Raw genomic sequence first — 57,578 nt, 5'->3', positions numbered from 1 at the left:
ACAAAAGCTTGGGAAAAACTATACGCGAAACGAAGTGCAGTTGAAAGAGTGAATGGTTATCTAAAAGAACATATGAAATTAAATGATACGACACACTATCGATCAGAAATTGTTCAAGTGGAACTATTACTGATTCAACTTGCTTATAATTTAAAGAATTTTGCAGCACAACGATTATCACAAGTGAAATATAGAAAAGAACTAGTCGCTTAACTTCAAAAAACAAGAATATTGAAATTGGTCGAGTGTTTACTTTTCTAAAAAGTGAATTATGAAATTAGCTCATTTACTGACGCTACCAATGCGTTTGGAAATTGTGTTTGGACGTCAGTCAAATAAGCTTTTTATTTGCTTCCAATGGTAATGACTTAAACCTTAAAAGAAGTGTCTTTATTGGATTAATTCAATAGAGGAATCAAAATATTTTTCAAGAAAATTTACTTTATCTGCAATTTCATTTACAGAATAGGATGCGCCTACATCTGAAACGACCCATTTCGTTTCGATGTCATCGTTTCTAGTAATAATTGCGATTAATTCACCTTCAAAAGTGTTTAAAGGCATCATTGCGTTTTTTGAAATGATATAAGCATCTTGTGCTTCGCCGTCTCCACCAATTATCCCGGAAATATAGCCATAATTAAGTGGATAACAATTATTGTAATCATCAATATAGCCAATTGGTCGATCAATAGTGACTTTAAGTTTTAATTTTTCTATGGTAATCAGTCCCTTCATAAGTTCTGAGAAATACAACCATCCTGATTTATTGACAATAATAAAATAGCCAATAATCGTCAACAATTTCTTTAAATTCTTTTGTGGGACATGTTCCTCTTAAATCAAATTCATGTCTTGTTCCATCTTCAAAAATCACTTGGTACTTATAAAGAATTTTTACTTTTTTATCTTGCTGTTTGAAACAGCCAACATCTGAAATATCAGCCCATTTTGTATGAGTGCGAAAGAAAAAAATCCCATAAAATATACTAAAAATGGTATACCGGTGATAGTTAGTGCAAAAAGTAACAAGCTAGAAGAAATAATATCATGAATACTTTTAATGGTAAAAAAAGGTATTATTAGCCAAACAACCATTCCAATTGTAAAGAAGAGTAGCAAAACGCCAATAAAAATACTTTTTCTTGCGTCATTGTAAGTAATTTTAAGCTCAAAAGGTTCTTTTCTTTCCATAATGAGACAATCCTCCCTAAAAAAATTTTTTTAAAGTTATCAATAATGTGTTAATCAACCATACAGACACAACTATTCAACAAGTTGATTTAATACTTGAAATAGTCTTTAAAGATGTTTATTGATCGTGTTATTGTCAAATCTCTAATTGTCTCTTTCAAATGTATAATGCATGAATCGTTGTGGATCTGTCATAAAGTGTTTCATAAAGGCAACATTTTCGATTTCTTCATATTCGATTAGTGAGATGTCATCGTGCTTTATATGATAGATATCAGCATTTGGATAGGCAGTTAAGATTGGTGAATGTGAGGCAATGATAAATTGAGAGCCTTGCTTTATTTGTTCGTCAATCATGTAAAGCAACGACAACTGGTTTTGTGGACTCAAAGGTGTTTCTGGTTCGTCTAGAATGTATAAACTATTAGGAGCTAACCTGCTTTTGAAAAGCGCTAAAAACGATTGACCGTGCGACAGTTTATCAAGTTCTTTTGGATAACTTCGCTTTAAGACGGTTAAAGAATTTTGAAAGGGTTGCCTCTCGAATGCCAATTTATCGATGCCTTTTTCGTCTAGTAAAGCTAACTCAGTTTCTAATTCTTTGCGTAATTTTTTGTTTTTTCGAACAAAGCTAATGAAATCATCGGCTCTAAAGAAAAAGCCACGTTTAGACTTCACGTCCCAATGTGATTTTAGACAATTTGCTAGTTGTGATATATTTTCATATTCAGGATCATTTTCATACATTTGATTGGTAAGTTGCGGGATTTGATTTGAAATGGCAATTGCTTGAATCAAGGTTGATTTTCCAACCCCGTTGTCTCCCACCATAAAAGTTAAGGGTCGATTAAATACAATCTCGTCTGTATTATGCAACCAAGTCAAATTAAATGGATAGTCATAATTATGTTTTGTTTGATCCTGTCGTATTATTTTTTAAGCATACGAATCGCCCTACTTCTCTCTAAATTTTATTAATTTCATACATCTACTATGACATTAAAGTGCTGATATATCAACTGTTACAGCGCTTTTTTGATGATGTTTATTATTTTGCTTTTTAAGCCGATTAGAGATGATTTAGAGGAAGTATTTTTCAAAGTTCAACAGAATAGAAGTCTGTTTTTTATATTTTTCTTAAACTCAGTCTAAAAGCTATTTAAGTACGTACTGATTCATTTGATAGTCATGGGAAATAAAAACGTAGAAAATGACAGTTTATTGTGTCAATTTCTACGTTTTATTTTTACGCTCTATTAATCAAGCGCTGATTAATTTTTAAATTTAAATGAAAGATCATCAATATTGGTCATTCTAGCAAATTTTTGGTCATATAAGCTGACGTCTAAATTGTATTCTTGATCTTTGTATAATTTATCGTATGATTCTTTATCCATCACGAAGACTAAATATTTAGTATCGGTTTTACCAGGTTCTAATTTCTCGTTTGCACCATCCACTTCAAGGTATTTTTCATTCATCATTTTGACTGAATCACCAACCGTTAAAGTTGCTGATGTTGTATTAAAGCTAATCGCTTCTTTGCTGTCGTTTTTGATTGTGACGCTGGTTGTCATTAAGATGATTCCCTTGTCCAATTTTTTAAAGCGCGGTTTTTGATCTTCGTTTGGTTCGAATTCAGTCACTTGGTAACCGTCAAATTTAACTTTAATATCTGAAAATGATTTTTCTTCGCCGACTTTCTTTTCGGAAATCATCTTCTTAGTGCCCCAATTGTCTGCGGTTGCTTTATCTTTATAAAATTCTGAAGCTTTTGCAAGCGTATCTTCACCTTCGCCTACTAAGGGAATTTCAACTTCTTTAAATTCAAGCAGAGCATCTTCTTTTTTAAAGCTGTCTTGCTTCTTAAAGATTCCTGGTAATTCTAATTTTGCAGTTTTGTGTTCATTGATTTTCGCCATCGCTTCGGGCTTAATTGCAGCTGCTACATATCCTGAAATTTCTTTTCCTGCTGGTAATTCATTTTTGACACTAACAAGTTCATCAACTAGATCTTTATCTAATAATCCTGGTTTTCTTGATATCGCTGGAGAATAGCCAGTGACATACATCGTAAATCCCGGTCCAACATACACAGGTTCTTTTGTATCATTTTTGATTGTAGTTGAGAATAAGACGACGTTTCCGGTTTCGTTTTGATTTCCAAATGGGATGTTAAGGTCATTTGAGAAGTTTTTAATTTCGACATTTTCATATCCATTTAAAGTAACGCTAACACCTTGATTTTCGTTTTTGATGGCTTCATTTTTTTCGTAAACCACTTTTAAGTCTTTGGCTTCGGTCGTTGATTTTAGTGTGTCGTTAATGGCACTCCAGTCGCCGCTGTCACTTTTTTCTTTTTTAGTTGTTGATTCAGTTGTCTTTTTCTCAAGTTTTTTAGAAGTAGCAGTTGATACAGCTGATTTTTTATCAGCTTCTTTTGGTTTGTTACATCCTCCTAAAGTAAGTGCAGTCAGTCCGATTGTTAGTAATACTAATTGTTTTTTCATTTGCTCCTAAATCTCCTTTTTTTATGTATCTTATTTGAACCCAAAACATGTATTAATCATAACATCAATATAGAAATCGTGCATATATTTTTTTTATGTTTATTATAGAGTGGGCTCTATATTTTTACTGGATGTGCGCCAAAAAAAGAGGTGCGTGCGACAAAAGGATGTCACACGTACCTAATGATGAACAAACGGTGTTACAGAAGTAGCTTTTACGGCAATATGCTGAAAACTTAGTCACAAATTCATTTGTCATTGATTTAAAAATAGTAAACCATCAAGCCAACGAGTCCAAATAAATAGAGGACCAATTCCTTTTTTTGGCTATTTTTTGATTTAGCAAAGAAGAAGAGGGCGATGATGTTTGCCACAATAAAGCTGGTGAATTTCCAAAGTGGCAAGATACTGTTAGAAAACTGCATGTATAGCAGATAGTAAATTGTAATCAAACAAACAACCGATAGTAACAAGAACCAGGCTTGTTTTGATAGAAATGAATACATGCCCTGTGTCAAAATCGTGATAAACAAGATTAAGAAGAAGGCAAAGATAAACGGAATCATCGCTTTAAAATCATAATTAAATGGATAACTGATGGTGAGTAGTTGATTAAAAACAAGCCCTTTAAAAATTGCATTTGTAATTGAGTACATAATGGAATCGATATAAAAGAAATGTTTGGATAAAATCAATAATTGGAAAATTTCATAGGCGATGAAAATTAAGACAAATTGATACGCAGTTTGAGAGGCGACAAAATAAATTAAGGCGCCACTTGCTAAAATCTTGATTGCATAGATTGCAAGTGATAACGAGCGCCCCTTCTTATAGAGTGCACGCGTAAAGACTTGGAAGAAATCACATAGTAATAGATAAACAAGCATATATGGTAAAATCATAGGTCCTTGGGGATTGTCTTGGTAGTAGAGATAGCCTGGCAACACTGATAGAACAGTTTGGAGCAGGGTAGTCAAGACAATAAACCCAAGTGAGAATGAAACGGATTGTTTTTTAGTCACAGCTTTTAGATCCTTTCTATTCGTATTCATTAATGATAGAAAAGAATAAAGGAAAGGTCAAGATTTTTCAGTGGTAATTGTAGCAATATCTGATATACTGACTTTGGTGCAAGATTCCCGATAGGATTTACATCACGTAAAGATGCCTTGTAACCGAAAAATGAAACCAGGGGGAATACAGGAAATGACAGAAAGAAAATTATTTACATCAGAATCAGTCTCAGAGGGACATCCAGATAAGGTTGCTGATCAAATTAGTGATGCAATTTTAGATGCCATCTTGGCTCAAGATCCAATGGCACGTGTGGCGTGTGAAACGTCAGTAACAACAGGTTTGGTTCTTGTTTTTGGTGAAATCACGACGACAGCTTATGTTGACATTCAAAAAGTTGTGCGTGAAAAAATTAAGGAAATTGGCTATACAGGCTTGAAAGATGGCTTTGATGGCGACACATGTGCTGTTATGGTGGCATTAGATGAACAATCACCAGATATCGCGCAAGGTGTTGACGAAGCCTTAGAGAAAAAAGAGGGCCAAAATGAAGCATCAGAAATCGGTGCAGGTGACCAAGGATTAATGTTTGGGTTTGCGATTGATGAAACACCAGAGTTAATGCCATTACCAATTGCTTTGAGCCATCGCATTATGGAAAAAGTTGCGGCTTTACGAAAAGAAGGCAAGCTAACTTATTTACGACCAGATGCTAAATCACAAGTGACAGTTGAGTATGATGAAGCTGGCAAACCAGCTCGCATTGATACAATTGTGATTAGTACACAACATGATGAAAAAGTAACATTAGAAACGATAAAAAAAGACATGCATGATTTAGTCATCCGAGAGGTTATTCCGGCTGAATTAATGGATAATAAAACACGCTATTTCATTAACCCAACAGGGCGTTTTGTCATTGGCGGACCTCAAGGAGACTCTGGTTTAACAGGACGTAAAATCATTGTTGATACGTATGGGGGTTATGCGCGTCATGGGGGTGGGGCATTCTCAGGGAAGGATGCAACTAAAGTTGACCGTTCTGCAAGTTATGCAGCCCGCTACATCGCGAAAAATATTGTGGCAGCTAAACTAGCAACAAAATGTGAAGTCCAATTGGCTTATGCGATTGGAGTGGCACAACCAGTTTCTATTTCAGTCGATACATTTGGGACAAGTGCACATACAGAAGCGCAATTAATTGCCGCTATTCGTGCTAATTTTGATTTATCACCACAGGGAATTATTGAAATGTTAGATTTACGACGTCCTATCTATCAAAAAACGGCTGCTTATGGTCATTTCGGTCGTGAAGATAGTGACTTTACTTGGGAAAAAACAGATAAAGTCTCTGATTTACGTGTCAGTTTAGCTTAAAAAATTACCAATGATCCTAACAAGCTATCATACTTGTTGGGGTCTTTGTTTATCTAGGGAGGAAATTATGGAAAAGAAAAAAACAACGAATGTAAAAATTGTGACGATGTGTATTTTTATTGCAACGTTTATGACAGCGATTGAAGGGACAATTATTTCAACTGCCTTACCGCGGATTGTAGGATCTTTAGAAGGTATTGAAATTATGAATTGGGTCGTCTCGATTTATCTGTTGACGAATGCAATGATGACACCCATTTATGGAAAATTGATTGATAAAATTGGTCGGAAACCAGTCTTCTTAGTAGGGATACTTATTTTTATTGTGGGTTCAGCACTATCTGGTATGAGTCAGAGTATGATTCAATTGATCATTTTCCGTGCCATTCAAGGAGCGGGTGCTGGGGCAATTGTGCCAGTGTCATTGACAATTATTGCCGATTTATATCCCGTTGAGAAACGCGCGAATATTTTAGGCTTGAATAGTGCAGCTTGGGGGATTGCAAGTATTGTGGGTCCTTTGGCAGGCGGTTTTATCGTTGATACTTTTAGTTGGCATTGGATTTTCTTAATCAATGTACCAATTGGTATTGTTTTAATGGGACTGTTTTGGGTTTATATGGTTGAAGAAGATTTTGAAGTCAATAAAGAGAAGATTGATTTTGTAGGTAGTTTTTTTATGCTGATTATGTTGATTTCATTATTATTAGGCGTTCAAACATTAAGTAAAGGTTTTAGTTTGTTCACATTAATCTCTCTAGCCATCTTCGTTGTAACACTATTTATGTTTATTCGCGTTGAAAAACGTGTGACAGATCCAATTATTTCATTGGATTTATTTAAAAATAAAACCTATGTAGCTGTGAATATTATGGCAGCGTTGATTGCGGGTTACTTAATGGCAGTTGAAGTCTATATTCCAACTTGGATGCAAACGGTTGTTGGTAAATCGGCGATGCTCGGTGGTATCGTCTTAGCACCGATGTCGGTGATTTGGATGGTGGGTTCATTTATCAGTGGTAAGAGTATGAAAAAATATAATAGTCGTCAAATTATTTTGATGGGCTTGATTCCACTTATCGCAGCAGGTATTGGTTTGATTTTTGTTACTCCTGAAACACCATATGCTGTCTTTTTAGGATATTCGCTGGTCTTTGGGATTGGATTTGGTATTTCGATGACCATTCTGACAGTGTTGGCTCAATCGACTGTTGATTCAAATCAAGTTGGGGTGGCAACCTCATTTTTTACTCTGTCGAGAACATTAGGACAAACAGTTATGATTTCTATTTTTGGATTGGTTGTCAACAGCACAATGCACAGTGCAATTGCCAACAAAAAAGATTTAGGCATTACCGAACAGATGATGAATGATGTGATTAATCCAGAAAAAATAGGCAGTATTCCAGAACATCTGATTGGCGAGATGCGTATTATTTTATCCGATGGCATTCATAACGTATTTTTGGTTGGTCTTTCTTTAGTGATAGTGACTCTAATTATCAATCAGTTTAAAAAGAGGGTTACATTTTAAGAAAAAAGTGTAAGAAAAATAACGTTTTTTCTTACACTTTTTTTGATATTTTAAATTTGTTTGTTTTATTTTATGATATACTGAAACAACAATGTGTTGTGCTAAAAATGGACATAAAAAAAAAAGCGCCGAAACAGCGCCACCGAAGTTGATTACGGTCAAAGCCTTATTTTAACTTGCTATGTTGATTTGAATGCTACCAACACAGTTATTATAACATGAATGTTCCAAAATACAATAGCAAAAATAGATTTGGAGGAAGAACGATGCGCAATAATTATACAATAGGTCTTGATATTGGAACCAATTCAGTGGGTTGGGCTGTTGTTAAGGATAATTTGGATTTAGTGAAGAGAAAGATGCCGATTCAAGGAAATACTGATCAAACAATTGTTAAGAAAAATTTTTGGGGCGTCCGTTTGTTTGATGAGGGTCAAACAGCTGAGGATCGTCGAATGAAGAGAGTCGCTAAAAGACGATACATTCGTCGAAGACAAAGAATTTTGTATTTACAAGATATTTTTACGCCAGAAATGAAAGCGTTTGACCCTGCGTTTTTCCACAGACTTGATGAAAGTTTTATCGTGTCTGTTGATAAAACAGAAGCACGTCATCCGATTTTTGGGACTTTAGAGGAAGAGGTAGCTTATCACAACGATTATCCGACAATTTATCATTTGCGTAAGACTCTAGCTGATTCTAAAGAAAAAGCTGATTTACGTCTTATTTATCTTGCCATTGCGCACATTATGAAGTTTCGTGGACACTTCTTAATTGAAGGAAACTTAAATGCTGAAAATTCTTCTGTTGAAGAAGCTTTTTCAAAATTTTTAAATATTTATAATGATACGTTTTTACTGATGGCTGATAATTTTGGGGAACAAGTCATCATAAATCAGGTGGATACATCAATAAAAATTGAAAAGATTACAAAATTAGCAATCAGTCGCGCCAAAAAAGCTGATTTAATCTTAAAGGAATTTGATGGCGAAAAATCCAATGGAACATTCGCTCAATTCATTAAACTAATTGTGGGAAATCAAGGGAATTTTAAGAAGACTTTTGGATTAGAAAATGATGTTAAATTACAATTGTCGAAAGAAACGTACGAAGAGGAACGAGATGAACTTCTCAGTTTGACATCTGATGTTTATGCCGATTTGTTTACCGCAGCTAAAAATGTTTACGATGCAATTGAATTGTCAAGTGTTTTAAAAACAGAAGATCGTCAAACGCGTGCAAAACTTTCGGCGAGCATGATTGAGCGATATACTACGCATAAAGAAGACTTGGCTGATTTAAAAAATATCGTAAAAAATAACGCGCCAGAAAAATATGGATCAATTTTTAATGATAGCACTATAAATGGATATGCAGGTTATATTGATGGTGAAAAAGTAACGCAAGAAATGTTCTACAAATATCTGAAGAAGGAATTGGGGGCTATTGATGATTTTCAATCTAGTCTTGAAAAAATTGATAAGGAAATCTATTTAAGAAAGCAACGAACTTTTGATAATGGTGTGATTCCGCATCAAATTCATTTAATCGAACTCGAAGCGATTTTAGAAAGACAAGGTGAATTTTATCCGTTCTTAAAAGAGAATACTGAGAAAATTTGTCAGATTTTCAAATTTAGAATTCCATACTATGTCGGGCCGTTAGCAAAAAATAGCGAACAGAGTCAGTTTGCTTGGTTGACGCGAAAATCAAATGAACCAATTAGACCATGGAATTTTAGTGAAGTTGTCGATGAGTTTGAATCTTCAAAGCAATTTATTGAACGAATGACTAATTTTGATATGTATCTGCCGACAGAAAAAGTTTTACCTAAGCATAGCTTATTATATCAAAAATATACAATATTCAATGAGTTAACTAAAGTAACTTATAAGAACGAGCAAAATATTGTTTTTAATTTTTCAGGTGATGAAAAACAAGAAATTTTTGAGAAGTTGTTTAAATACAATCGAAAAGTGTCTAAAAAAGCCTTATTGAATTTCTTAGAAAATGAGTATCAAATTTCGGGAGTATCGATTGCTTCAGGAATTGAAACGTCATTTAATGCTCACTTGGGAACGTATCACGATTTGTTGAAATTAAAAATTGACCGAGCATTCTTAGATGATCCTAAAAATGAAGATATCATTGAAGATATTGTTAAAATTTTGACTATTTTTGAAGATCGAAAAATGATTCGTGAACAATTGAAGTCATATGAAAATATTTTTTCTGCTGGTACATTAAAAGCTATGGAACGTCGACATTATACTGGTTGGGGACGTTTATCAAAAGAGCTAATCCATGGTATCATTGACCGAGAATCTGGAAAAACAATTCTAGACTTTCTAATGGAAGATGATGGTGTCAAAAAACATACCAACCGAAATTTAATGCAGTTGATCAATGATCCTTTATTATCATTTAAAGAAGAAATTATGAATCGACAACTAGATGTGAAACAGATAGGGCTTGAAGAAACAGTGCATAAATTACCTGGAAGCCCAGCGATTAAAAAAGGAATTCTGCAAAGTTTAAAAGTAGTTGATGAGCTTGTAAGCATTATGGGCTATGATCCAAAAGCGATTGTTGTTGAGATGGCTAGAGAAAATCAAAGAACAAATCGAAAATCATCAAGATTGAAACAGCTAGAAAAACTAATGGCGGACATGCAAAGCAGTCTCTTGAAAGACAATCCTACAACCAATGAAGCACTAAGAGATAATCGTCTATTCTTATATTACTTACAAAATGGAAAAGACATGTACACGGAAGACGATCTAAATATCTCAAGTTTATCTCAATATGATTTGGATCATATCATCCCACAAAGCTTTATTAAAGATGATTCTTTAGACAACCTTGTTTTGGTTAGCTCTTCTAAAAATCGTGGAAAATTAGATGATGTGCCGAGTGAAGACATTGTTCGGTCGAGAAAACGTTTTTGGCAAACTCTTAAAGATTCGGGCTTAATATCAGAACGCAAATTTATGAATTTAACAAAAGGTGAGCATGGTGGTTTGACTGAAGCTGACCGTGAGGGATTCATCAAACGACAACTTGTTGAAACTAGGCAAATCACAAAACATGTGGCGCAAATACTGGATCAACGTTTTAATCCTGAAAAAGATGAAAATGATCAAGTCATTCGAAACGTTGACATTTTATCACTTAAATCAGCATTGACCAGTCAATTTAGAAAAGATTTTAAGCTCTATAAGGTTAGAGATGTTAATGATTATCATCATGCTCATGATGCGTACTTGAACGTCGTGGTAGGGAATACTTTAGTTAATGTTTATCCGCAGTTAAAATCAGAGTTTGTCTATGGTGAATACAATAAAAAACGTATCATGGCTCGTTTTTCTGCGACAGAGAAGAGAGAGTTTTATGGAAATATTATGAAGTTCTTTAAGAGCAACGAACCTAGAAAAACTGACAGTGGCGAAGTTTTATGGTCACAACGAGATGTTGCACAAGTTAAGAAAGTTTTGAACTATCGTCAGATGAATATTGTCAAAAAAGTTGAAAGACAGAAGGGACAATTAACGAAAGAGTCAGTTTTTCCATCCAGTGATTCAAATAAGCTAATTCCGATTAAGAAGAATTTAGAAACAATTAAATATGGAGGATTTAAAGAAATAAAGATTTCATTTACAGTTCTGATATCTTCAATAGAAAAAAATGCTCGCTTATTAAGTTTAGTTGGGATTCCAATTCGTGATGTTATTGAATACGAGAAGGATAGAGTCGTCTACTTAAAAAATATCGGGCGAGTTAATCCTATAATAATTCGTGAACTCCCAAAATATTCATTGTTTGAACTGTCTGATGGTCGAAAACGATTTTTAGCTAGTGCAAATGAAATTCAAAGAGCAAATCAAATCGTTCTTTCAGATCATTTAAACAAACTTATGTACTATTCGGTTGCGTTTGTTTCTGGTGATACAAGTGTTATGAACGATTTGGAAAAATTAAGAGATAGTTATGCTGAATTACTTGATGTTATTTTAAATTTCGACAAAAAATACACTATGATATTGAAAGATGATATAAAAATAAGAAAAACGTTTGAAGCTAATAAGTATTGTGATATTGCAATACTTGCAAAAGCTTTTACCAATTTAATCAAATTAACTCAAGTAGGAGGATCAACTACTATTGAGTTTCTAGATGTTAAAATTCCTAGAAAGCAATATAGATCTGTTACGGATATTAGAGGAATAATTGACGGAGTGTTGATTGATCAGTCGATAACAGGATTATTTGAATCAAAATGGAAATTTGAGGGATAAAAATGGGATGGAGAACGGTAGTTGTAAATAATCATTCAAAGTTATCATATAAAAATAATCATCTTATCTATAAGGCAGTGCACCAACAAGAAATGATTCATTTATCAGAAATAGATGTCTTGTTATTGGAAACAACGGATATCTCTTTAACAACGATGTTAATTAAAAGATTGGTAGACGAAAATATTTTGGTTTTGTTTTGTGATGATAAAAGATTACCAATTGGCCGAATTTTACCGTTTTATGCAAGACATGACAGTAGTCTGCAACTGGGAAAACAGGTAAATTGGCAAGATGAGCGTAAGTCCTTTGTTTGGACGAATATTATTTCACAGAAAATATTAAATCAAAGTCGCCATCTTGAAGAACATCAGTTCACACCTAAATCGGAATCGATTTTAAAATTACACGATCAATTAGAAATTTTTGATCCAACAAATCGTGAAGGGCATGCTGCAAGAATTTATTTTAATACGCTTTTTGGTAATAAGTTTAGTCGAGACTTAGAAAATGACATCAATGCGGGACTGAATTATGGATATACATTATTAATGAGTTTATTTGCACGAGAGATTGTAAAAAATGGTTGTATGACACAATTTGGTTTGAAACATAATAATCAGTTTAATGACTTTAACTTAGCAAGTGATTTTATGGAACCGTTTCGACCGATTGTTGATCAAATCATTTACGAGCATCATTTAGAAAATTTTAAGATGATGAAATGTCACTTGTTTGAGATGTTCAGTAAAACATATCTTTACGAAAAGAAGGAGATGTTTTTGACAAATATCGTCAGTGATTACACTAAAAAAACCATTCAAGCATTGAATGGTGAAAGGGAAGGAGTTCCTATGTTTAGGATATGAGTTATCGATATATGAGAATGTTAGTGATGTTTGATATGCCTACGGAAACGGCCGATGAAAGACGAGCCTACCGAGTTTTTAGAACTTTTTTGTTGAATGAGGGTTTCATAATGCATCAGTTTTCAATATACAGTAAAATTTTATTAAATAACTCTGCAAGTAAAATGATGCTTTCTCGATTAAAAAAGAATAACCCAAAACATGGCTTGATTACTATTTTAACAATAACAGAAAAACAATTTGCAAAAATGTTATACTTAAATGGAGATAAAGATAAAAGTTTTGCAAATAGTGACGCACGCATTGTATTTTTAGGAGACAATTATGATGAAGATTAATTTTCCTTTGTTGGATGATCCGATTGAAATTGAAAATGCAACGGTTGTTGTAGTTGAGGAACAATCTTTATTTGCCAAGTTGATTAAACAATTTTATCAATTTAGCGAGAAAGAACAGCTCAAAGTTTACGATGATAGCTTTAAATCATTAAAATCGACAGAATTACTTGTCATTACAGATATTTTGGGATTTGATGTGAACGCTCCAAGTGTCGTCAAATTAATCTATGCTGATTTAGAAGATCAGTTGAATGAAAAACCAGAAGTAAAAACAAATATTGAACAGATGGCAAATAAAATTACAGAGATGATTAATTTGGAGTTACTAAGCCATGAGTTAGATTTAGAATCAGATGAAATAACTATTTTAGAGTTGTTTAAAGCATTGGGTATTAAAATTGAAACGCAAAGTGATACGATTTATGAAAAAATATATGAAATATTACAAATCTTCAAATATTTGTCTAGGAAAAAATTATTGGTATTTATCAATGTGTGTTCTTATTTTAGTATAGATGAATTTATTGAATTAAAGCATTATATTGCAATGGCGAATATTGATGTATTGTTTTTAGAACCACGTAAATTTTTTAATATTCAGCAATATGTAATTGATTCAAATTTTTATTTATCTCATTAAAATTTATTCTAACTATTAGCACGATTTCTTTTACAAATTTCTTAGCTCTTTGAAAATTTAATCGATTTAAATAAATTGAAGCATTCAGTCTGAAGTCTTGCTATGGACAAATAGTGCGATTACGAAACCTTGATTTAACGGCATTTCAAAAAAACGAAAATGGTCTACGAGGTTTTAGAGCTATGCTGATTTGAATGCTTCCAAAACTTTCTAAGTTCTATCCACTCTTTTGAGACAGTTTTAGAGCTATGCTGATTTGAATGCTTCCAAAACATTAAAACACGTTTCAGAAGCATGTACAGTGTTTTAGAGCTATGCTGATTTGAATGCTTCCAAAACAAAGGATTTTGAAAGAGTAAAAAAAGCGGTGTTTTAGAGCTATGCTGATTTGAATGCTTCCAAAACCAATTTTATTAGCGATATCTTCGGAGAGCCGTTTTAGAGCTATGCTGATTTGAATGCTTCCAAAACTACAGGTATTGGTATGATTACAAGCTCAGTGTTTTAGAGCTATGCTGATTTGAATGCTTCCAAAACCTTCTGCATCTTCATATGCCGGAAGTGATAGTTTTAGAGCTATGCTGATTTGAATGCTTCCAAAACTGAAGGTAACTACCTATAACGCTTTTATGGTTTTAGAGCTATGTTGATTTGAATGCTACCAAAACTTATAGAACTCCGGAAACTGGGAAGTGTCAATTAAAAAAATGAAAGTTGTGTGGCTAAAGAATAAACTTTGTTTTTTTCATCAGTTCGAAAATCCTTCTAAATTTTATGTACAAGTTATAGTATAATTGTGTTATAGTGATTTTTAATATTATGTAGAGTAGTGGGGGATTAAGATGAAATATTTCATAGGTGTTGTTTTTATATTAATAATGATTGTTGTCATAAATAAAACGCAAGATCAATTAAAAAATAATCGTATTTTTCAAAAAAAAATACAGGATTTTCAATTAAAGCATAAATTGTCTGATGCAGATCTCAATCTGTTTAAAAAAACAATGGGCGAAGCTAAGGATCAGATTATTGAATGGGAAATATTAGTCAATCAATCAAAACGTATGAGGCAAATTCCGAAAGTTTTAACCGCGATTAAGTCTGCAAAGGCAATCTTTCGGAGATTAATGGATAATCCTAAAAATATGACTGAAATGAACGATTTTCTTTATACAAAACTTCCAGGAATTTTAGATGCAACCAAGCGTTTTACAGATATTGAAAAATCTAAGATTGAAACAAGTGAGATTGGTCAATCTCTAAAAGTAATTACAAAAACGATTATGGTTGTGTCTGAGAGTATCATTGATGATTATGAAATAATTGTTCAAAAGGAAGCCGATGAAGTGACAGTTACCCAAAGAATAGTTGAGGATCAATAATGGCAAAAGATAATAAGAAGTTCTATGATTCATATGATGAATTATTTGAAAAACAAAATACAAAGAAAAATGTACAGAAAAATATTTTTTCTGATAAAAAAACAAAATCAAATCAAAGTCAGAATGCTCAAAACGAAAACAAACGACAAACTAAGAAGAAGAAAAAAAAGAAAGATGATTCTGCAATTGTGTATGTAATTATTGGTGTTGCAGTGGTCGTGTTTTTTGGTTATAAGTTGCTGGGAAGTGTCACAGACATTTTTCCAAGTTCTTCTTCAGATAGAGAATATGGAGATGTGACGCCGTTGCCTGATGCAGGAATCAAGAAAGCAGAAGCTGAAAATATTGATGTTGGAAATCCATTAGTTGTGGTTAGAGAGGATCGTCTGCTAAAAACAAATCGAAGTTGTGAGTTTGAAATTCAAGATAAAACTGAGATTAATAGTCAGACGTTGAATAAGTGGTCGGTGTTACCTACTACGAAGACATATGGCGATACAGTACCAGTACTGTCAATTCAATTATATGAAGACGGTCGTTCAACAGATTCGATCGATGTGAAGATTGCTAGTAATTTGATTAATGAGACAAATACCTATGTTGACCGAAAAGCAATTGTTAAGGCATTTCCATTGAAGGCGGTGGATGATGTCCAGACAGGCTATATTTTCGAAGCGAATCCTGATCGTTCAAGTTCGCGAGTAAAAAAATATTTTCTTTTTAAGGATGGTACAGGATTAATTTTAGATACTTATGAATATAAGGAAGACAAGGTTGAAGTGAATAAATTAAAGACATTAGTAGATTTCAAGAAGGAATTTAAAAAATCGATTGATAATCTTGAAAATAGTGTTAAATTCAAACCTGTGGATGATAAATTGAATGATGAAAAGGAATTTGAAGTGCAGACTTCTGAAGTAAAGAAGGAAGTAAAAAATTAAATGATTAAGATATAAAAGTTGTTGATCATGATCAACAACTTTTTGTTATTTAATTAGAAAATTTATTGATTACTATCGTTATATTTATTCGAGTCACAAACAATTATATAAAACAATCATTAAATAAATTGAAATAAACTATCTTTTGATAATAAATATTTTTTCATGGTAAGCTAGTGGTGTTTTTTACTTGAGAATGGTTCTCTTTTACTAGACGTAGTATGTAAAAATGTCGTAAAAACTTTGTTAACTAACAAACAGATTCAAGATTTGGTCACAGCGCTTATGAAGAAAACTTCACATTCTTAGAATTCTTTAAGAGTTTTATTAGGGAAAACTAAAAAAGTGTTTTAAAAAAAGAAAGCGGTTACTTAAAATGTTAATCTTAGGTTGTATAAAATTGATTGAGGAGGATTTGGAAAATGAAAAAAAGTACGTCACATTCAATGATTAAAAGTTTATTAGTCTGTGTTGCAATACTCGGAGTTGGACAAGTTTCAGTTCTTGCTGCAGATGGAAAAATCGAATTTTCAAACAAAGATGAAAAAGATTCGAAAGCAATTTCCTTAACAGATAAACAATCTTTCCAAGCAACAGTTGAACTGCCAGGTAAATCAAAAGCGGACTTAGAAAAAGTCGTTAAAAATGTTACTTGGAAGTTATCTCGTGAGAAGGGAGAGCAAGACCCTAAAGTATTCCCATATCAATATTTAGGTGGCGATTTAGAAAAATGGAAAACATTTCCAATTGCACTAGAAGAGGAAGTGACTTATCCAGCAGTACCGTTTTTCAAAGATATCAAAACAACAGTGGACAATGATAAAATTACATTAACATTTAACACTGAATATATGTATGGTGTAAATGGGATTGATGGACGTGCTCGTCCGCAAATCCGTAACTCAATTTTAGATTACACAGGTGAATATGAACTTGAAATGGTTGAAGATAAAGAAGTGTTAGCATCGACAACTGTCGAAGTAAAACCTTATGAACATTACCATTTATACAAAGGATTAGATGATTCATTAGTAGAATATGCAAAAATTGCAAATGAAAAAGGCATTTATGCAGAAGTAAAAGAATTTGGTAAATCAGCACAAGGCCGCCCTATGCAAGCCTTATTTGTTGCAGATTCTAAAAAAACAATCGAAAATTACCAAAAGATGAATGAAGAAGCAATGAAAGATCCTAAAAAAGTATTAGATGAAATTGAAGGTGGCAAAAAAGATTACCGCGTACCAATTTTATATAACAATATTCACTCAGATGAAAACCCTGGTGTGGATGCTGTAATGGAATTTACTAAAGAATTTGTAAATAATGCAGATGGCGAAATTCCATATCGTACTGTTAAAGATTTAACTGAAGACGGTAAAAAACAAGTAGAAAAAGAAAAAGAAGACCGTGGGATTAAATGGTCGGAATTGATTACGGATAAAGGTGTAACTGGTGTTGGTTATATTCGTGATGGTGTTAAGAGTGAAGAACATCCAGATGATCCAGATGCAGCTGCAAACCTTTCAGAAGGTCAATTGAAAAAATTCTATAATATTGAAAACACAACTGCAAATGTCAAAGATATGTTAGAAGATGTCTTCTTTATTTTAGTTCCTTCTGAAAACGTGGATGCTCATGCATTAAACGTTCGTACTAACGGAAATGGATTTGACTTAAACCGTGATAATACTTATCAAATTCAACCTGAAACACAAGCAATGACACAATTAATTGCTGAATGGAATCCAGTTAACTTATATGAAATTCATGGTTTCTACAATCAATTCCAAGTGGAACCAACTTCACCAACACATGATCCTAACGTAGAGTATGATTTATTTATTCAAAACTCTGTAAAACAAGGTGAAGCGTTCGGTGCGACAGCAATCGTTAATAATGATTCAATTAATAGTTTCCAAATGCCATTACGTGATTATTTGAAGAAAACTGAAAAAGGTGGATTCGAATGGGATCCATTTGATGGTATGTCAACAAGTTATACACCTCAATACTCTTATTTACATGGTACATTAGCATATACTGTTGAACTTCCTTATGGTAATGAAGATGCAACACAAGCAGCTAAATATGGTCTATTGAATAACGGTAAATATGTTGGGGAACGTAAAAAAGATTTCTATGGTAACCAATTAAAAGTTTGGATTCGTGGTGTTGAAAATGTGGATGCCGATGAAATTCGTCCTTACTACGTGAGTCAAAAAGATGAAATTGGTAAAGAAGCAGATGTCTTTAGAGAAAAACATGAAGAAAATAATAACTTCTTCCCAGAATATTATGTGATTCCAACTGATCCAGAACATCAACGTAACCGTCAAGCAACATCTGATTTGGTAACTTACTTACTACGTAATGATGTTAAAGTTGATGAGTTAAACAAAGAAACTAAAATTGGTAAAGCAACTTATCCAAAAGGCACAATTGTTGTGGATATGAAACAACCGAAACGTAACATGGCGAATGCCGCACTTTATGATAATATTGTAATTGAAAATTGGACATCACTTTACTCAGAACCTTTAACAGCTTTTGCTGATTTACGTGGCTTCTCAATGGATGTGATTACAACTAAAGATGCATTCAAGAAAGAAGAACTAACTGCTATTGAAGAATATAAACCATTAACTTCAGAAGTAACTGGTGAAGGTGATAATTTAGTTCTTAAAAACAACTCAATTCACGCGATTCAAGCAGTGAACGAATTAGTTAAAGGAAAAGAAAAAGTTGGTTTAATTGATTCAGGCGATTACGCAGGTAACTTTGCAATTTCAGAAGCAGAATTTAACAAAGTAAAAGATAAATATATCTTACAAGCAGTGAAAGTTAAAGAAGCACCAAAATCTAATGAAATTAAAAAATCTCCAAAAATCTATATTCCTGGTAAAGAAGAACCATTCATGGTTAAAGATGGTACTAAGGATGAAAAATTTGGTATGGATGGATACTTTAACCGTCTAAATACAAGCTTAAATTGGGATTTCTTCGCCTTTGAAAAACAAATGAACTTTGATTTAGTTGATAAAGTTGAAGATGCCGATGTCATTGTAGGTAACCAACCGTTATCAGAAGCAGAAGAAAAAGCAGTGAAAGATGGGAAACCATATATTGCTTTAGGTGCTTATGCATCTGATAGTGTTAAAAACTTAGACTTAGGTTTCGAATTCGAACGTGATGAAAACTTCGATTATGATGCATTAACAACAGTTGAATATGTAGATGACAGTATCATTACTGCGAACTACAAAAATGACAAAGATAACATCATGTATGGATTTGGTGGTAATATGATTACTAAAACACCAAAAGATGCTAAGGTTTTAGTTAAGACAACTAAAGATGATTTAATTGAAGGTTTCATGTCAGGCGATCATATCAAGAAATATAAAGGATCAACACAAGTCGTTGAACTTAAAAATGATAAAGTTGATGTGTTAGTATTTGCTAACTCAATTACAAATAAAGCACATCAACAAGATGATTATCGCTATGTTTCAAATGCACTATTCGCTATGGAACAAGGAGATAAAGTAGATCCTAAAGAACAAAGACAAAGCACTGGTAATCGTGCAATAATCTATGTGATTGCTGGTTTAGTAATTATTGGTGGTATTGGCTACTTCAAAAAACGTAATTCAGGTGAAACAGCTGAAAAAACAGCAGACACTACTACTACAACTGAAAAAGTTGTTGAAGAAGTGAAAGAAGAAACTAAAGAAGAAGTAAAATCTGAAGATATTGAAGAAGCTAAAGAAACGTCTGAAGAAGACAAAAAAGAATAATATAGAATGAACAAACCTCCCATACTTAAAAAGTACGGGAGGTTTTTTTAATTTATAAAATTATAAGACATCTTCTAAAGACCAAGTAATAATACCGTTATATTTTCCTTTCAAGTTTCCATCTGCAATGAGAATTTGTAAACCTTCATCAGAATTATTTAGTTTAACAGTATCAGTTGGAATTAAGCGATTAGATTTTTCCTGAATTGGCACACTTTCATTTGGATTTAGATTAATGTTGTTGTACGAAATAAAACCTCTAAATTTGACTAGTGTTTTTGGATCAGAAAAACCACTAAAATTACTTGATAAAGACCAATTGACTAAACAATCGGTTTCTCGTGATTCTTTTGTATTTTCGATGATAATTGAGGCATCATCGTTTAAAGAAATTTTATCATTCTTTTTCTTTAATTGATGTTTACCAAAGTTAACATTTGAAGGAACCGTCAATTCACTTTTAGGGAGATAATATAGATAAACTGTTGTTTCACCAGTGATTGGTTTTCCTGTGACATCCTCGTTTCCTTTTATAGCACGATAATCTGTATATGTATAACCAGGGCGATCTTTCATTTCTTGAACGAGTAATGTTTCGATATTTGTTCCTATCGGCACGTTTTCTTTAGTTGTTGGCGCCATTCGATCTTTGGAGTCCAATGCCTTAAATATCTGCTTATTAACTTCGCGGTTTAAATAATGAACAGTAACTGTTGTGTCACTTAAATCATAGTAAACTGCAATCTCATTTAAACTTGTTGAAACAGTTCTATTAATAGTATTTTCTGTTAAACCAGTTGTTTTTGTTCGATTTAAGTGATACTTATTGTTATTTAGTGTCGCTGGCACGTCGATAGAAATTTGCGTATTCAAGCGTTGATCAAATTCTTTTTTTGGAAGCTCAGGTTGAGGGTCCATTAATTTGTCGCCAAGATAGAAATTTACTTTCGTATTTTTTAGAACATGAACAGTGACCTCTTGACCAGCAATTGAATCGCCATTTTCTTTGCTTAATGAAAGATAAATAGGGTATGTACCAGGACCTTTAGCGGTAAAAAGTTTTGTATCAATTGCTTTACTTTCCCAGTTACTAAGATCAGTATTTTTAGGAATAACTTTATCTTCGATTGTTTCAGTGGCACTGTAAATGATTAAGCGAGCATTTGAATTTGACGGATTCTTAAATGTTCCGTTAATTTTAAATGTTGAATTTTCTTTTTCCTTCAATTCGAAGACTTTCTTATCGACTGTGAAGGAAGGTTTGGTACTTGGTTTGCGAATATAATTTACTTTAACTTGTTTGCTCTTTATATTTTGTGAAGTATAAGTTCCTTTAAGCTCATAATTTTCGGTGTTTGGTGTTGAACCATCGCTTGTTTCGACGACATAGTCAAAATCTGCTGCTTGGATAACTGAAGGAACACGGACACTATTTTTATTTTCAGCATAGCCATAGTATTCGTTAACCCAACCAAATGATTTGGAAGATTGACTTGAATCAATCTCTTGCCCAGTAATTTTATCATGGAAAGTAAATTTAATTTGTGGACGAACAATCACCTTCAATCCAGCGGTTCCCTTTTTACCTTGTTGGTCGACAATGGTGAAGAGAACATCGTTTTCTCCTATATTAAATTGAGTATGGTCGAGTGAAATATTTTCTATCACGCCGCTATCAGCATCGTTTTTTTTGATGTAATTGTCAACTTTATTCTGTTTGCCACCATTAACTTGAAAGTAAATGGTTCCTTTTCTAGAATTCGCTAGATAATCGTACCAAGAGATGGTTTCAAGTGTTATATCTTGTCCGTCATTGACTATAGCGTCATCAGTATCCAAGTAGATTTCAGGATTTTGATTAGAAGCAATTAATCCAGCAAGTAAACTAAATTGCGTTTTTTCACCTGGTTTTAGTTTGATTGGTTTTTGTTTGAAGAATACCCCTTGATCTCCTTTCCCAATCATTTTGTTATATAATGCTGTATCATTTTCAACACCGATACCATCTAAATCGTATTTAAATGGACTTAAAAATGAATCGTTGTATCCAGCTGTTCCATATTGAACTGCTGGAATTGTTTTAGATCTTGGAAATGAAAATGATAATCTTTGATTATTTTCACCCCGTTCTTCTTCAAAGTAAACACCGCGTCCTAAAGGCATACCTTTTATAGGAACACTTGGATCGTTTCTAAGATAAGCATCCATATAGTAATGAAGTGAAATATTTTGTTCGGTATTTTCGGTATTATACACATAGAAATCACTTCTAAATGCGGGCATATACGCGTCAGGGTAAATATGTGTTTCATAAACACTATTACCAATGGTCATAATAATATCATCATTGAATCTGGCTTTTTCTTTTGTGGAGTTACTTGCTTTTTTACTATCATCTTTTGCTAAGTCACTAGTGTTATTGACCGCAATCATGATTAGTTCTTCGCCTTTTTTTAAATATGTAATATTATTTGTTAGGCTAAATGTTGATTGAAAAGTTGAATTATTAATTGAAACATTATTTTTTTTGTTATATTCAACACTATTTGCCCATAAACCAGTTGAATTAAAATGAAAGCCGTTCCCACCATAATATTGAGTTTCAATCTTTTCTTGCCCTTCGTAGCCGACTAAATTAACAAGCGGTCGTGGGAAAACACCAGTTTCCTTATCGGAATTGGCAGTGTCAATTCCAGAAACGCGGTAACCGAGTTGTTTAGGTACTCCTTGATCGTTAAAAGAGTGCGTAATTGGTTTTCCTAAATCAGTTAAAGTTGGGCGCCATTCAGTCCACCCGTCTTCTAAATAATAATTAATGCGCTCTTGATATAATGTTCTAGTCCGTTGATTATGTTCAGGACTAAATTGGTTTGCTGCAGTGATTGTTTGAGGGAGAAAGAGTAACAATCCTATAATAAAAAAACATAATGTCGTGATGTATTTCTTCATTTAACCACTCCTTATTTATTTGAATTTAAAATAGCCTATCTTATTAATATACTATTGTAAATAAAATGTTCAAGTAATGGTTAAAAAATGATTATAAGTGTTTTTTTTTGTTTATTTGTCGCTTTAAGTGTGGTAATGAAACAAAATAGCGTTTCTCGTTTAATTTCACGATGTTTTCTTTCTCTCTATACATAGTAAAGCAGGAGGTTCATTTTTTTGATTAATAAACTGATACATAAGAACTGAAAATAGTTCTTGGGGTAAGTCGGTTACAAAATCAAGTACCTGTTGTTTTTCAAGTTTGCCGCCATCGTGGCCTGAATAGAGTACAACAATGATTCTTCCTTTTGGTGCAAGGTGTTCACATAAAATTTCAATCGAGCGAATAGTTGATTTACTTTGTGTAATAATGTTTTTATCTCCACTGGGTAAATAACCTAAATTAAAGACGGCAGCTTGAATCGTTTGGTTTGGTTGAAGCACAGTATTAACGAATTCGTGACTTTTGAGATGAAGTTGGACTTGCTTGTTGGCTTGTGCGCTTGTAAGGCGTTCTGAGGTGTTTTGGAGGGCCTGTTCCTGAATATCGAAGGCATCGACTTGTCCTTTAATGCCGACCAATTCGGCTAAGAATAAAGTGTCGTGTCCATTTCCCATGGTCGCATCAATCACATGATCACCTTCATGGACGACCTCTGTCAATAATTGGTGACTGAAATGTAAAGCAGATTTCAACATGATGATTAGACTCCTTTATTGGCAGCATAGATTCCTTGATAAGTACCGCGTTTTTTTAGTTCATGATCAATGGCATTTAAGACTTCCCATTTTTTTAAACTCCACATTGGTCCTATGATGGTGTCTCGTGGCGCATCTCCTGTCAAACGATGAATAATGATGTTTGGTGGAATTATTTCAAGTTGATCACAGATAAGATTTACATATTCCGTTTGTGATAGAAGTTGTAATCGTCTTTCTGTGTAATCACGCATCATTTTGGTATTGGTCATCAGATGAAGTAAGTGGAGTTTGATACCTTGAATATCAGAATCTTGAACAGTTCGTCGCACATTTTCAAGCATCATCTCATGTGTTTCACCAGGTAAACCATTGATTAAGTGTGTACAAACACGAATGTTTTTAGCGCGAAGTTTCGCGACACCTTCTAAATAAGTGTCATAATCATGTGCGCGGTTAATGAGTTGACTGGTTTTTTCATAAGTTGTTTGTAAGCCTAGTTCAACCCATAAATAAAAACGTTCATTTAATTCTGCTAAATAGTCAACAACATCATCAGGTAAACAGTCGGGTCGTGTACCAATTGAAACACCAACAATGCCTTCTTCATTTAGAACTTGTTCAAAACGATGGCGAATCACATCGACTGGTGCGTGTGTATTGGTAAAATTTTGAAAATAAACAATATATTGTTTACTGTGAGGCCATTTTTTATGCATTTGATCGACTTGCTTTTTGAATTGATCAGGTAACGGTTCAGTTGGCGCAATGATAAAATCCCCCGAACCAGATACACTACAGAATGTACAGCCACCATGGGCTACAGTTCCGTCACGATTGGGACAATCAAAGCCACCATCAATAGGGACTTTAAAAATTTTATCATGGAAATTATCTTGCAAGGCTTGATTCCAAGTGTAATAGCGCTTGTCTCGACCTTCTGTAAATGTAAACATTGACTTAAATTCCTTTCGTTAATTGTGCATGGTAGTATTTTAAAAAGAAAGGGTATGAAACGATTAACCATGTTAATCCAATTGACCACCCAGCAATAATATCCGTGGGATAATGGACACCCAAGTAAATCCGACTAATGCCAATTAAAAAAATAAACATAACTAGTATAGATTGTACTAAAATTTTTAAAGGTTTTTGTTTGATAAAGAATGGGACAAGTAAAAGAATGGTGCCATAAAAAATCATGCTACCCATGGCATGGCCGCTAGGAAAACTATAGCTTGTGGCATGAACCAGATGAAAATTTTTAGGAGGTCGCGGTCTTAAAAAGAGATGCTTTAAAACGACATTCCCAGCACCTTGAATCAGCACAACGTTAATAATTAACCACCAAGCACTAATTTGTTCTTTGAAGTAATAGAGTGCGGAAAAAACTGCTAAAGTAAGCACAATAATTGTTCCTGGATTACTTAGAGCCGTAATTGTCTTAAAAAAAATTGTCTTGGGTGGCGTGATCGTGCCACGAACTAGTTCGATTATTGGTTGATCAATTATTTGTAAGAAATTAGACTGAAGCAACACAAGCGCTGCGAGTACTATAAAAATAATGAAAGGTATGCTTGCAAGTGCCATGCTATTTTTTTTATTTGTAATCATTGTAATCCTCCTTGTAAATAAAGAAAAACTCTAAAGTTTAGAGTTTTTCAATTATAGCATATTTTATCTATAATGTTGGTCTAATCATATCCATAATGGGTGTCACCATCTTCTAATTGGACGACAGAAATGTTGCCATTTTGTGTTGTGACATCGAGTGCCGGTTTATCTTTTTTCTGTTCAAAGAGTTTCTGATTGTTTGCGTTAAGTGTTTCATCCATCACGTCAGTAATTACACCAGTTGAAGTTTTAAGAGTTGCGGTGGCATTCTTCCAGCCTTTATCATCAAGTTCGAGTGTGATATTGCCATGTGTTGTTTTTAATGTAACGTCATCATGTGTTAAAACAGTATGGAAGAAAATATCACTATTTTGCGTTTCGAGATTTGCTTTACCCGTATTGTGGTTGAGACTTAAGTTGCCATCACGAGTTTTTGCGTTAATCGTGCCACGAGTATTTCCTAAAAGAATATCGCCAGAAGTTGAATTTAAGTGATATTCTTTTGCTCGTGTGTCAAAAATAGAAAGGGCTCCATAGCTTGAATTAAGCGTAATTTTTTCGCTAATTTTCATGTCTCTTAATTCGATATTTCCAGTAGTTGATTCAATGTCGAGATTATTAGTATTAGCATCTTGAATGGCAACATCTCCATTGTTAGCTTTTATCTTTAGGGATTCTGAGTTGAAATCATACAAATTTAGGTTTAAGCGTTTTCCGTTAACTTCAATGTGTTTATATCCATTAGGCAACCGCAATTGAATCATGTCATTACTGACATCCGGACTAAAAATTGAAAAATTAAAATTATATTTCTTTTTAACGGTGTGATTGTTGATGGTTGCTGTTGTCTTATTACTATCTTTTTTGATTTCCCAATCTGTTTTGCCAACTGATTTTTGATCAAGGGGTAATCCAACCCGTTCCATGTGAACTTTGTTGTCATTAGATTTTGTAATTGTAACATTCGTATTTTGTTTAAAATCAAGGACTAAGGTATCGGATCCGTCAAAAGTAAAACTTTTTTTGATTTCATTTTTTTTGCGTATATCTTGCAGTTCTTGATAAAGATAAAAACTACCGACACCGCCAACAATAATAAATGCAACGGCTAAACTTAAAATGAGTTTTGTCATGCGCTTCATTAGCGACGGCCTCCCTTCATAACCAAGACATTCCATTTAAAGTATCCTTTTAATAGTTTGAATGAAATTTCAGTAACAGGTTTTAGGATCGTTAGCCCTATTAATCCGATACCACAAAGTATCAATGAATTTGTAAATTGGAATAGTGCATACGTACTAAAAGCTGTAATTAACCCAAAGCCAGCTAGAAATGGTGCTAAAGTAAAGCCAGCAACCATAATCCAACCACATAATAGTAATAACAGTAGGACGATGATCATCCACAACATGAAAAAGATGTTTAAAAAGAATAACCCAATGATTTGTGTGACGCGTAAAAAACCACTTGCGGGAGGTAATGGACTCTGTTGGGTTTGATTATATGGATGTGGTGAAGTTGGTGCTTCTTCAAAAAACTCTTGCCAACCTGTGTTAGTAGGTGGTGCATCTTCAAAAAAGAGATTTTTTGATTTCAAGATAGAAATGGCAATCTCTCGAGGATGTCCCAGTTCCTTGCTTATTTCGTATTCGGAAAGACCAAGAGCCTTCTTTTCTTCAAAGATGCTTTGATACAGATCAGAAATTTCTTGTTGTTCATCAAAAGATAATTGTTTGAGATGTAAACGTAATTCGATTAAGAAATGTTCTTGATTCATGACGGTCCTCCTTACTTTATAGTGTTGTTACTGTAAATATACAATCAAATAGTTCATTGAACAAGATGTAGAGCCAAAAATCAGTCTAAAGTATGAAGTAAAGAATTGATGATAAATTCTAAAAACGGTCGTTATTACTTGCTATCAATCCTGTCGCATGTTTTAATTAATTTGGACTACTTTTTTTAAATACCAACAGGGGAGGAAACAAATATTATGAAAAATGGGGAGTCAAACAGTTCTAAAACGAAACCAACGTTATTGAAAAGTGCATCATGGTTTGGTGTTACATTTATGCTATCATCTACATTTTTTGTATCAAGCTCAGCAACAGAGGTTCTTGCTATTGAAGGTGTTTCAAATGACCCAAACAAGGTAGCAGAACAAGAAAATAATAAAACAGATGTTAAACTTGCATCTTTTGATGTGAGTTCTAAAAAAGTTAACAAACAAGATATTATTAATTTAGACTTAAATTTTGTGACCGGTGTCGCGACTAATCTTGAACAAACAATTAGTTTATCACCAAATGTTTCAATCGTTACAGATAAAACAGAAGGTAAATTAGTTGATGATTTAGGCCAAGAAGTGGGCTCTTATCAAATTAATTTATCAATTAATCAACTAAAATTAGTATTTAATACTGTGAAAGATAGTAAAGTTCAATTACAAGTTCCTGTTGTTTTGAAAAATCAAGACATGAAAGAACAAACAATTGTTGTAAATATGAATGACCAGAAATATAATCAAACAATTTCTGTTAATGAAGATGTCGAAAAACCGACTGATGTTTCAACAGACAATCAAGAAACAACGTCAGGAGAAGTGCCAGTTGAAACGACAACTTCAACGTCAGAATTAGAAACGTCAAGTTCTGTTTTATCAACAACAACATCTACAACACAAACAGATCAATCTAAACTAACACAAAGTACAACAAATACGTCGACAAGTGCAACAAGTACTTCAACAAGTACAACAAAACCAACACAAAGCGCAACATCGTCGTCAACAACTCAGTCGACTGTGGTGAAACCTGCACCAAAACCAGTAGCACCACAAAAAGCAGCGGCAAAACCGGCAGCAGCACCTAAAAAACAAGCAGCTCCTGCTGTAGCGAAAACAGTTGTACCATCTGCGACACCAAGAGCAACATTACCAAAAACTGGTATTCCGCAAGATGATTTTGTGCTAACGGTAGCGCCTTATGCGCAACAAGTTGCAGGACGAAACAATTTATATGCATCAGTGATGATTGCCCAAGCAATATTGGAAAGTGGTTATGGTCAAAGTACGCTTTCTATGGCACCAAATCATAACTTATTTGGGATAAAAGGTTCTTACAATGGTCAATCGGTTACAATGCAAACTTGGGAACATCTTAATGGACGTGATGTTCAAATTTATGATAAATTTAGAAAATATCCTTCATATGAACAATCGTTCCAAGATAACGCCAATGTTTTAAAAACGACTTCATTTTCACCAGGTGTTTATTTCTACTCAGGCGCATGGAAATCAAATACGAATTCGTATCAAGATGCGACAGCTTGGTTAACAGGCCGTTATGCAACAGATCCAAATTATCAATATAAATTAAATGCTTTAATCGTCAAATATAATTTAACGCAATATGATACGCCCTATACAGGACAAACGCCAAATCCAATGCCGAACCCTGATAAAGGTACGAATGAGCCAAGCACGCCAAATCCATCTCAAAATGGTGGTACTTACCGCGTTCAAGCTGGTGATACGTTGTATGGCATTAGTTCACGTTTTGGTGTAACAGTTGCTGATATTAAACGTTGGAATGGTTTGTCGAGTGATTTAATTCTTGTGGGTCAAATGTTAAAAGTTGAAGCTCAAACTTCACAACCAAAACCAGATCCAACTCCGGAAGTAACGCCGACACCAGAAACTAAACCTAAGCCAAATCCAACAACACCAACCCAACCGACGACGCCTACGAATGAGTATGTTGTCCGTTCTGGTGATACATTATATGGAATTGGTAGCCGTTATGGTTTGTCTGTGTCACGTTTGAAACAATTAAATGGTCTAACGAGTGATTTAATTTTAGTTGGTCAAAGACTGAAAGTGACAGGATCGACCGGTCAGACTCAGCCAACAACCCCAACGCAACCATCGACAAACAATAATAACAATACAAAGAATTACTATGTGGTTCGTTCTGGCGATACATTGTATGGTATTAGTCGCCAATATGGTTTAAGTGTTCAACAATTAAAAAATCTGAATCAGTTGTCAGGAGATTTGATTTTCATTAATCAAAGATTGAAAGTAACAGGTTCAACAACAACAACTGTTAGATCAAATAACACATCAACAAACACAAATGCAGCAGATTATACTGTTCGTGCGGGTGATACATTGTATCAAATTGGTTTAAATAATCAATTAACTGTCAGTGAAATCAAACAATTAAATAATTTAACAAGTGACTTGATTTATGTTGGACAAAAGTTGAAATTGAAAAGTAATGCGGGAGCACCAAGTACGCAAGAAATCCAATTTAGTAGTAAAGGCTCAACACATCATGTACAACGTGGTGAATCGTTGTGGGCTTTATCGCAAAAATATGGCACAACAGTTGCCCACTTGAAACAGTTGAATCAATTATCTTCTGATATTATTTATGTGGGTCAAATTCTAAAAATTAAATAAGATATAAGAAAGATTGCAAAGTTTTTTTATATCTGATATGATGGCGTTAATATTAAGTTATGATGAAAAGAAGTAGTAAAAAGGAAAATTTTATAGAGAGTGCATGGTGCTGCAAATGCATAAATGGAACTTTTGAACTTGTCTGATCAACCATCATCTAACCGGAGCTTTTCCGTTATCAAGCATTTTGAGGTGTTTTATTATATATAAAACACAAACTTAGGTGGTACCACGTGAGATAATTTCGTCCTATAGACATATTACTATGTCTATAGGCTTTTTTTATTTTTTAAACATACAAAGGAGGATTATTAATGGTTTACAATCACAAAGATATTGAGAAGAAGTGGCAACGTTACTGGGAAAAAAATGAAACATTTAAAACAGAAGATTTTTCGGGAAAACCAAAATTTTATTGTTTGGATATGTTCCCATATCCATCAGGTCAAGGGTTACACGTTGGACATCCTAAAGGTTATACATCAACAGACGTTTTAGCTCGTTTGAAACGTGCCCAAGGCTTTAATGTGCTTCACCCAATGGGTTGGGATGCTTTTGGCTTACCTGCAGAACAATATGCGCTTGACACAGGAAATGACCCAGCTGAATTTACTGCTAAAAATATTGGCACATTCAAACGTCAATTTACTTCACTAGGATTTAGTTTTGACTGGAGCCGTGAAATAAATACCACAGATCCAGGTTATTACAAATGGACACAATGGATTTTTACAAAACTTTTTGAAAAAGGTTTGGCTTATGAAGCGGAAGTTCCAGTTAACTGGTGTCCAGCATTAGGAACTGTTTTGGCGAATGAAGAAGTCATTGATGGTAAGTCAGAACGTGGTGATCATCCTGTTTATCGTGTGCCAATGAAACAATGGATGTTAAAAATTACAGCTTACGCTGATCGCTTGATTGATGATTTAGAATTAGTGAATTGGCCAGATAGTATTAAAGAAATGCAACGTAATTGGATTGGACGTTCGGAAGGCGCAAATGTAACGTTTAAAATTAAAGATACTGACAAAGATTTCACTGTTTTCACAACTCGCCCTGATACATTATTTGGCTCAACTTATGCTGTTCTAGCTCCAGAGTTACCTTTAGTCCAAGAAATTGTAACGCCTGAACAAAAAGAAGCTATTCAAGCCTATATTGTTGCTTCTGAGAAAAAATCAGATTTAGATCGAACTGAATTATCAAAAGAAAAAACCGGCGTCTTCACAGGAGCGTATGCAATCAACCCTGCAAATGGAAAAGAAATGCCAATCTGGATTGCAGATTACGTACTATCAACTTATGGTACAGGTGCAATTATGGCAGTTCCAGGACATGACGAACGTGATCATGAATTTGCGAAAGCATTTGATTTACCAATTATTGAAGTCCTTGAAGGTGGTAATGTTGACGAAGCAGCCTACACTGAAGACGGTGCGCATGTTAACTCTGAATTCTTAAATGGTTTAAATAAAGAAGAAGCCATGGAAAAAATGATTTCTTGGTTAGAAAAAGAAAATGTTGGTAAAAAAGAAGTGAGCTATCGCTTACGTGACTGGTTATTCTCTCGTCAGCGTTATTGGGGTGAACCAATTCCAATTATTCATTGGGAAGATGGTACAATGACGGCTGTTCCAGAAGAAGAACTACCATTAATTTTACCAAAATCAAAAGATATTAAACCAAGTGGCACAGGCGAATCACCATTAGCTAATATGACTGACTGGATTAATGTTGTTGATGAAAAAACAGGTATGAAGGGTCGTCGTGAAACGAACACAATGCCACAGTGGGCTGGTAGTTCTTGGTATCATATTCGTTACATTGATCCAAATAATGATCAACAAATTGCTGATCCAGAAAAAATTAAAGAGTGGTTACCAGTTGATGTGTATCTTGGTGGTGCAGAACACGCGGTCCTTCATTTACTATATGCTCGTTTCTGGCATAAATTCTTATATGACATTGGTGTCGTAAACACTAAAGAACCATATCAAACGCTTTATAATCAAGGTATGATTTTAGGCGAAAACAATGAAAAAATGTCTAAATCAAAAGGTAATGTGGTTAATCCAGATGATATTGTTGAACAATTTGGTGCCGACACATTGAGATTCTACGAAATGTTCATGGGACCTTTAGATGCCTCTGTAGCATGGAGCGAAAAAGGTTTAGAAGGTAGCCGTAAATTCTTAGACCGCGTATGGCGTCTCTTTATTGATGAAAATGCAGTCGTTCGTGACCGTATTACAACATATAATGACGGTAAATTAACTAAAGTTTACAATCAAACTGTCAAAAAAGTAACAGAAGATTACGCCCAGCTTCATTTTAATACAGCTATTTCTCAATTAATGATTTTCATTAATGAAGCCTACAAAGCAGAAGTTCTACCAGTTGAGTATATGAAAGGTTTCTTACAATTATTAGCACCTGTTGCACCATTTATTACTGAAGAACTATGGGAACGTATGGGTGAAAAAGAAAGCATTAGTTTAACACCTTGGCCAATGTATGATGAAAACGAATTGGTTGAAGCTGAATTAGAAGTTATTATTCAAATCAATGGTAAAGTTAGAGCTAAAGTGATTGTGGCTCGTGATTTACCAAAAGAAGAACTAGAAGCAATCGCTATGGAAAATGAGCAAATTAAAGAGCAACTTTCAGGAAAAACAGTTCGTAAAGTAATTGTGGTTCCTAACAAATTAGTGAATATTGTAGCAAATTAAAAAAGGCTAAAAAAATAAACATAAAAGTGTTTGCATATCTGTCATAGAGTCGCTACAATTAAAGCAGTATGAGAAGAAGAAAGTTGGATATGTTCATGTCGAATCAAACAAACGCCTCAGTAGAGGAACAAGAGTTACACACGAAACAAAAAATGGTTCGTGGGTCACTCTGGATGACTTTGGGTAGTGTAATATCTCGCTTGTTAGGGGCCGTTTACATTATTCCATGGTATGCGTGGATGGGTGAAAATGCGAAGATTGCGAATGGCTTATTTGGAAAAGGATATAATGTTTACGCATTATTTTTAATGATAGCAACGGCGGGTATTCCCGGAGCCGTAGCCAAACAATTGTCTCACTATAATTCGTTAAATGAGTACGGTATTAGCCGTCGACTATTTAAGCGAACGTTAGTCATTATGGGCGTTTTTGGCCTTCTGTTTTCCGGGCTCATGTATTTTATTTCACCAATATTAGCTGCAGGTAATCAGGATTTAGTTCCGGTGATGCGCTCATTAAGTTGGGCAGTGCTGATTTTCCCTTGTATGAGTGTTATTAGAGGGTATTTCCAAGGAAATCAAAACATGATGCCATCAGCAGTTTCGCAAGTCGTAGAGCAAGTTGCGCGTGTCTTTTATATGTTGTTGATGACATTCATTATTATGAAAGTACAACAGGGTGATTATGTTGATGCTGTTGTTCAATCAACTTTTGCTGCTTTTATCGGAATGGTCGCTGCTTTTGCTGTGTTAATCTATTTCTATATGCGTCAAAAACCCGAAATGGACCGATTAATTGCCGCAAGTAATAATAAAATGTCGATCTCTGAAAATCACATGATTACAGAGATGATTAAACAAGCAATTCCTTTTACAATTGTAGGATCGGGTATTACTTTATTCAAATTGGTGGATCAATTTACATTTGAACCAATTATGGCAAGCTTTACTAATTATTCTGGCAAACAACTTGAAGCACTCTTCACATTATTTAGTGCCAATCCAGATAAATTAATTATGATTACTATTTCATTAGCGACAGGTGTAGCGGTGACTAGTTTGCCACTAGTAACTGAAGCCTTCACGTTAAAAAATGAACGTGGTTTAGCAAAATTAATTGAAGATAATATTCAGTTATTGTTGTTTATCATGATTCCAGCAACGTTGGGTATGATTACATTAGCAAAACCAATGTATGTATTGTTCTATGAACCAGATGTATTAGGAATCAATTTGTTGATTCAATCATCAGTTGTGGGGCTTGTGATGGGCTACTTTATTTTAGTCTCAACGACACTGCAAGGTTTATATAAAAATACGGATACGATTGTGATGTTGATGATTGGTTTAGGTATTAAATTAGTGGTTCAATATCCATTAATCAAAGTATTTGAAGTTTATGGCCCACTTATAGCAACGGCTATTGGACTTACTGTTTCAAGTATATTAATTACTAAAGGGATTCATAAAGTGGCTAAATTTGATTATTTCGTCATCCTAAGACGGACACTATTGATTACCATTTTTAGTGTTGTTATGAGTTTGGTTGTCCTAATTAGTCGTGCCGGATTAAGTTTGTTCTTAAATCCAGAACGAAAATTCCAAGCGATGATTATCGTTTTAGTTGCAGTCTGCATCGGTGTTTTAGTATATGCCTATCTAGCATTAAAGGTTCGCTTAATTGATCATTTAGTTGGTCCTAAGGCTGAAAAATATCGTGCAAAATTAAAAATTAAATAAAAATATCGAGCCAAGACGACGTAGAATATAGTTGTCTTGGTTTTTTTAAAAGGAGAGGCCGAAATTGCGTTTAGATAAGTTTTTGAGTCACACTGGTTTTGGTAGTCGCAAAGAAGTGAAAGAACTCTTAAAGAAAAAACAAGTTTCAGTGAATGGCAAACTCGTTAAAGATGGTAAGGTATCAATTGATGAGAACCATGATCAAATTTGTGTTGCAGATGAGAGTGTCTTTTATCGTAAAGATGTTTATCTCATGTTGAATAAACCTCAAGGTGTGGTTTCTGCTACACATGACGCTGAGCATCGAACGGTGATTGATTTATTATCATCGGACTATCATCATTTTGAGCTATTCCCAGTAGGACGTTTAGATAAAGATACGACGGGATTTTTGCTTTTAACAAATGATGGTGAATTAGCACATCAGTTATTATCGCCAAAGAAAAAAGTGCCTAAACTTTACCGAGCACTTGTTTCAGGTATCATGACGTCTGAAGATCAAGCTTTGTTTAAAGAAGGAATTGATATCGGGGAGCCAAAAATCTGTTTACCTGCAGAACTAAATATTTTGAGTATCGATCAAGAAACACAAGAGTCATTGATTGAACTTGAAATCGTGGAGGGTAAGTTTCATCAAGTGAAACGGATGGTCAAAGCTGTAGGGAAAGAAGTCAAGACACTCCATCGTCTTAGTATGGGTGGACTACCGCTAGATCCTACGTTAAAAGTTGGTCAATATCGAGAATTAACTGCGCTTGAAGAAAGCCAGTTATTAGCGAAATTATCAGACAAATCAGTAAAAAAATGATATTATAAATCTATATCAATCGAGGAGGATTTCTCTATGACAATTAATTGGAAAAAAGAAGTGGAAGCTCGCCGTGAAGATTTAATGGCAGATTTATTTACATTATTAAGCATTCCAAGTGTGAGAGAAGATGAAAAGGCGACAGCGGATGCTCCATTTGGTCCTGGACCAAAAGACGCTCTTTTAAAATTTTTAGAAATTGGTGAACGTGACGGGTTTGTGACTAAAAATGTGGATAACTACGCAGGTCACCTTGAATATGGTGAAGGCGATGAATTATTAGGTGTAATCGGTCACTTAGATGTGGTACCAGTAGGACCGGGTTGGGATTCAGAACCTTTTGCACCAGAAATTAGAGACGGACGTCTTTATGCGCGTGGTGCTAGTGATGATAAAGGACCTACAGTGGCAGCTTATTACGCGTTAAAAATTATTAAAGAATTAGAGTTACCTGTTTCAAAACGTACACGTTTAATCGTGGGTACTGATGAAGAGAGTAGCTGGCAATGTATGGACCACTACTTAGAAGTTGAAGAAAAACCTGATTTCGGTTTTTCACCAGATGCAGAGTTCCCAATTATTAATGGTGAAAAAGGGAATACAACAATTTTAATTGAAACTGGTGGGAAAAATGAAGGCACATTATCATTAATTTCTTTTGCATCAGGTATGCGTGCAAACATGGTACCTGAGAGTGCGGAAGCAGTTGTTGAAGTGAGTGGTGACATTGATGCCTTTGCTTCAGAATACCAAGCGTATTTGGAAGAACAACCAGTTACTGGTGAAATTAAGATTGATGATAAAACGGCAACGCTTATTTTAAATGGTAAAGCAGCACACGGTGCAATGCCAGAAAAAGGGATTAACGCAGGAACATTTTTAGCAACATTCTTGAGTGATTATGATTTTTCTGATGCGGCTAAAGATTATTTAACAATCATTGCTGACTTTGTCCACAATGATACAGAAGGTGTAAAATTTGGAATTGCTCATGAAGATGATATTATGGGTAAACTTTCAATGAATGCTGGTGTCTTTAACTTTGACCACAATAAAGATGTGAACACTGTGACGCTTAATTTCCGATATCCTAAAGGAATGGATGGCGCATCAATTGAAAAAGCAATTCAAGAAAAATTAGTTCATACAACTGCAAAAGCGGTAGAACAACCTGGCGGAAAAGCACCTCATTACGTGCCAATGTCAGATCCATTAGTGAAAACATTACTAGAAACATATGAAGATCATACTGGTCTTAAAGGCCATGAACAAGTGATTGGTGGCGGAACATTTGGTCGTTTACTTGAAAGAGGCGTAGCTTATGGAGCTATGTTCCCTGATAGTATTGATACAATGCATCAAGCCAATGAATTTATTTCAGTTGCTGACTTGATCAATGCAACAGTGATTTATGCTGATGCAATCTATCGTTTAATTAAATAAATCTAAAAAAATCGTCTGTGGATATTAAATGCTACAGACGATTTTTTTGACTAAAATGTGAGTTACCCACAAGGGGAACTGTGGATAACTCTGTGGACAATGTGGATAATTTGTTGAAAAGCAGGTATAAAAGAGTTTCTAATGTGTATAAGTGTGTGTGAAACTAATCAAGTTATACACAAGCCTTTGGTAAAACTTAAGTCTTTAACTTATTTATTTGCTTATATTTATTAAATGGAAAATAAATTAGAAAAAAATATGACAATTCTTATTTTTTTATGTTATACTATTAAACAAGAAAAAAGAACAAGACACTAAATATCTAGAGGTGCAATGAATCAAGAAGACTTTCGGAGTTTAAGGAAACGAAGAAGAAAGTTGGCGGGGTTGTTGCCGAAATGTTAGAAAGAGCCTTATCTTCCTAATGTTGGGTCTATGGTGAATAACTATGGAACTGTCTCAGTACATGATACTGGGTTGCGCTAGGATTTTGATAAACGGAAATGTTTCTTTCGTTGCAGTTATCTAACCCTAAGATTTTAGCAATCCTATCATACTATAGGATTGTTTTTTTTTACTTCAATCAATAGGGAGCGAGTAGTGATGGAAAGACATCAAAGACGTTTATTAGTTATGTTGTTTCTACTGGTAGGAACGATTATGAGTACAGTAGGAGCAACCACAGTAGAAGCAAAAGAAAAATTCGTAGTAGGGATGGAGGCGGGTTATCCACCATTCAACTGGACACAAGCTGACGATCGAGATGGCGGTGTTCCAATTCAAGGATCAAAAGATTTTGCCGGTGGCTATGATGTTGAAATCGCTAAACGTGTTGCCGATGGTTTGGACAAGGAACTTGTCATCTTTAAAACAGAGTGGGATGGTTTAGCACCAGCACTAACTTCTGGTAAGGTGGACGCAATTGTTGCAGGTATGTCACCAACGCCAGAAAGAAAGAAAACCATTGATTTTACAAACAACTATTATGATTCACATTTGGTCATGCTCGTTAAAAAAAATGGAGCGTTTGATCAGGCTAAAAGTTTAGCTGATTTTAAAAATGCTAAGATTACAGGTCAGTTAAATACGTTCCATTATTCAGTCATTGATCAAATTCCAGAAGTCGAAAAGCAAACAGCAATGGATAATTTTCCAGCGATGCGTGTTGCCTTGGAATCAGGAAAAATTGATGGCTATGTGACTGAACGACCAGAGGGTGTGACAGCTGAACGTTTGAATCCTAATTTCAAAATGGTTGAATTCAAAGAAGTAGATGGTTTTAAAACAGCACCAGAGGATACATCAATTGCGATTGGTTTAAGAAAAAATGAACCAGAGCAGTTAGCTAAGATTAATTCTATTTTGGAAGGTATCTCAGGATCAGAACGAACAAAAATTATGGATGCCGCAATTGCGCAACAACCGGATGGCGATACGAACGAGCCATGGATTGTAAGAATTGTGCGTGAAAATTGGAAAGCATTCTTGCGTGGTGCCGGTGTAACATTACTTATTTCATTAGTCGGTACAATCGTGGGAACGATTTTAGGTATGGCGATTGGTATTTTTAGAGCAATACCGAAACCTCGTAAAAAAGGACCACGTTTCTTCAATCAATTATTAAATATTATCTTCTCGATTTATGTTGAGATTTTTAGAGGTACGCCAATGATTGTGCAGGCAATGGTTATCTATTATGGGTCAGCTCAAGCATTTGGTATTAATGTTAATCCATTAGTTGCGGCACTATTTATTGTTTCAGTTAACACGGGTGCTTATATGACGGAAATTATTCGTGGTGGTATTTTTGCAGTGGATAAAGGTCAATTTGAAGCGGCTGAAGCTATTGGGATGACACATGCTCAAACAATGTGGAATGTGGTGGTACCACAAGTCTTCCGTAATACATTACCAGCAATCGGTAATGAATTTGTCATCAATATTAAAGATACATCCGTGTTAAATGTGATTGCAGTTTCTGAATTATTCTTTACTGCTAAGACTGTTGCAGGTAGTAACTTCCGTTTCTTTGATACGTTCTTTGTGGTATGTGTGATCTACTTTGTGATGACGTTTACAGTTACTCGTGTCTTACGTTGGGTAGAACGTAAAATTGATGGTAAAGATAGTGGCTCGCATGTATCTTATGCAAATCAAATGCAAGTTAAAAAAATTGGAAAAGTGGGTGAGTAACGATGGCTGATTTTGTACAAATTAAAAATTTAGAAAAAACATTTGGCGATCATCGTGTGCTTAAGGGAATCGATATTGAAATCCAAAAAGGAGAAATTGTGACCATTATTGGTTCATCAGGTTCAGGAAAATCAACGTTACTCCGTTGTATAAATTTACTTGAAACGCCAACGTCAGGTGCCATTTTATTTAAAGGTGAAAATATTTTAGATATTCAATATAATTTGCCTAAATATCGAGCTCAAGTTGGGATGGTTTTCCAACAATTTAATTTATTTGAAAATCATAATGTACTCTCGAATTGTACGGTTGGACAAGTCAAAGTCCTGAATCGCTCAAAAGAAGAGGCTGAAAAAATTGCCCTTGAAAATTTGGATAAAGTTGGCATGAAAGAATTTGCTTTTGCCAAACCAGCACAATTATCCGGTGGTCAAAAACAACGTGTTGCGATTGCTAGAGCAATTTCAATGGATCCGGAAGTGATGCTGTTTGATGAACCAACGTCAGCACTTGATCCGGAGATGGTGGGTGAAGTTTTAAATATTATGAGTGATTTAACTAAGACCGGTTTAACAATGATTATTGTTACTCATGAAATGAAATTTGCGCAAGAAGTATCTGATCGTGTCATCTTTATGGATCAAGGTGTAGTTGCTGAAGAGGGAGCACCAGAAGAATTATTCTCTAATCCAAAAGAAGAACGTACGAAAGAATTTTTACAACGTATTATTGAATAAACTTGTTCTTAAGGGAGTGTGACTTTTTTGTAGTCACACTCCCTTTTATTAATTTTAATGATGCGGATTTTGATGTTAAACTAAGAATAAAGATGAAAGTGAGGCAAATAAGAATGCATGATACTATTAATCAAGCTGTAAAAAAAATAAAGGCAAGTCGTTCTTTGGTGTTCTTAACTGGCGCGGGTGTGTCTGTCCCTTCAGGTATTCCTGATTATCGTTCATTATCAGGTGTTTATCAAGGAATTGCAGCGCCTGAGTATTTATTAAGTCATACTTGTTTGAAAGAGGAACCAGATAAGTTTTATGCGTTTGTTAAAAAACTATATCATCCGTCGGCTCGTCCTAATATTATTCATGAGCAAATCGCAGCGCTTGAAAAAGAAAAATACGTCACGGTTGTCAGTCAAAATATTGATGGTCTTCATCAAGCGGCTGGTAGTCAAAATATTGTTAATTTTCACGGAAGTTTGTATCATTGCTATTGTCAAAATTGTGGTGAAACTGTCCCTGTGGCTGAGTATCTAAAAAGTGACAAGCATTTTTGTGGTGGACAAATTCGACCAGATATTGTTTTGTATGAAGAGGCTCTAGATGAACAGAATGTATCAAAGTCAATCCAAGCGATTGCAACAGCGGATGCAATTGTGGTTGTAGGTACGAGTTTAAAAGTTTATCCATTTAGTGGTTTGATTCAGTATCAAGCACCCAATGCTGAATTGATAGTCATTAATCAAGAACCATTATATTTAAATTATCCGCATCTAATGGTGACGGAAAAAGCTGAAGTTGTCTTTAAAAAAATATCTAATAAGGAGAATCATTAATATGTTGGAATCAGTTAGAACAGAAATCAATCAAATTAATCGTGAAATCGTTGCTTTATATGAAAGACGAATGGCTTGTGTTGATGAGGTTGTCAGAATAAAAAAAGAACAAGGTTTACCGATTGAGGATTCAAAGCGAGAAGCCGAAGTGTTAGCGAAAATGGCGGCTTATTTAGAGAATGAAGAGTATGCTTCTGATATTGAAACACTCTTTGGATGCATTTTTGATTTATCAAAACAACATCAACAAGCAAAATTGCAAGAATAAAAAAAGTGGCGATTGACTTTTATTAAGTCAATCGTCACTTTTTAGATGACAATAACGGGTACGCCCACGCCAATCATATTGTATAGTTGTTTTGCAACAGTTGGTGGGGTATTGATACAACCGTGTGAACCTACTGTTGTATATGAAGTGCCGCCATAAGCGCCAGGGTTTTGCCATGCAGAATCATGAATGCCGACACCAGTCCAATCGATAGGCATCCAAAAATCAACAGGTTCGGCATAATCCTCACCTCTTAGAATTTCATTCTGCTTTTTATTCCAAACATAAAAAACGCCTTTTGGTGTTGGTGAACTAGGTTTACCTGTAATAACAGGTGTCTCTAGAGCGACTTTTCCATCTTTGTAATACCACATATGTTGTGCTTGTAAGTCGATTTCAATATAGGTATTGCCAATTAAATCAACACCAGGATTTGAACTTCCTTCAAAGTGAGGTACACGATCAGTAACGCCTTTGCCTTCAAGAAGTAGTTCAGATAATGCTTCGGTTTCAGAATTGGTTGCGATTGTCCAACTGTATGAACCAGCGGGAACAGAAACTTCACCTTGTTTTGTACTTTTGAATTTTGAAGGATTGGTACTAGTGTTGTATTTTTGGCCAAGTTCAGTGATATACGCAGTGACTTTTTCTTTATTAACAGCGACTTTATTGTCAGCGAATGTGAACCATGTTTGAGTGACTTCTTTTGGGACTTCAACCTTTTGGCCATTCACAATATAAGAAACACTTTGAGTACTTAAGCGCTCGATATCACCAATTGCAGCTACTAATTTTTCATCATTTGAATGTACTTTTGGCTTCACAATATATTCATTCAGGTTGAGTGATTGTTTACCACCTAGAACTGCCTCTTTGATTTTAGAAACGGTCTTATCAACATCCACTGTCGTACCTTCAACTTCTTTTACAATTTGATATTTACCATCTTTAAATTCAATTGCAGCGTCTTTAGAAGGTGTTTGTGATTTATTATATGTGTTTAAATCAGTTTTAATTTGCTCAAGTGACGCATCCAAACGTGCCACATCAGTTTCAGCTAGCTTTATAGGGTAGCTTTTTGGAGCTTTAAAGAATGCTAACGGCCAAGCAAATGGTTTTTGTTTATTAAAAATTTGATCGGTCGTTGCTTTAATATCATAAGAGATGCCTAACTCTTCACCAGGAATTGTTTTCCACTCATTTTTTTCATCTAAGATAGCAAAAGATGTTTTCTTTAGATTTTTTTGTAATTTTTCTTCTGTTCCTGTGCGTGTTAAACGTTCGACTGAAATATTATCTACCGTTGTTCGAGGTAGTGTATGTGATTGAAAATAGAACGCAAAAAACGCATATAGTCCAATCAAACCGATAATGAGGACTGTCGGGACTAACAACCATTTTTTTTGTTTCATAGATAATTCCTTTCTCTTTAAAAAATATTGTAATATAATTGTAACATACTATATTCTAAAATCCACTCCAAAAAAAATGAATCTGATATAAATCGATTTGAGCTTAATAAAAAACATTGTGAATTTTAATGTCTCATAAAGCCTATTAAGCTAGATTATAGCACCAGCAGTTGTACCTGTCACTTCTCATGTTTTGAAATCTATTATTAAGTGATAATTAATTTTTGTTAAGAATAACACAAAGTGAGTTTTTGCTTTTTGGTATTTTACAAGCTTAGAAAAATCCAAAGATTCTTTAAACTCTGGCTTGAATAAGTAGAATTATCTTAAAAATGATGTCATAATTAAGGATAATTGAAAATAAAGTGCTATAGACACTATTAAGAAGAATAAAGGGGTCGACGTTGTGAAGTTAATTATTGGATTAGGTAATCCAGGATCGAAATATCGTGCAACAAAGCATAATATTGGATTCATTACATTAGATGAAATTGCCTATCGTGAAAAAATAAAATTTAATAAAAATATGTTTGAAGCAGATTTAGCCGAATTTTTTGTTAACGACGAGAAGGTTGTGTTGGTTAAACCACAAACATTTATGAATGAATCAGGTCGTGCTGTGGGACCGTTGATGACATATTTTCAAGTCTCACCAGAAGATGTTGTTGTTGTCTATGATGATTTAGATTTACCGATTGGTAAGATTCGCTTACGTGAAAAAGGAAGTGCTGGGGGACATAATGGTATTAAGAGCCTGATTAGTCATTTGGGCACACAAAACTTTAACCGTGTTCGTGTTGGCATTGATCGACCAAAAGCACCACAAACAGTTGTTTCGTATGTCTTAAGTCCGTTTGGAAAAGAAACACGTGACGACATGCTCCAAGCAGTTAATGCTTCGGCTGATGCAATTGATTATTGGTTACAAGGACATACATTTGTTGACGCGATGAATCATTATAATGTTAAAAAATAGTGCAACAAGTGGTATGAGAAAGGAGGGAGTGCTTTGTATCAAACTCCCGGAATAATTAATGCGTTATTGGATCATCCAGAAGTTAAAACATGGTCCGATAATCTAACTGTTATGCCGATGCAATTAATCACTGGTCTGTCTGGTTCGGCCAAAACATTGCTTATGGCAAGTATGCTCAAGATGCAGAAAAAAATCTTGATTTTAACACCAAATTTATATTATGCGCATCGTTTAATTGATGATTTGAGTCAGGTCGTGCTGAACGACTATCTTTATTTGTTTCCGGTTGATGAAGTGGCAGCTGTTGAAATGTCATTTTCTTCACCTGAAGCACTGGTCGATAAAATCAACACTTTAAATTTTTTAAGTACAGATGGACCCGGAATTGTCGTGACGTCTTTAGCAGGCTTTCGTCACTATTTACCCTCACCCACGGTATGGCAAGATAATTGTTTAACCTTTGATTTTGAACATGAGGTTGACTTAGAGACATTACCACAAAAATTAGTTTTGTTAGGGTATGAACGCCAACAAATGATTGGCAAACCAGGTGAGTTTAGTGTGCGTGGTAGTATCATTGATATCTACCCCCTAACAAGTGAATATCCTGTTCGAATTGATCTTTTCGATACTGAAATTGATTCAATTCGTTTATTTGACGTGGAGACACAACGCTCACTTGAAACGATTGAGTCGATTATGGTTCCACCTGCAACAACACAAATCTTTAGTGAAGAGGAACTAGTGAATGGTGCAGAAGTGCTAGAAACCCGCTTTTCCGAAAAACTTGAAGTCATGACAAGTCATGACGATCAAGAACGAATTGTTGCCTATAGAGATAGCATTGTTTCAGAGTGGCGCAAAGGCCGTCCAACTGAAGAAGTGAAACTATATCCGAGTCTCCTTTATGGCAAAAAGCCTGCTACTTTAGGTGATTATTTTAAAGATGATGATTTAATGGTGGTGGACGACTATAGTCGTTTGGTCGAAAGTGAACGTGAATTATTACGTGAAGAAGCAGAATGGCTAACGATGAAGCTTGAAGAACAAGTTTTATTTGACGATCAAACATTTGGTGGTGACTTTAGAACATTATTGAAAGCAGCACCGCAAAATAAAACCCATTTTTCACTGTTCCAAAAAGGAATGGGTCGCATGAAATTTCAAGCCATCTATCCAATTCAATATCGTCCTATGCAACAATTTTTTGGTCAGATGGCCCTCTTTAAAACAGAATTAGATCGTTGGCATAAACAAGGTCAAACGATTGTTGTTTTGGCAGAAAATCAAGAACGTAGTCAAATTTTAGAAAAGCTATTGATTGATTTAGAAGTGTCGGCAGTTGTTAACGATACGAATACTTTATTGCAAGGTCAGACGCAAATTCTTGAAGGATCACTTTCAGCAGGATTCGAATTGCCTGAAAGCAAACTAGTTTTTGTCGTTGAAAAGGAAATTATTCATTCACGAACCAAAAAAAGAGCACGTAAACAAACCGTTTCGAATGCGGAACGTTTGAAAAGCTATAACGAATTAAAACCTGGCGATTTTGTGGTTCATGCGAATCATGGGATTGGGAAATATGTGGGCATGGAAACCTTAAAGAGTGGTGGTGTCCATCAGGATTACATCACGATTCTTTATAAGAACAATGATAAGCTCTTTATTCCAGTTACGCAGTTAGATATGATTCAAAAATATGTTTCTTCTGAATCTAAAACGCCAAAAGTTAATAAATTAGGTGGCACAGAGTGGGTCAAAACGAAAAGTAAAGTCTCTTCTCGTGTTGAAGATATCGCCGATGATTTAATAAAACTCTATGCAGAACGCGAAGCCGAGAAAGGATACGCATTTTCACCAGATGATGACTATCAACGTGAATTTGATGACCGGTTCCCATATTCGGAAACTGAAGATCAATTGCGTAGTATTCAAGAAATTAAAAAGGATATGGAGCGCGAACGCCCAATGGATCGTTTGTTGGTGGGTGATGTTGGTTATGGAAAAACAGAAGTTGCCCTAAGAGCGACTTTTAAAGCGATTAAAGATGGCAAACAGGTTGCCTTTTTAGTACCAACCACGATTTTAGCGCAACAACATTATGAAACAATGCTTGAACGTTTTGCCGATTTCCCAATTAATATTGGTTTGTTGAGCCGTTTTAGAACAAAAAAACAACAAACGGAAACATTGGAACAAGTAAAAAAAGGTCAAATTGATGTTGTAGTAGGTACACATCGTGTCTTATCAAAAGATGTTGAATTTTTAGATTTAGGTTTGTTGATTGTTGACGAGGAACAGCGTTTTGGCGTGAAACATAAAGAACGTTTGAAACAGTTGAAGTCACAAGTGGATGTACTAACATTGACAGCAACGCCAATTCCAAGAACGTTACACATGTCGATGTTAGGTGTTCGTGATTTATCAGTAATCGAAACCCCACCAGCCAATCGTTATCCCATTCAAACTTATGTCATGGAGAAAAATTTTGGGGCGATTCGCGAGGCTTGCGAACGCGAGATGTCACGTGGCGGTCAAATTTTTTATTTGTATAATCGTGTGGAGACAATCGAACAAAAAGTTGACGAGCTGCAACAAATATTACCAGAGGCGCGCATTGCTTATGCACACGGTCAGATGACGGAAGTTCAATTAGAGAATGTGCTCCTAGAATTTATTAATGGTGAATATGATTTACTAGTAACAACTACAATTATTGAAACCGGGGTGGATATTCCGAATGTGAATACCTTGTTTGTTGAAAATGCCGATTACATGGGTCTTTCTCAGTTGTATCAATTACGTGGTCGTGTTGGCCGTAGTAATCGTGTGGCGTATGCTTACTTTATGTATGAACCACAAAAAGTTTTAAACGAAGTCAGTGAAAAACGTCTCCAAGCGATTAAAGATTTTACTGAGCTTGGTTCAGGCTTTAAGATAGCCATGCGTGATTTATCCATTCGTGGTGCTGGTAATCTTTTAGGTGCGCAACAACATGGATTTATTGATTCAGTTGGTTTTGATATGTATACACAAATGTTAACCGAAGCAGTGAATCGTAAGCGTGGTTTAACTTCGAATGATAGTAAAATTATTACTGAAATTGATTTGGGTATCGATGCATACTTACCAACAACATATATAGAAGATGAGCGTCAAAAAATTGAAATTTATAAACGAATTCGCCAATTAGAAAGTGCGGAAATGTATGATGAATTATTGGATGATTTAATTGATCGTTTTGGGGAATACCCAGAGGAAGTATCTAATCTATTGACGATTGGTTTAATAAAAATGAATAGTGATTATGCTTTAATTGAAAAAATTAGTAAAAAAGGCTTAGCGATTGAGCTTCAATTAAGTAAAGAAGGAACCAATACATACACAGTCGAGCAACTGTTCAAAGCGTTAGCGAGCACAACCTTGAAGGCAGAAGTAAGACCAGAAGAAGGACAAATGCTGATTATCTTAAAAATCACACCACGAATTGCTGAATCGGATTGGTTACAAGAAATTTCTAATTTTGTTGAAGCGGTTCGGGAACAAAAATATTTAAAACGACGTGAGAAAAATGATCAAGACGAATAAAATAGACGAGGTAAAATCACCTAATCATCAAATGCTTCAAGGTACGATGATCTTAACAATCACATCTCTAATTGTTAAAATTTTGAGTGCTGTTTACAGGGTCCCTTTTCAAAATTTAGTAGGTGATGAAGGCTTCTATGTATATCAACAGGTTTATCCAATCTACGGTATTGGGATGACGTTGGCTTTGTCTGGTTTACCCGTTTATTTGTCTAAGCTGATAGCGGCAGAAGAAAAACCAAGCAAAGCCAGACAATATACCTATTTATTTTTTGTGATGGTGAGTGTGCTATCATTTATAGCATTTCTAGTTCTTTTCTTAGGCTCAAACCAGATGGCGTTATTAATGGGGGACGTCAAGTTGGCTTCTTCAATTCGTGCGGTATCATTTTTGTATCTTGTAGTGCCATTTTTAGCGAGTTATCGTGGTGGTTATCAAGGTCAATTGAATATGAGACCCACAGCCTTTTCACAATTAGTTGAGCAAGGTGTCCGTGTGATTATTATTCTTTTAGCGGGTGCAATTTATACGGTTGTTGAAATTTCAATTTATAAGGTAGGCATGCTTGCGATGCTGGGTTCAGTTTTTGGTGCTATTGGTGGCTTACTTGTATTAATTTTTATGAATCGCGAAGGCGTTAAATTGTTTGAAAAGCCGCAATTAACGAAGCAGGAAATTCAGCGGTTTTTCCGACGCTTGCTAAGTGAAGGAGGAACGTTATGTATTTTTAGTGCGTATCTTGTTTTCTTTCAACTTGTGGATTCATTTGCAGTAAAAAATGCACTTGAGATTAGTGGCGTCTCAGAGTTATTAGCTAAAACAACAAAAGGAATTTATGATCGAGGCCAACCACTTGTGCAAGTCGGTCTTGTCATTTCAGTTTCAATGACAACCACTTTTATCCCTTTGTTAACCCGTTATTTTGCTAATAACCAAGAAAAATCATATGAAAAATTAGTTCAATCATTTTTAAAACTATCATTTACCGTATCGAGTGCGGCAGGTGTTGGTTTAGCGTTGGTTTTACCCTATATTAATGTGACCCTTTTTAAAGATAATAAAGAGGGACTTTCATTAAGTTTATATGCTCTCTCAGTTTTCTTTGTTGCGATGATTCAAGCGTATCAAGCCATCTATCAAAGCCGCAATCGAGTAAAATTACCCTTTTTAGCAGCTATTGTGGGTTTATTTGTAAAATTAATGCTAACAGCTAACTTAACGATTGCTTATGGAACAGTCGGTACAAGTTTAAGTACGATAATAGGTCTTGCAACCTGTTTAATTGCGATGCATCTTAAATTGAAAAAAGACTTAGAGTTTTCTCTTTTCTCTTGGACATATTATGTTAAGATAGGAATAACATTGGGAAGCATGATTGCATTATTGTCGTTTTATCAACGTTTTCTAGCACAATGGCTGTGGATTGATTGGGGTAGGATGGTAACCTTATTATTGACTTTGGTCGGAGTAGGATTAGGAGTAGGGATCGTTATTATCTGTCTTATTCATTTGAAAATATTCACGACTGATGAATGGGATATGCTTCCAGGCGGTAAAAAAATGAAAGCTAAATTTAAAAGATAATGGAGTGAGTAAGATGCGTTTAGATAAATATTTGAAAGTATCACGTCTCATTAAAAGACGTACTGTAGCAAAAGAAATTGCAGATAAAGGACGTATTCAAGTAAATGGTCAAATAGCTAAGTCGTCAACGAACGTTAAAGAAGGCGATTTAATTAAGATTTTATTTGGTAATAAAATACTTGAAGTTCGCGTCGTAGCAATTAAAGAAACAACAAAAAAAGATGAAGCAAAAGATTTATACGAAATAATTAGTGAAACGCAAGGAAATACTTTAGAAACTTTATAATTAGATTAGACAATGGTTCTTGACCTTGGTATAATAAAGTATCTTTGAATTTATGAGAGGAGACTTTTTCTACTAATGAAGGACGAAATGAAGTTATTGACACTAAAAGAAAAAACAACAAGTTTGTCTTTAGGAGACACACAAAAAGAGACAAAAACTTTAATTTTAAAACGAAGACGTTTGATGGTCTTTTTTGTCATCATATTTTTAGTGTTTACAATTATTGGTCTGAATTTGTTTAAGAATAGTCAACGATTACTCTCTTTAGAAGAAACAAAACAAGAAGTTAATCGTGATTACGAAAAAGTGTCTGTTGCAAAAAAAGACCTCCAAGACGAGGTAGATTTATTGCATGATGAAGAGTATGTGGCAAAAGTTGCTCGTGCAAAATATTTTTATTCTAAAAAAGGCGAGCAAGTTTATAGTATTCCAGAGTTAAATAACTCAACTCAACCAAGTGGTAACAAATAAGTAAAAATATATTTTTAAGAAGGCCCAAGGAGGAAAAAGATTTTTATGTCAATTGAAGTAGGGGTAAAGCTACCTGGAAAAGTTTCAGGAATTACCAATTTCGGAGCATTTGTTGATTTAGGAGAAGGCAAAACAGGATTGGTGCATATTAGTGAAGTATCAAATAGTTTTGTCAAAGATATTAATGACTGCTTAACTGTTGGAGACGAAGTAGAAGTTAAAGTCATGTCTATTGGTGATGATGGAAAAATAGGGTTGTCAATCAAACGTGCAAACGAAGAAAAACAACCAGAACGTAAAAAAGAGTATAAACGTTCGAACTATAACAAATCAGATCGTGGTTCTGCTCCAAGAAAACCAGTAGCGCCTGCTCCAAAGAAAGAAAGCTTTGACACATTAATGAGTTCATTCCTAAAAGATAGTGATGATCGTTTGAGTTCATTACGTCGTAATACTGAAGGAAAACGTGGGGGCCGTGGCGGTCGTCGCAATTAATAAAATTAATTTGTAAAGGATAAGGTGACTTATCCTTTTTTCTCTTTTAACGATGAGGGAGGTTAACAAAGATGTCATTATTTCATCAATTTTATCAAAAAGTGTTGCAGAGTAAGTGGTGGGATACAGAAACTAAAGTTTTAGTTGCCGTTTCTGGTGGCGTGGATTCAATGGTATTGCTGCATTTGATGCAAGAACTACCTGACTCAGTTCGCCCGCAACTAGGCGTTGTTCATATTAACCACCAACTACGTGCAATTTCAGATGTTGAAGAGGCGTTTTTACGTGATTATTGCCAAGCGAATCATTTACCATTTTATCGTAGAAAATGGCAAGAAGGCCCTTTTGTTCTCAGTCATGTTGAACAAAAAGCCCGTGATTTCCGTTATAGTATGTTCGAAGAAGTTGTGAGAGAGCAAGGCTATGAGCAAGTTCTAACTGCTCATCACCTCGATGATCAAGCTGAGACAGTCTTGATGCGTCTAATGGGTGGTCATCGAATTGGTAGTCTCTCAGGAATGGTAGAATTTCAAGAACGTGACTATTTTGATTTGATTCGTCCGTTGTTATCGTTTAGGAAAGAGGCTTTATATCAGGAAGCATTGGCTGAAAACATCGCCTTTTTTGAAGACGAAACAAATCGAGATACCATTTATTATCGTAATCGTGTGCGTCATGAATTTTTACCACAAATGACACAAGAAAACCCCAAAATTACAATGCATTTAACTCAATTAGCCGAACAAATTTCTTATGGAAAAGAGATTGTTAGAAATGCGATTCGTCCGTTGTATGAACAAGTATTTAGTTTTGAAAATGGTGAGTGGCGCATTAATCAACCTCTTTTTGTGACTGCTCTTAAAAGCGAACAATTTTTTTTGCTTGAAGAATGGTCGTCAGAATTCTTAACTGAGACAGGTTTGGCACTAAGTCAACCGCTACAGAAGCAACTGTTAGCGTCGTTAAATAGTGAACAGCCGCATTGTTGTGTTTCGTTAAAAAAAGAATGGGTATTTGAACGTAGCTATGAAACGGTTAAAATTCATAAAAAAATAAAAAAAGAATTAACCCCTTTTCAAGTAAAAAATGTTAAACTGAATTCAGGAATGTACCTAAATGAAAGAGAATGGTTCGGCTTTTTTGAAATTGATCATGAATCCGAATTAACTAATCATTTAAATTGGCAAAAATTCGAAATAATGATAGGATTACCTGATACGAAAGAAATTCAAATTCGTAAGAAACAACCAGGTGATCGAATAAGATTTAATCAAAAAGGACAAAGTAAGCGTGTGTCTCGTTATTTTATTGATGAAAAAATAGCACAAGATGCACGTGAAGATAGTTGGATTGTCGCAACCCTTGAACAAGAGATAATTTGGCTGGTTCCATTTAGAGAATCTTATTTGAGTATTTATAACGAAACTGCTAAAATACAATATAAGCTTATCTACTATAAACAGTGGGATAAGTAAGTTTGGAAGGAGAAACTTATGTTAGAAAAAGACATAGAAAAAGTATTTTATTCAGAGGCACAAATTCAAGAACGCGTGAAGGTCTTAGGACAACAAATTAGTGAAGATTATCAGGATAAAAATCCATTAGTAGTAGGTGTTCTAAAAGGCGCGGTTCCGTTTTTGGCAGACCTTGTTCGTGCGATTAATGTGCACTTAGAGATGGATTTCATGGATGTTTCAAGCTATGGTTCTGCTTTTGTATCTTCAGGTGAAGTCAGAATTTTGAAAGATTTAGATACTGTAGTAGAAGGTCGTCATATCATCTTAGTTGAAGATATTATTGACAGTGGTCGTACGCTAAAATATTTAGTGGAATTATTAAAACATCGTAAGGCAGCATCTGTGAAGATTGTCACAATGCTAGACAAACCTGAAGGTCGTGTTGTTGATATGGAAGCAGACTACATTGGTTTCGATGTACCAAACGAATTCGTCGTAGGTTATGGCTTAGATTACATTGAAAACTATCGTAATCTACCTTATATTGGCGTGCTTAAACCTGCAGTTTATGAAAACGCTGATTAAAAAATTAAATAGAATGACTTTAAACCATTCCAGAAATAAGGAGGACATGTATGAATAAGAAAAATTCAGGCATGAAGAATTCCCTTTATTATATCATTGTCTTTTTATCAATGATTATGATTGTGTATTTCTTTTTTGGCCAGGGTGGCGATCAATCACCTAAGATTAATTATTCAACATTTTATTCACAGTTGAAGGGCGATCAAGTAAAAGAATTCTCAGTTCAACCTTCAAATGGTGTGTATCAAATTACCGGTGAGTATATTGACGAACAGAAAGTTACCGATGCGGGTGGACTCCCAGTATTTGGTAAAACTAAAGCCACAACTAAACGATTTACAACGACTGTATTACCTAATGATTCTACAATTAAGAACATCAGTGACGCAGCTAAAGAAAGTAAAACAAAATTTGTGGTGAAAGAACAATCCAATAGTGGCATGTGGATTTCATTGTTATTCACGTTCCTACCATTCCTATTCATTATTTTCATGATTTACATGATGATGGGTCAAGGTGGACAAAGTGGTGGCAATGGCCGTGTGATGAACTTTGGTAAAAGTAAGACTAAAGAAACTGACAAAAAAGATATCAAAGTACGTTTCTCTGACGTAGCAGGTGCTGAGGAAGAAAAACAAGAATTGGTTGAAGTTGTCGAGTTCCTTAAAGATCCTCGTCGTTTCGCAGAACTAGGTGCGCGTATTCCTGCAGGTGTGTTGTTAGAAGGACCTCCAGGAACTGGTAAAACATTATTAGCAAAAGCTGTTGCGGGTGAAGCGGGTGTTCCGTTCTATTCAATTTCCGGTTCAGACTTTGTTGAAATGTTTGTCGGTGTTGGTGCAAGTCGTGTTCGTGATTTATTTGAAACTGCTAAAAAAGCAGCACCAGCAATCATCTTTATTGATGAGATTGATGCTGTCGGTCGTCAACGTGGAGCAGGTATGGGTGGTGGACACGATGAACGTGAACAAACACTTAACCAATTACTTGTTGAAATGGATGGTTTTGGTGGCAACGAAGGAGTAATCGTCATTGCTGCAACTAACCGTTCTGATGTATTAGATCCTGCGTTGTTACGTCCAGGTCGTTTTGACCGTCAAATTTTAGTGGGAACACCAGATGTTAAAGGCCGTGAACAGATTCTTAAAGTTCATTCTCGTAACAAACCTTTAGCTTCAGATGTTGACTTAAAAGTGGTTGCTCAACAAACACCAGGTTTTGCTGGTGCAGATTTAGAAAATGTTTTAAACGAAGCAGCTCTTGTAGCGGCACGTCGTAATAAGAAGAAAATTGATGCTTCGGATATCGATGAAGCACAAGATCGTGTGATTGCTGGTCCTGCGAAGAAAGATCGTGTGATTAGTAAAAAAGAACGTGACATGGTTGCTTACCATGAAGCCGGTCATACGATTGTTGGTTTAGTCTTAAGTGATGCTCGTATTGTCCATAAAGTAACAATTGTACCGCGTGGACGTGCAGGCGGATATATGATTGCATTACCAAAAGAAGATCGTTTCTTAATGACTAAAGTAGAAATGTTTGAACAAATTGTTGGTCTTTTAGGTGGACGTGTATCAGAAGAAGTCTTCTTCGATTCACAATCTACCGGAGCAAGCAATGACTTTGAACAAGCAACTCGTCTTGCAAGAGCGATGGTTACTGAATATGGTATGAGTGATAAATTAGGTCCCGTACAATATGAAGGGAACCACCAAGTCTTTATTGGCCGTGACTATGGTCAAACTAAAGCTTACTCTGAGCAAGTTGCCTACCAAATCGATGAAGAAGTTCGTAATATCATGATGGACGCTCATCGTAAGGCGCATGAGATTATTGAAAGTCACCGTGCACAACATGAAATTATTGCCAAAGCATTGCTTGAACATGAAACACTTGATGCTAAGGAAATTAAATCATTGTTTGAAGAAGGTGTTATGCCGTCTAAAGAAGTGGCCGAAGAATTTCCAAGTGAAAAATCAGGTACTTTTGAAGAAGCCAAAGAAGCTTTAGAGAAAAAAGAAGCTGAAAAACAAACTTCAGAAGAAGGCACTGAAACAACAGCTCCAGAGGCTGAATCAGACGCTTCTAAGACTGACGAGTAAAAATAGTTTCAAGATTATTAAAAGTAAGTTATGATAAGTGGGATATACGAAAGTGTAACCCACTTTTTTCGTGTCTTAAGATAAATACGTAAAAGAAAGAGATGATAATGGTGAAAGACTATTTAATTAAAGCATTAAGTTTTGACGGACAAATTAGAGCGATGGCGGTTCGTTCGACAGAAGCTGTTAAAGAGGCTCAAGAAAGACAAGATACATGGCGTGCAGCAACAGCGGCACTAGGCCGTACAATGAGCGCTGGATTAATGCTAGGCGCGATGCATAAAAACGATGAAAAGTTGACGGTTAAAGTCCAAGGAAATGGTCCGATTGGGGCTATTATTGTTGATGTCGATGCGCATGGAAATGTTAAAGGATATCCTCAAAATCCACATGTTAATTTACCTGCAAATGAAAAAGGTAAAATTGATGTTCGCGGAGCAGTTGGAACAGAAGGATTTATTTCAGTTATTAAAGATTTAGGATTGAAAGAACCAGTATCCGGTCAAGTGCCATTAGTTTCAGGCGAGTTGGCTGAAGATTTCACTTATTATCTTGCGAATTCAGAACAAGTCCCTTCAGCAGTAGGTTTAAGTGTATTGGTTGATAATGAGCGCGAAGATTGTGTTAAAGCAGCTGGTGGCTTTATGATTCAAGTCATGCCGGGAGCGACTGAAGAAACGATTGCGGAAATTGAAAAAAGAATCGCTGATATTCCAATGGTTTCAAATCTATTGGATGAAGGTGAATCACCAGAAGAAATTTTATATCGTTTGTTAGGCGAAGAAAACGTTGAAATTCTTGAAAAAATGCCAGTTCAATTTAACTGTGATTGTTCTAAAGAACGTTTTGCGAGTGCGATTGTCACACTAGGAGAAAAGGAAATCCAACAAATGATAGATGAAGATCAAGGGGCAGAAGCTGTCTGTCACTTCTGTTGTGAAAAATACCATTATGACGCAAAAGAATTAGAAGAATTATTAACGCAAGCGAAAGAAAAATAGGGGGAAACCAGTTTTGTGGAAAATTGGCGAAGTTGAAATACCTAATCGAGTTGTCGTCGCGCCAATGGCAGGAATCAGTAATTCTGCTTTTCGGGTGACGGTCAAAGAATTTGGAGCGGGACTAGTAGTCTGTGAAATGATTAGTGATAAAGGAATCCAACAAAGAAACCGAAAAACACTAGAGATGTTACATATTGAGGAACAAGAGCATCCGCTCAGTTTGCAAATTTTTGGTGGTGTCAAAGAAACACTTGTTGAAGCGGCTAAATTTGTTGAAGAAAATACAACTGCCGATATCATCGATATTAATATGGGATGTCCAGTTAATAAAGTGATTAAAGCCGAAGCGGGTGCAAGATGGTTACTTGATCCTGATAAAGTTTATGAAATGGTTCAAGCTGTTTCAAGCGCGGTGAAGGTCCCTGTCACTGTGAAAATGCGAATTGGTTGGGATGAAGAGCACGTTTTTGCGATAGAAAACGCCTTAGCTGCTGAAGCGGCAGGTGCTTCTGCGATTGCAATGCATGGTAGAACGCGTGTGCAAATGTATGAAGGAACAGCCAATTGGGATGTTTTACGTGATGTCAAAAAAGAATTAAAGATACCGTTTATGGGTAATGGTGATGTCAGAACACCAGAAGATGCGAAACGTATGCTGGATCATGTCGGCTGTGATGGTGTGATGATTGGTCGAGCTGCACTTGGTAATCCATGGATGATTTATCGGACACAGCGATACTTAGAAACGGGAGAATTATTGGCTGAACCAGCTCCAAATGAAAAGATTGAAACAATTAAACTGCATTTAGCTCGTTTGGTTGCTTTAAAAGGTGAGCGAATTGCAGTTCCTGAGTTTAGGCAACACGCAGCGTACTATTTAAAAGGAATCCCGCGTGCTGCTAAGGCGAAAGTTGCGATTAATCAGGCGCGAAGTGAAGCAGAAATCATTCAAATATTAGATGATTTATTAGCAAATTTAGTTGCAAAAGGCTTAGCAAGCTAATAATATATGAAGAAAAGGCAAAAGCAACTTGCCTTTTTTTGATTTAATGTGCATTATAGAAGTAAATAATTATTAGGAGGATGTAACGTGTCAAAAGAAATTCAAGGTCATGAAGAAATGAACGACCAACTAATCGTTCGTAGAGAAAAATTAGCGGAGTTACGTTCTAAGGGATTAGATCCATTTGGTGGACGATTTGAACGCACAACCAATTCAAAAGAACTCCATGAAAATTATGATGATAAAACAAAAGAAGAATTACAAGAATTAGGTTTGACAGCAACTATTGCTGGTCGTATTATGACAAAACGTGGAAAAGGTAAAGTTGGGTTCGCTCATTTACAAGACCGCGAAGGCCAAATTCAAATTTATGTACGTAAAGATGCAATCGGTGAAGAAGAGTACGAATTATTTAAACAGGCCGATTTAGGTGACTTTATTGGTGTGACTGGTGAAATTATGAAAACTGATATGGGTGAAGTAACAATTAAACCGACAACACTAACTTTCCTATCTAAAGCGTTACGTCCTCTTCCAGATAAATATCATGGATTAACAAATATCGAACAAAAATATCGTCAACGTTACTTAGATTTAATTAGTAACCGTGATAGCTTTGATAAATTTGTAAAACGAAGTGAGATTATTCGCGAAATCCGTAACTACCTAAATGATTTAGGTTATTTGGAAGTAGAAACGCCAACGCTACATAACATGGCGGGAGGAGCAGCAGCTCGTCCGTTTACAACGCACCACAATGCCTTAGATATGGAATTATATTTACGTATTGCTTTAGAATTACATCTAAAACGATTAATTGTTGGTGGTATGGAAAAAGTTTATGAAATCGGTCGTGTTTTCCGTAACGAGGGTGTTGATACAACACATAACCCTGAGTTTACAATGATTGAAGTCTATACTGCTTATACTGACTATAATGATATTATGGACTTAACAGAAGGTATCATTACAAATGCTTGTCAAAAAGTATTGGGTACTCTTCAAATTACTTATGGTGACTACGATTTAGATTTAGGTCATCCATGGAAACGCGTGCACATGGTAGATGCAGTTAAAGAAGTGACAGGCGTTGATTTCTGGCAACAAATGACAGATGAAGAAGCGCGTGCAATTGCGAAAGAGCACAACGTTCATGTTGAAGATCATATGGATTATGGTCACGTTGTCAATGAATTCTTTGAAGAGTTTGTTGAAGAAACATTAATTCAACCAACATTTATCTATGGTCATCCAGTATCAATTTCACCATTAGCGAAGAAAAATCCTGATGATGAACGTTTTACTGATCGTTTTGAAGTCTTTATTGTAAAACATGAATATGGAAATGCGTTTACTGAGTTAAATGATCCGATTGATCAAAGAGAACGTTTTGAAGCGCAAGCGCGTGAAAAAGATTTAGGTAACGATGAAGCGCATGGTATTGATGATGATTTCATCGAAGCACTAGAATACGGTATGCCGCCAACAGGTGGGTTAGGAATTGGAATTGACCGTTTAGTCATGTTACTAACTAATTCTCAATCAATTCGTGACGTATTATTATTCCCAACAATGCGTTAAGCTTAATAAATAATTTTATTGAAAGCAGATATCTCAAATATCTGCTTTTTATTTTTTTATGAACGATAAATTTATTTGGTCTAATAAAGTATGGATAATAACATTCGATATTCGCAATAATTAGGCTTTAATCTTAGTTAAGTTCGTTTATTTTCTGATGTAAGCACAACTTTTGAGTTTTTACTAAAGACAGTTGTTTTTGTATAACGGGTAGTAATTTAAATAAATAAAAAAAAGCATTGACGATAAGCAAATTACTTGTTATATTTATCTACGTTGTCAACGAGATAACAAAAACTTAAAAAATATTTAATAGTTTTTCAAAAGAAAATGTTTGACAAGTTGATAAATATTTGATAAGATATAAAAGTTGCTAAAGCAACAAGAACTAGACCTTTGAAAACTGAACAAAGTAAGACGAACCAAATGTGTAGGGTGTTTTTACTATTAAGTAAAAGCAACTTCAATTTAGTGAATAAAATTCGCTAGCAATTTATAAATGAGCTAAACATCTTCGGATGTTATCATAACTTTTTATTGAGAGTTTGATCCTGGCTCAGGACGAACGCTGGCGGCGTGCCTAATACATGCAAGTCGAACGCACTTTCTTTCACCGGAGCTTGCTCCACCGAAAG

At 35.0% G+C, this 57,578-nt stretch carries 43 protein-coding genes, 1 CRISPR repeat array, 2 riboswitches and 1 other annotated feature; of the genes, 31 read left to right on the top strand and 12 right to left on the bottom strand.

Translation table 11 applies throughout. The annotated features are described in order from the left end of the window. Positions 1–213 (top strand): transposase (locus ESZ54_RS11530; RefSeq protein WP_162615172.1); only part of this gene is annotated, 213 nt, incomplete at its 5' end. A gap of 177 nt (positions 214–390) precedes the next feature. Here ESZ54_RS11530 and ESZ54_RS11525 read toward each other — a convergent pair. From ESZ54_RS11525 to ESZ54_RS11505, 5 genes are all read right to left on the bottom strand, one after another. Then, entirely contained in the window at positions 391–804 is a 414-nt protein-coding gene (locus ESZ54_RS11525) for an inorganic diphosphatase (protein ID WP_420824369.1), read from the bottom strand. 93 nt (positions 805–897) lie between these two features. Further along, the gene (locus tag ESZ54_RS11520) at positions 898–1,194 is read right to left on the bottom strand and encodes a hypothetical protein (protein ID WP_136137802.1); all 297 of its coding nucleotides are present in this window, start codon (positions 1,192–1,194) and stop codon (positions 898–900) included. 144 nt (positions 1,195–1,338) lie between these two features. Next, positions 1,339–2,070, bottom strand: coding sequence for an AAA family ATPase (locus ESZ54_RS11515; protein ID WP_136137801.1), 732 nt, complete (start codon positions 2,068–2,070; stop codon positions 1,339–1,341). Positions 2,071–2,465: 395 nt separating this feature from the next. Then, entirely contained in the window at positions 2,466–3,704 is a 1,239-nt protein-coding gene (locus ESZ54_RS11510; RefSeq protein ID WP_136137800.1) for a DUF4352 domain-containing protein, read from the bottom strand. 263 nt (positions 3,705–3,967) lie between these two features. Continuing rightward, complete coding sequence (locus ESZ54_RS11505) at positions 3,968–4,756, bottom strand: hypothetical protein (RefSeq protein ID WP_136137799.1); 789 nt, start codon at positions 4,754–4,756, stop codon at positions 3,968–3,970. A 71-nt stretch (positions 4,757–4,827) separates the two neighbouring features. Next, positions 4,828–4,913, top strand: a riboswitch (SMK box riboswitch). On the opposite strand from ESZ54_RS11505, the gene metK reads away from it, so the two are divergent. The 9 genes from metK to ESZ54_RS11460 all read left to right on the top strand — a co-directional run bounded on the left by metK (position 4,911) and on the right by ESZ54_RS11460 (position 19,891). Next, complete coding sequence (metK, locus tag ESZ54_RS11500) at positions 4,911–6,095, top strand: methionine adenosyltransferase (protein WP_136137798.1); 1,185 nt, start codon at positions 4,911–4,913, stop codon at positions 6,093–6,095. (Overlaps the previous riboswitch by 3 nt.) 67 nt (positions 6,096–6,162) lie before the next feature. Then, positions 6,163–7,629 carry an MDR family MFS transporter gene (locus ESZ54_RS11495; protein ID WP_136137797.1) on the top strand — a complete coding sequence of 489 codons (1,467 nt, stop codon included), beginning with the start codon at positions 6,163–6,165 and terminating at the stop codon, positions 7,627–7,629. 266 nt (positions 7,630–7,895) lie between these two features. Then, entirely contained in the window at positions 7,896–11,924 is a 4,029-nt protein-coding gene (cas9, locus tag ESZ54_RS11490) for a type II CRISPR RNA-guided endonuclease Cas9 (protein ID WP_136137796.1), read from the top strand. Positions 11,925–11,926: 2 nt separating this feature from the next. After that, on the top strand, positions 11,927–12,793 hold the full coding sequence (cas1, locus tag ESZ54_RS11485; protein ID WP_136137795.1) for a type II CRISPR-associated endonuclease Cas1: 867 nt from the start codon (positions 11,927–11,929) through the stop codon (positions 12,791–12,793). Further along, a complete protein-coding gene (cas2, locus tag ESZ54_RS11480) occupies positions 12,790–13,131 on the top strand; it encodes a CRISPR-associated endonuclease Cas2 (protein WP_136137794.1) in 342 nt (113 codons plus the stop codon). Before cas1 ends, cas2 begins: the two co-directional genes overlap by 4 nt. Continuing rightward, positions 13,121–13,771, top strand: a complete 651-nt coding sequence (gene csn2 / locus ESZ54_RS11475; RefSeq protein ID WP_136137804.1) for a type II-A CRISPR-associated protein Csn2 — start codon at positions 13,121–13,123, stop codon at positions 13,769–13,771. The genes cas2 and csn2 overlap by 11 nt, the downstream gene beginning before the upstream one ends. Before the next feature lie 171 nt (positions 13,772–13,942). After that, positions 13,943–14,439: direct repeats of the CRISPR family, unit length 36 nt; unit sequence GTTTTAGAGCTATGCTGATTTGAATGCTTCCAAAAC. A 174-nt stretch (positions 14,440–14,613) separates the two neighbouring features. Beyond that, on the top strand, positions 14,614–15,153 hold the full coding sequence (locus ESZ54_RS11470; RefSeq protein ID WP_136137793.1) for a 5-bromo-4-chloroindolyl phosphate hydrolysis family protein: 540 nt from the start codon (positions 14,614–14,616) through the stop codon (positions 15,151–15,153). Continuing rightward, the gene (locus tag ESZ54_RS11465; RefSeq protein ID WP_136137792.1) at positions 15,153–16,094 is read left to right on the top strand and encodes a hypothetical protein; all 942 of its coding nucleotides are present in this window, start codon (positions 15,153–15,155) and stop codon (positions 16,092–16,094) included. The genes ESZ54_RS11470 and ESZ54_RS11465 overlap by 1 nt, the downstream gene beginning before the upstream one ends. Positions 16,095–16,516: 422 nt before the next feature. After that, the gene (locus ESZ54_RS11460) at positions 16,517–19,891 is read left to right on the top strand and encodes a M14 family metallopeptidase (RefSeq protein WP_136137791.1); all 3,375 of its coding nucleotides are present in this window, start codon (positions 16,517–16,519) and stop codon (positions 19,889–19,891) included. Positions 19,892–19,951: 60 nt separating this feature from the next. Here ESZ54_RS11460 and ESZ54_RS11455 read toward each other — a convergent pair whose 3' ends face one another. From ESZ54_RS11455 to ESZ54_RS11430, 6 genes are all read right to left on the bottom strand, one after another. Next, positions 19,952–22,840 (bottom strand): hypothetical protein, encoded by a 2,889-nt coding sequence (locus ESZ54_RS11455; protein ID WP_136137790.1) that lies wholly within the window; start codon positions 22,838–22,840, stop codon positions 19,952–19,954. Between the two features lie 165 nt (positions 22,841–23,005). After that, complete coding sequence (gene mnmM, locus ESZ54_RS11450; RefSeq protein WP_136137789.1) at positions 23,006–23,578, bottom strand: tRNA 5-(aminomethyl)-2-thiouridylate-methyltransferase MnmM; 573 nt, start codon at positions 23,576–23,578, stop codon at positions 23,006–23,008. A 5-nt stretch (positions 23,579–23,583) separates the two neighbouring features. Beyond that, entirely contained in the window at positions 23,584–24,534 is a 951-nt protein-coding gene (gene mnmL, locus ESZ54_RS11445) for a tRNA modification radical SAM protein MnmL/YtqA (RefSeq protein WP_136137788.1), read from the bottom strand. Positions 24,535–24,538: 4 nt separating this feature from the next. Further along, the gene (locus tag ESZ54_RS11440; RefSeq protein WP_136137787.1) at positions 24,539–25,192 is read right to left on the bottom strand and encodes a phosphatase PAP2 family protein; all 654 of its coding nucleotides are present in this window, start codon (positions 25,190–25,192) and stop codon (positions 24,539–24,541) included. An 80-nt stretch (positions 25,193–25,272) separates the two neighbouring features. After that, positions 25,273–26,334 (bottom strand): DUF4097 family beta strand repeat-containing protein, encoded by a 1,062-nt coding sequence (locus tag ESZ54_RS11435; protein ID WP_162615181.1) that lies wholly within the window; start codon positions 26,332–26,334, stop codon positions 25,273–25,275. Then, positions 26,334–26,969 (bottom strand): DUF1700 domain-containing protein, encoded by a 636-nt coding sequence (locus ESZ54_RS11430; RefSeq protein WP_136137785.1) that lies wholly within the window; start codon positions 26,967–26,969, stop codon positions 26,334–26,336. The genes ESZ54_RS11435 and ESZ54_RS11430 overlap by 1 nt, the downstream gene beginning before the upstream one ends. 216 nt (positions 26,970–27,185) lie before the next feature. On the opposite strand from ESZ54_RS11430, the gene ESZ54_RS11425 reads away from it, so the two are divergent. The 9 genes from ESZ54_RS11425 (at position 27,186) to ESZ54_RS11385 (ending at position 40,401) form a co-directional block, all read left to right on the top strand. Further along, entirely contained in the window at positions 27,186–29,657 is a 2,472-nt protein-coding gene (locus ESZ54_RS11425) for a muramidase family protein (protein ID WP_136137784.1), read from the top strand. Positions 29,658–29,710: 53 nt separating this feature from the next. Then, positions 29,711–29,912 (top strand) — a binding site (T-box leader). 59 nt (positions 29,913–29,971) lie between these two features. After that, the gene (gene leuS / locus ESZ54_RS11420) at positions 29,972–32,386 is read left to right on the top strand and encodes a leucine--tRNA ligase (protein ID WP_136137783.1); all 2,415 of its coding nucleotides are present in this window, start codon (positions 29,972–29,974) and stop codon (positions 32,384–32,386) included. Between the two features lie 95 nt (positions 32,387–32,481). Further along, entirely contained in the window at positions 32,482–34,125 is a 1,644-nt protein-coding gene (locus ESZ54_RS11415; RefSeq protein ID WP_136137782.1) for a putative polysaccharide biosynthesis protein, read from the top strand. A gap of 64 nt (positions 34,126–34,189) precedes the next feature. After that, positions 34,190–34,933, top strand: a complete 744-nt coding sequence (locus ESZ54_RS11410; protein WP_136137781.1) for a pseudouridine synthase — start codon at positions 34,190–34,192, stop codon at positions 34,931–34,933. 36 nt (positions 34,934–34,969) lie between these two features. After that, positions 34,970–36,376, top strand: a complete 1,407-nt coding sequence (pepV, locus tag ESZ54_RS11405; RefSeq protein ID WP_136137780.1) for a dipeptidase PepV — start codon at positions 34,970–34,972, stop codon at positions 36,374–36,376. 315 nt (positions 36,377–36,691) lie between these two features. Continuing rightward, positions 36,692–36,869: riboswitch (Lysine riboswitch) on the top strand. Between the two features lie 110 nt (positions 36,870–36,979). Beyond that, a complete protein-coding gene (locus ESZ54_RS11400) occupies positions 36,980–38,569 on the top strand; it encodes an ABC transporter permease subunit (protein WP_136137779.1) in 1,590 nt (529 codons plus the stop codon). 2 nt (positions 38,570–38,571) lie between these two features. Further along, positions 38,572–39,306: an amino acid ABC transporter ATP-binding protein gene (locus ESZ54_RS11395; RefSeq protein WP_136137778.1), complete on the top strand. Its 735-nt coding sequence runs from the start codon at positions 38,572–38,574 to the stop codon at positions 39,304–39,306. A 113-nt stretch (positions 39,307–39,419) separates the two neighbouring features. Beyond that, complete coding sequence (locus tag ESZ54_RS11390) at positions 39,420–40,133, top strand: NAD-dependent protein deacylase (RefSeq protein WP_136137777.1); 714 nt, start codon at positions 39,420–39,422, stop codon at positions 40,131–40,133. Between the two features lies 1 nt (position 40,134). Next, positions 40,135–40,401: a chorismate mutase gene (locus ESZ54_RS11385; protein WP_136137776.1), complete on the top strand. Its 267-nt coding sequence runs from the start codon at positions 40,135–40,137 to the stop codon at positions 40,399–40,401. Positions 40,402–40,442: 41 nt separating this feature from the next. On the opposite strand, the gene ESZ54_RS11380 is transcribed toward ESZ54_RS11385, so the two are convergent. Next, positions 40,443–41,813 (bottom strand): L,D-transpeptidase family protein, encoded by a 1,371-nt coding sequence (locus tag ESZ54_RS11380; RefSeq protein ID WP_136137775.1) that lies wholly within the window; start codon positions 41,811–41,813, stop codon positions 40,443–40,445. Positions 41,814–42,219: 406 nt separating this feature from the next. Between ESZ54_RS11380 and pth the strand changes: the two genes are divergently transcribed. The 12 genes from pth (at position 42,220) to lysS (ending at position 56,943) form a co-directional block, all read left to right on the top strand. Beyond that, complete coding sequence (pth, locus tag ESZ54_RS11375) at positions 42,220–42,789, top strand: aminoacyl-tRNA hydrolase (protein ID WP_136137774.1); 570 nt, start codon at positions 42,220–42,222, stop codon at positions 42,787–42,789. Positions 42,790–42,822: 33 nt separating this feature from the next. Beyond that, positions 42,823–46,377, top strand: a complete 3,555-nt coding sequence (gene mfd / locus ESZ54_RS11370) for a transcription-repair coupling factor (protein WP_420824368.1) — start codon at positions 42,823–42,825, stop codon at positions 46,375–46,377. Beyond that, complete coding sequence (locus ESZ54_RS11365) at positions 46,361–47,962, top strand: putative polysaccharide biosynthesis protein (protein ID WP_204249554.1); 1,602 nt, start codon at positions 46,361–46,363, stop codon at positions 47,960–47,962. Before mfd ends, ESZ54_RS11365 begins: the two co-directional genes overlap by 17 nt. A gap of 13 nt (positions 47,963–47,975) precedes the next feature. Beyond that, positions 47,976–48,248, top strand: coding sequence for an RNA-binding S4 domain-containing protein (locus ESZ54_RS11360; RefSeq protein ID WP_136137772.1), 273 nt, complete (start codon positions 47,976–47,978; stop codon positions 48,246–48,248). A gap of 75 nt (positions 48,249–48,323) precedes the next feature. Further along, positions 48,324–48,719, top strand: a complete 396-nt coding sequence (locus ESZ54_RS11355) for an FtsB family cell division protein (RefSeq protein WP_136137771.1) — start codon at positions 48,324–48,326, stop codon at positions 48,717–48,719. A 45-nt stretch (positions 48,720–48,764) separates the two neighbouring features. Then, entirely contained in the window at positions 48,765–49,214 is a 450-nt protein-coding gene (locus ESZ54_RS11350) for a S1 domain-containing RNA-binding protein (RefSeq protein WP_136137770.1), read from the top strand. 71 nt (positions 49,215–49,285) lie between these two features. Beyond that, entirely contained in the window at positions 49,286–50,689 is a 1,404-nt protein-coding gene (gene tilS, locus ESZ54_RS11345; RefSeq protein WP_136137769.1) for a tRNA lysidine(34) synthetase TilS, read from the top strand. A gap of 18 nt (positions 50,690–50,707) precedes the next feature. Then, positions 50,708–51,256, top strand: coding sequence for a hypoxanthine phosphoribosyltransferase (hpt, locus tag ESZ54_RS11340; RefSeq protein WP_136137768.1), 549 nt, complete (start codon positions 50,708–50,710; stop codon positions 51,254–51,256). 50 nt (positions 51,257–51,306) lie between these two features. Further along, complete coding sequence (gene ftsH / locus ESZ54_RS11335) at positions 51,307–53,358, top strand: ATP-dependent zinc metalloprotease FtsH (protein WP_136137767.1); 2,052 nt, start codon at positions 51,307–51,309, stop codon at positions 53,356–53,358. 110 nt (positions 53,359–53,468) lie between these two features. Continuing rightward, positions 53,469–54,359 (top strand): Hsp33 family molecular chaperone HslO, encoded by an 891-nt coding sequence (gene hslO, locus ESZ54_RS11330; protein WP_136137766.1) that lies wholly within the window; start codon positions 53,469–53,471, stop codon positions 54,357–54,359. 13 nt (positions 54,360–54,372) lie between these two features. After that, positions 54,373–55,362, top strand: coding sequence for a tRNA dihydrouridine synthase DusB (gene dusB, locus ESZ54_RS11325; RefSeq protein ID WP_136137765.1), 990 nt, complete (start codon positions 54,373–54,375; stop codon positions 55,360–55,362). A gap of 117 nt (positions 55,363–55,479) precedes the next feature. Further along, complete coding sequence (gene lysS / locus ESZ54_RS11320) at positions 55,480–56,943, top strand: lysine--tRNA ligase (protein WP_420824370.1); 1,464 nt, start codon at positions 55,480–55,482, stop codon at positions 56,941–56,943. Positions 56,944–57,578 lie beyond the last annotated feature (635 nt).

Source organism: Vagococcus silagei, assembly GCF_004795745.1.
Taxonomy (GTDB): Bacteria; Bacillota; Bacilli; order Lactobacillales; family Vagococcaceae; genus Vagococcus; species Vagococcus silagei.
Note: the sequence above shows the minus strand (reverse complement) of the source record. Positions and strands in the feature narration are given on the sequence as shown.

Coding starts and splice junctions, on each gene's coding strand:
- ESZ54_RS11385 (WP_136137776.1), top strand. CDS start 40,135: ATGTTGGAATCAGTTAGAACAGAAATCAATCAAATTAATCGTGAAATC.
- ESZ54_RS11355 (WP_136137771.1), top strand. CDS start 48,324: ATGAAGGACGAAATGAAGTTATTGACACTAAAAGAAAAAACAACAAGT.
- ESZ54_RS11360 (WP_136137772.1), top strand. CDS start 47,976: ATGCGTTTAGATAAATATTTGAAAGTATCACGTCTCATTAAAAGACGT.
- cas1 (WP_136137795.1), top strand. CDS start 11,927: ATGGGATGGAGAACGGTAGTTGTAAATAATCATTCAAAGTTATCATAT.
- ESZ54_RS11520 (WP_136137802.1), bottom strand. CDS start 1,194: ATGGAAAGAAAAGAACCTTTTGAGCTTAAAATTACTTACAATGACGCA.
- ESZ54_RS11435 (WP_162615181.1), bottom strand. CDS start 26,334: ATGAAGCGCATGACAAAACTCATTTTAAGTTTAGCCGTTGCATTTATT.
- lysS (WP_420824370.1), top strand. CDS start 55,480: ATGAACGACCAACTAATCGTTCGTAGAGAAAAATTAGCGGAGTTACGT.
- pepV (WP_136137780.1), top strand. CDS start 34,970: ATGACAATTAATTGGAAAAAAGAAGTGGAAGCTCGCCGTGAAGATTTA.
- ESZ54_RS11400 (WP_136137779.1), top strand. CDS start 36,980: ATGGAAAGACATCAAAGACGTTTATTAGTTATGTTGTTTCTACTGGTA.
- leuS (WP_136137783.1), top strand. CDS start 29,972: ATGGTTTACAATCACAAAGATATTGAGAAGAAGTGGCAACGTTACTGG.
- ESZ54_RS11510 (WP_136137800.1), bottom strand. CDS start 3,704: ATGAAAAAACAATTAGTATTACTAACAATCGGACTGACTGCACTTACT.
- ESZ54_RS11440 (WP_136137787.1), bottom strand. CDS start 25,192: ATGATTACAAATAAAAAAAATAGCATGGCACTTGCAAGCATACCTTTC.
- cas9 (WP_136137796.1), top strand. CDS start 7,896: ATGCGCAATAATTATACAATAGGTCTTGATATTGGAACCAATTCAGTG.
- hpt (WP_136137768.1), top strand. CDS start 50,708: ATGTTAGAAAAAGACATAGAAAAAGTATTTTATTCAGAGGCACAAATT.
- ESZ54_RS11505 (WP_136137799.1), bottom strand. CDS start 4,756: ATGAATACGAATAGAAAGGATCTAAAAGCTGTGACTAAAAAACAATCC.
- ESZ54_RS11380 (WP_136137775.1), bottom strand. CDS start 41,813: ATGAAACAAAAAAAATGGTTGTTAGTCCCGACAGTCCTCATTATCGGT.
- tilS (WP_136137769.1), top strand. CDS start 49,286: ATGTCATTATTTCATCAATTTTATCAAAAAGTGTTGCAGAGTAAGTGG.
- csn2 (WP_136137804.1), top strand. CDS start 13,121: ATGAAGATTAATTTTCCTTTGTTGGATGATCCGATTGAAATTGAAAAT.
- mnmM (WP_136137789.1), bottom strand. CDS start 23,578: ATGTTGAAATCTGCTTTACATTTCAGTCACCAATTATTGACAGAGGTC.
- ESZ54_RS11395 (WP_136137778.1), top strand. CDS start 38,572: ATGGCTGATTTTGTACAAATTAAAAATTTAGAAAAAACATTTGGCGAT.
- mnmL (WP_136137788.1), bottom strand. CDS start 24,534: ATGTTTACATTTACAGAAGGTCGAGACAAGCGCTATTACACTTGGAAT.
- ESZ54_RS11460 (WP_136137791.1), top strand. CDS start 16,517: ATGAAAAAAAGTACGTCACATTCAATGATTAAAAGTTTATTAGTCTGT.
- ESZ54_RS11470 (WP_136137793.1), top strand. CDS start 14,614: ATGAAATATTTCATAGGTGTTGTTTTTATATTAATAATGATTGTTGTC.
- metK (WP_136137798.1), top strand. CDS start 4,911: ATGACAGAAAGAAAATTATTTACATCAGAATCAGTCTCAGAGGGACAT.
- ESZ54_RS11455 (WP_136137790.1), bottom strand. CDS start 22,840: ATGAAGAAATACATCACGACATTATGTTTTTTTATTATAGGATTGTTA.
- ESZ54_RS11415 (WP_136137782.1), top strand. CDS start 32,482: ATGTCGAATCAAACAAACGCCTCAGTAGAGGAACAAGAGTTACACACG.
- ftsH (WP_136137767.1), top strand. CDS start 51,307: ATGAATAAGAAAAATTCAGGCATGAAGAATTCCCTTTATTATATCATT.
- ESZ54_RS11365 (WP_204249554.1), top strand. CDS start 46,361: ATGATCAAGACGAATAAAATAGACGAGGTAAAATCACCTAATCATCAA.
- ESZ54_RS11495 (WP_136137797.1), top strand. CDS start 6,163: ATGGAAAAGAAAAAAACAACGAATGTAAAAATTGTGACGATGTGTATT.
- ESZ54_RS11390 (WP_136137777.1), top strand. CDS start 39,420: ATGCATGATACTATTAATCAAGCTGTAAAAAAAATAAAGGCAAGTCGT.
- ESZ54_RS11350 (WP_136137770.1), top strand. CDS start 48,765: ATGTCAATTGAAGTAGGGGTAAAGCTACCTGGAAAAGTTTCAGGAATT.
- ESZ54_RS11425 (WP_136137784.1), top strand. CDS start 27,186: ATGAAAAATGGGGAGTCAAACAGTTCTAAAACGAAACCAACGTTATTG.
- cas2 (WP_136137794.1), top strand. CDS start 12,790: ATGAGTTATCGATATATGAGAATGTTAGTGATGTTTGATATGCCTACG.
- ESZ54_RS11465 (WP_136137792.1), top strand. CDS start 15,153: ATGGCAAAAGATAATAAGAAGTTCTATGATTCATATGATGAATTATTT.
- ESZ54_RS11430 (WP_136137785.1), bottom strand. CDS start 26,969: ATGAATCAAGAACATTTCTTAATCGAATTACGTTTACATCTCAAACAA.